The 50,144-nt window shown below is 59.0% G+C and carries 44 protein-coding genes, 2 tRNA genes and 1 pseudogene; 29 read left to right on the top strand and 18 right to left on the bottom strand.

Features of this window, described 5'->3' with window-relative positions; translation table 11 throughout:
* Positions 1 to 58 precede the first annotated feature (58 nt).
* Positions 59 to 658, top strand: coding sequence for a hypothetical protein (locus JYJ39_RS12715; protein ID WP_205204824.1), 600 nt, complete (start codon positions 59 to 61; stop codon positions 656 to 658).
* 89 nt (positions 659 to 747) lie between these two features.
* Positions 748 to 823: transfer RNA gene (locus JYJ39_RS12710), tRNA-Thr, on the top strand.
* 336 nt (positions 824 to 1,159) lie between these two features.
* Here the strand turns inward: JYJ39_RS12710 and JYJ39_RS12705 are convergent.
* The 3 genes from JYJ39_RS12705 to parE all read right to left on the bottom strand — a co-directional run bounded on the left by JYJ39_RS12705 (position 1,160) and on the right by parE (position 4,035).
* Positions 1,160 to 1,244, bottom strand: a tRNA-Leu gene (locus tag JYJ39_RS12705).
* 59 nt (positions 1,245 to 1,303) lie between these two features.
* A complete protein-coding gene (locus JYJ39_RS12700) occupies positions 1,304 to 2,011 on the bottom strand; it encodes a class I SAM-dependent methyltransferase (protein ID WP_205204815.1) in 708 nt (235 codons plus the stop codon).
* A gap of 74 nt (positions 2,012 to 2,085) precedes the next feature.
* Positions 2,086 to 4,035: a DNA topoisomerase IV subunit B gene (gene parE, locus JYJ39_RS12695; protein ID WP_205204813.1), complete on the bottom strand. Its 1,950-nt coding sequence runs from the start codon at positions 4,033 to 4,035 to the stop codon at positions 2,086 to 2,088.
* A gap of 233 nt (positions 4,036 to 4,268) precedes the next feature.
* On the opposite strand from parE, the gene JYJ39_RS12690 reads away from it, so the two are divergent.
* Together JYJ39_RS12690 and nfsB are read left to right on the top strand one after the other, a co-directional pair.
* On the top strand, positions 4,269 to 5,822 hold the full coding sequence (locus JYJ39_RS12690; RefSeq protein ID WP_205204811.1) for a DUF342 domain-containing protein: 1,554 nt from the start codon (positions 4,269 to 4,271) through the stop codon (positions 5,820 to 5,822).
* Positions 5,823 to 5,855: 33 nt separating this feature from the next.
* Positions 5,856 to 6,530: an oxygen-insensitive NAD(P)H nitroreductase gene (gene nfsB / locus JYJ39_RS12685; RefSeq protein ID WP_240189657.1), complete on the top strand. Its 675-nt coding sequence runs from the start codon at positions 5,856 to 5,858 to the stop codon at positions 6,528 to 6,530.
* Here nfsB and JYJ39_RS12680 read toward each other — a convergent pair.
* The 9 genes and pseudogenes from JYJ39_RS12680 to mutL all read right to left on the bottom strand — a co-directional run bounded on the left by JYJ39_RS12680 (position 6,483) and on the right by mutL (position 18,071).
* Positions 6,483 to 7,112 carry a GNAT family N-acetyltransferase gene (locus tag JYJ39_RS12680; RefSeq protein WP_205204810.1) on the bottom strand — a complete coding sequence of 210 codons (630 nt, stop codon included), beginning with the start codon at positions 7,110 to 7,112 and terminating at the stop codon, positions 6,483 to 6,485. The two genes, nfsB and JYJ39_RS12680, sit on opposite strands and share 48 nt — an antisense overlap.
* Positions 7,112 to 8,216 (bottom strand): peptide chain release factor 2 gene (gene prfB / locus JYJ39_RS12675; RefSeq protein ID WP_205204809.1). Its coding sequence is split into 2 segments (ribosomal slippage): positions 7,112 to 8,134 and positions 8,136 to 8,216, totalling 1,104 coding nucleotides; the frame shifts between segments, so codons are not numbered across the junction. Before prfB ends, JYJ39_RS12680 begins: the two co-directional genes overlap by 1 nt.
* Positions 8,217 to 8,270: 54 nt before the next feature.
* Positions 8,271 to 10,271: a methyl-accepting chemotaxis protein gene (locus tag JYJ39_RS12670; protein WP_205204808.1), complete on the bottom strand. Its 2,001-nt coding sequence runs from the start codon at positions 10,269 to 10,271 to the stop codon at positions 8,271 to 8,273.
* 333 nt (positions 10,272 to 10,604) lie between these two features.
* Positions 10,605 to 12,065: pseudogene (locus tag JYJ39_RS12665) on the bottom strand (efflux transporter outer membrane subunit); the annotation flags it as partial.
* A gap of 118 nt (positions 12,066 to 12,183) precedes the next feature.
* The gene (locus JYJ39_RS12660) at positions 12,184 to 12,894 is read right to left on the bottom strand and encodes an ABC transporter ATP-binding protein (protein WP_205204807.1); all 711 of its coding nucleotides are present in this window, start codon (positions 12,892 to 12,894) and stop codon (positions 12,184 to 12,186) included.
* A gap of 1 nt (position 12,895) precedes the next feature.
* Positions 12,896 to 14,101, bottom strand: coding sequence for an ABC transporter permease (locus tag JYJ39_RS12655; RefSeq protein ID WP_205204806.1), 1,206 nt, complete (start codon positions 14,099 to 14,101; stop codon positions 12,896 to 12,898).
* The gene (locus tag JYJ39_RS12650) at positions 14,098 to 15,249 is read right to left on the bottom strand and encodes an efflux RND transporter periplasmic adaptor subunit (RefSeq protein WP_205204805.1); all 1,152 of its coding nucleotides are present in this window, start codon (positions 15,247 to 15,249) and stop codon (positions 14,098 to 14,100) included. Before JYJ39_RS12650 ends, JYJ39_RS12655 begins: the two co-directional genes overlap by 4 nt.
* On the bottom strand, positions 15,246 to 15,854 hold the full coding sequence (locus JYJ39_RS12645; RefSeq protein WP_205204804.1) for a TetR/AcrR family transcriptional regulator: 609 nt from the start codon (positions 15,852 to 15,854) through the stop codon (positions 15,246 to 15,248). The genes JYJ39_RS12650 and JYJ39_RS12645 overlap by 4 nt, the downstream gene beginning before the upstream one ends.
* A gap of 372 nt (positions 15,855 to 16,226) precedes the next feature.
* The gene (gene mutL, locus JYJ39_RS12640) at positions 16,227 to 18,071 is read right to left on the bottom strand and encodes a DNA mismatch repair endonuclease MutL (RefSeq protein WP_240189655.1); all 1,845 of its coding nucleotides are present in this window, start codon (positions 18,069 to 18,071) and stop codon (positions 16,227 to 16,229) included.
* Positions 18,072 to 18,115: 44 nt separating this feature from the next.
* Between mutL and JYJ39_RS12635 the strand changes: the two genes are divergently transcribed.
* From JYJ39_RS12635 to JYJ39_RS12595, 9 genes are all read left to right on the top strand, one after another.
* A complete protein-coding gene (locus JYJ39_RS12635) occupies positions 18,116 to 18,760 on the top strand; it encodes a DedA family protein (RefSeq protein WP_205204802.1) in 645 nt (214 codons plus the stop codon).
* The gene (locus tag JYJ39_RS12630) at positions 18,757 to 19,467 is read left to right on the top strand and encodes a hypothetical protein (protein WP_205204800.1); all 711 of its coding nucleotides are present in this window, start codon (positions 18,757 to 18,759) and stop codon (positions 19,465 to 19,467) included. The genes JYJ39_RS12635 and JYJ39_RS12630 overlap by 4 nt, the downstream gene beginning before the upstream one ends.
* Positions 19,468 to 19,471: 4 nt before the next feature.
* Positions 19,472 to 20,113, top strand: coding sequence for a phosphoribosylglycinamide formyltransferase (gene purN, locus JYJ39_RS12625; RefSeq protein WP_205204799.1), 642 nt, complete (start codon positions 19,472 to 19,474; stop codon positions 20,111 to 20,113).
* Positions 20,114 to 20,153: 40 nt separating this feature from the next.
* Positions 20,154 to 21,137, top strand: a complete 984-nt coding sequence (locus tag JYJ39_RS12620; protein WP_205204798.1) for a DUF3108 domain-containing protein — start codon at positions 20,154 to 20,156, stop codon at positions 21,135 to 21,137.
* 70 nt (positions 21,138 to 21,207) lie between these two features.
* A complete protein-coding gene (locus JYJ39_RS12615) occupies positions 21,208 to 22,470 on the top strand; it encodes an RsmB/NOP family class I SAM-dependent RNA methyltransferase (RefSeq protein WP_205204797.1) in 1,263 nt (420 codons plus the stop codon).
* Entirely contained in the window at positions 22,467 to 23,738 is a 1,272-nt protein-coding gene (locus JYJ39_RS12610) for a mechanosensitive ion channel family protein (protein WP_205204796.1), read from the top strand. Before JYJ39_RS12615 ends, JYJ39_RS12610 begins: the two co-directional genes overlap by 4 nt.
* Positions 23,739 to 23,868: 130 nt before the next feature.
* Positions 23,869 to 24,258 (top strand): DUF3597 domain-containing protein, encoded by a 390-nt coding sequence (locus JYJ39_RS12605; RefSeq protein ID WP_205204795.1) that lies wholly within the window; start codon positions 23,869 to 23,871, stop codon positions 24,256 to 24,258.
* 137 nt (positions 24,259 to 24,395) lie between these two features.
* Complete coding sequence (gene zapE, locus JYJ39_RS12600) at positions 24,396 to 25,514, top strand: cell division protein ZapE (RefSeq protein WP_205204794.1); 1,119 nt, start codon at positions 24,396 to 24,398, stop codon at positions 25,512 to 25,514.
* A 13-nt stretch (positions 25,515 to 25,527) separates the two neighbouring features.
* Positions 25,528 to 26,340, top strand: a complete 813-nt coding sequence (locus JYJ39_RS12595; RefSeq protein ID WP_205204793.1) for a secretin N-terminal domain-containing protein — start codon at positions 25,528 to 25,530, stop codon at positions 26,338 to 26,340.
* A gap of 125 nt (positions 26,341 to 26,465) precedes the next feature.
* Here the strand turns inward: JYJ39_RS12595 and ettA are convergent, their stop codons facing one another.
* Positions 26,466 to 28,130 (bottom strand): energy-dependent translational throttle protein EttA, encoded by a 1,665-nt coding sequence (ettA, locus tag JYJ39_RS12590; protein ID WP_205204791.1) that lies wholly within the window; start codon positions 28,128 to 28,130, stop codon positions 26,466 to 26,468.
* Between the two features lie 132 nt (positions 28,131 to 28,262).
* Between ettA and JYJ39_RS12585 the strand changes: the two genes are divergently transcribed.
* The 3 genes from JYJ39_RS12585 to JYJ39_RS12575 are packed head-to-tail and all read left to right on the top strand — an operon-like array spanning position 28,263 to position 31,682.
* The gene (locus tag JYJ39_RS12585) at positions 28,263 to 29,672 is read left to right on the top strand and encodes a HAMP domain-containing sensor histidine kinase (RefSeq protein ID WP_205204789.1); all 1,410 of its coding nucleotides are present in this window, start codon (positions 28,263 to 28,265) and stop codon (positions 29,670 to 29,672) included.
* Positions 29,662 to 30,285 carry a hypothetical protein gene (locus tag JYJ39_RS12580; protein ID WP_205204788.1) on the top strand — a complete coding sequence of 208 codons (624 nt, stop codon included), beginning with the start codon at positions 29,662 to 29,664 and terminating at the stop codon, positions 30,283 to 30,285. The genes JYJ39_RS12585 and JYJ39_RS12580 overlap by 11 nt, the downstream gene beginning before the upstream one ends.
* Positions 30,282 to 31,682 carry a sigma 54-interacting transcriptional regulator gene (locus JYJ39_RS12575; protein WP_205204787.1) on the top strand — a complete coding sequence of 467 codons (1,401 nt, stop codon included), beginning with the start codon at positions 30,282 to 30,284 and terminating at the stop codon, positions 31,680 to 31,682. The genes JYJ39_RS12580 and JYJ39_RS12575 overlap by 4 nt, the downstream gene beginning before the upstream one ends.
* 375 nt (positions 31,683 to 32,057) lie before the next feature.
* Here JYJ39_RS12575 and JYJ39_RS12570 read toward each other — a convergent pair whose 3' ends face one another.
* Positions 32,058 to 32,261: a hypothetical protein gene (locus tag JYJ39_RS12570; RefSeq protein WP_205204785.1), complete on the bottom strand. Its 204-nt coding sequence runs from the start codon at positions 32,259 to 32,261 to the stop codon at positions 32,058 to 32,060.
* A gap of 222 nt (positions 32,262 to 32,483) precedes the next feature.
* Here JYJ39_RS12570 and JYJ39_RS12565 point away from each other — a divergent pair, with 222 nt between their 5' ends.
* The 7 genes from JYJ39_RS12565 (at position 32,484) to JYJ39_RS12535 (ending at position 42,173) form a co-directional block, all read left to right on the top strand.
* The gene (locus tag JYJ39_RS12565; protein WP_142080949.1) at positions 32,484 to 32,705 is read left to right on the top strand and encodes a helix-turn-helix domain-containing protein; all 222 of its coding nucleotides are present in this window, start codon (positions 32,484 to 32,486) and stop codon (positions 32,703 to 32,705) included.
* Entirely contained in the window at positions 32,702 to 34,879 is a 2,178-nt protein-coding gene (locus tag JYJ39_RS12560) for an N-6 DNA methylase (protein ID WP_205204784.1), read from the top strand. The genes JYJ39_RS12565 and JYJ39_RS12560 overlap by 4 nt, the downstream gene beginning before the upstream one ends.
* Complete coding sequence (locus JYJ39_RS12555) at positions 34,876 to 36,105, top strand: restriction endonuclease subunit S (RefSeq protein ID WP_205204783.1); 1,230 nt, start codon at positions 34,876 to 34,878, stop codon at positions 36,103 to 36,105. The genes JYJ39_RS12560 and JYJ39_RS12555 overlap by 4 nt, the downstream gene beginning before the upstream one ends.
* Before the next feature lie 5 nt (positions 36,106 to 36,110).
* Complete coding sequence (locus JYJ39_RS12550) at positions 36,111 to 37,253, top strand: ImmA/IrrE family metallo-endopeptidase (protein ID WP_205204782.1); 1,143 nt, start codon at positions 36,111 to 36,113, stop codon at positions 37,251 to 37,253.
* The gene (locus tag JYJ39_RS12545; RefSeq protein ID WP_205204777.1) at positions 37,250 to 37,747 is read left to right on the top strand and encodes a DUF4411 family protein; all 498 of its coding nucleotides are present in this window, start codon (positions 37,250 to 37,252) and stop codon (positions 37,745 to 37,747) included. Before JYJ39_RS12550 ends, JYJ39_RS12545 begins: the two co-directional genes overlap by 4 nt.
* 202 nt (positions 37,748 to 37,949) lie before the next feature.
* Positions 37,950 to 38,861, top strand: coding sequence for an Abi family protein (locus JYJ39_RS12540; RefSeq protein ID WP_205204776.1), 912 nt, complete (start codon positions 37,950 to 37,952; stop codon positions 38,859 to 38,861).
* Between the two features lie 18 nt (positions 38,862 to 38,879).
* Entirely contained in the window at positions 38,880 to 42,173 is a 3,294-nt protein-coding gene (locus JYJ39_RS12535) for a type I restriction endonuclease subunit R (RefSeq protein ID WP_205204775.1), read from the top strand.
* 22 nt (positions 42,174 to 42,195) lie between these two features.
* On the opposite strand, the gene JYJ39_RS12530 is transcribed toward JYJ39_RS12535, so the two are convergent.
* A complete protein-coding gene (locus JYJ39_RS12530; RefSeq protein WP_430622479.1) occupies positions 42,196 to 42,633 on the bottom strand; it encodes a DUF7011 domain-containing protein in 438 nt (145 codons plus the stop codon).
* Positions 42,634 to 42,955: 322 nt separating this feature from the next.
* Complete coding sequence (locus JYJ39_RS12525; RefSeq protein ID WP_205204774.1) at positions 42,956 to 43,303, bottom strand: DUF2958 domain-containing protein; 348 nt, start codon at positions 43,301 to 43,303, stop codon at positions 42,956 to 42,958.
* A gap of 241 nt (positions 43,304 to 43,544) precedes the next feature.
* On the opposite strand from JYJ39_RS12525, the gene JYJ39_RS12520 reads away from it, so the two are divergent.
* From JYJ39_RS12520 to JYJ39_RS12505, 4 genes are read left to right on the top strand one after another with little or no spacing between them, the layout of a single operon-like run.
* Positions 43,545 to 43,862, top strand: coding sequence for a helix-turn-helix domain-containing protein (locus JYJ39_RS12520; protein WP_430622478.1), 318 nt, complete (start codon positions 43,545 to 43,547; stop codon positions 43,860 to 43,862).
* The gene (locus JYJ39_RS12515) at positions 43,834 to 44,769 is read left to right on the top strand and encodes a DNA adenine methylase (protein ID WP_205204773.1); all 936 of its coding nucleotides are present in this window, start codon (positions 43,834 to 43,836) and stop codon (positions 44,767 to 44,769) included. Before JYJ39_RS12520 ends, JYJ39_RS12515 begins: the two co-directional genes overlap by 29 nt.
* Positions 44,760 to 45,386: a hypothetical protein gene (locus tag JYJ39_RS12510; protein ID WP_205204772.1), complete on the top strand. Its 627-nt coding sequence runs from the start codon at positions 44,760 to 44,762 to the stop codon at positions 45,384 to 45,386. Before JYJ39_RS12515 ends, JYJ39_RS12510 begins: the two co-directional genes overlap by 10 nt.
* Positions 45,379 to 46,578, top strand: coding sequence for a DGQHR domain-containing protein (locus JYJ39_RS12505; protein ID WP_205204771.1), 1,200 nt, complete (start codon positions 45,379 to 45,381; stop codon positions 46,576 to 46,578). The genes JYJ39_RS12510 and JYJ39_RS12505 overlap by 8 nt, the downstream gene beginning before the upstream one ends.
* 52 nt (positions 46,579 to 46,630) lie before the next feature.
* Here the strand turns inward: JYJ39_RS12505 and radC are convergent, their stop codons facing one another.
* On the bottom strand, positions 46,631 to 47,140 hold the full coding sequence (gene radC / locus JYJ39_RS12500) for a RadC family protein (RefSeq protein ID WP_205204769.1): 510 nt from the start codon (positions 47,138 to 47,140) through the stop codon (positions 46,631 to 46,633).
* Between the two features lie 171 nt (positions 47,141 to 47,311).
* Here radC and JYJ39_RS12495 point away from each other — a divergent pair, with 171 nt between their 5' ends.
* Entirely contained in the window at positions 47,312 to 49,009 is a 1,698-nt protein-coding gene (locus tag JYJ39_RS12495; RefSeq protein ID WP_205204767.1) for an IS1634 family transposase, read from the top strand.
* 194 nt (positions 49,010 to 49,203) lie between these two features.
* Here the strand turns inward: JYJ39_RS12495 and JYJ39_RS12490 are convergent, their stop codons facing one another.
* Positions 49,204 to 49,449: a helix-turn-helix domain-containing protein gene (locus JYJ39_RS12490; RefSeq protein ID WP_205204766.1), complete on the bottom strand. Its 246-nt coding sequence runs from the start codon at positions 49,447 to 49,449 to the stop codon at positions 49,204 to 49,206.
* Positions 49,450 to 49,618: 169 nt separating this feature from the next.
* Here JYJ39_RS12490 and JYJ39_RS12485 point away from each other — a divergent pair, with 169 nt between their 5' ends.
* Complete coding sequence (locus JYJ39_RS12485; protein WP_205204765.1) at positions 49,619 to 49,990, top strand: hypothetical protein; 372 nt, start codon at positions 49,619 to 49,621, stop codon at positions 49,988 to 49,990.
* The last annotated feature ends 154 nt before the right edge of the window (positions 49,991 to 50,144 follow it).

The following is a 50,144-nucleotide window of genomic DNA, read 5'->3' as shown; positions in this document are numbered from 1 at the left end:
CGCTGCTGCCTGACTCCGATTAACTCGGAAAGACGGTAGTGGTCGGACGGTTACGGTGATGATTGATTTGGCGATGCAGCAGGTCAAGAAGATCAAGACGCCCTTGGGCGAGCTGGAAGAGCGCTACAGGAAATTGGTCGTCCGAGCGAATCCAGGGAACCTGTTTGCTGCCATGAATACCTTCGGTTTTGCTGACCTTGAAATGCTGGCCGAGAAGTCAAAGAAGAAAGCCGCGTTGAGGCATGAAGCCTATTCCCGTTTCGGTGACCGGGTGTTCGAACCGACTGCCGCGGAGCAATACTGCATCGATACCCTGAATGGTGTTGGGCTTGACCGATATGGATTCATTGACGACGAGGCTGCCGCAGAGCGTTTCCGTGCTGATCCTGACATGCTGCCGAATACCTTGGCCGACTGCCTTCACGAGATGCGTTACTGGGATGAACTGAGTAGCCTGCGCTATGCATTTGGTACCACTGACGGCGACCCCCCTCAAGAGGTAAGCACCCGGGGATCGTTCCTCTTCTCCTGCATGGCGACGATCAGGCCGCGCTCGAAGGATGAATCCCTGCAGGTGTTGCGCTGGATGATCGAGGACAAGCAGAACCGGTTCGATCGAACCCATACCGATGCCATCCTGTTGAATCTGATCGGGTGAAACAGGGTGTTTCAAAGGGTGCCATTTCAAATGCGAATCTTCCGGCCGGTCACAGGCAGTGTTTTCAATTTGTGGCAGAATTGACCGATGCCGGGTTAGCTCAGTTGGTAGAGCAGCGCCCTTGTAACGCGCAGGTCATCCGTTCGATTCGGATACCCGGCACCACCTGAAGTGTCGTACCGGGAAGCTAGGCGACATGACCGTGAAGCGGTCACAGTCTTGCGAGCCGACGAGACGGTGAGAATCCGTCCGCCAACTCAATCCCTACTGCATTGCAGAGGGGCCACGGCGCAGGATTCGGCAACTGCCGAGCAGAGGCCAGCCAGTAATGGTTGGCCTTTGTTGTTTCTGGGTCAGCCGGAGGCGAGTGGGGCTTGGTTTTGAATCCGGCCTGCACATTGATCGCCAAGGGAGCAACAGGGGAGCAATGAACCTGATTGCAGCCAAGAGAGCAAAAAGGCCAACTCCGGGGAATTGGCCTAACTACTTGATTCTTGAGCATGGTGCCCGGAGCGGGAATCGAACCCGCACGCCTTTCGGCTCCGGATTTTAAGTCCGGTATGTCTACCAATTTCATCATCCGGGCAGCGGTGATGGAGGCGCGATTCTAGCGGAGTGGGCGCAGCTTGGGTACACCGGGGCGAGCTACGCTGCCCGCACCAGCAGATCCACCCGTTGCGGATTGAGAAAGGTGGCGCCGTCCGGGGTCAAGTAGCCTTCGAATTTGTCGCGCACGGCGGCGTAGAGTTCGGGCGAGAGCTGGTGGTCGGTGTGGGTGACCTGCAGCATGCGGGCATCGAATGCTGCGAAGCTGTCGAAATGGCTGCGGGTATTGAAGAACAGTTGCTGTCGGAGTTGCAGCGGGCCGCGCTCGACGGCGCGGCACAGTGCTGCGAAGGCCGCTTCGCGCACGTTCTTTTCGTCGTTGAACAGTTTGAAGACTTCATTCAATTCGCCGGCATAGACCGGTTCGGAAATCCAGGCCAGACCGCCTGGTTTGAGTACCCGGGCGATTTCAGCGAAGGCCTGATCCATCAACTCGACCGGCACATGGTGCAGGGATTTGAACATGAGCACGATGTCGACACTGGCGTCGGCGGCCGGAATGGCTTCGGCGCCGCCGGCGGCGAAGGTTACGCCGGGCAGGGGTTGCGCCAGGTTTCTGGCATGCTGGATCTGATCGACCTCGAGCGCCAGGATGTGCGCCGGGCGACCACTGGCAGCCAGGGTGCGGGTTTTTTCCGCACGGCCACAGCCGAGTTCGAGCACCGTCGCTCCGACGAGCGGCAGAGTGGCGAGCATCAGCTCGGTTTCATTGACCAAGTCGTGTGCAGCGGGGTTGGCGATTTGCATTGGCGTGATTCGGCAGGAAAAAGTGGAATATTAACAGATGTTGATATTCAAGCCGACCTCAACCCAGCCGGAATTCAGATGTCCGCTTCCACCAGGCCGCCGTCCTTTTCCATCCAGGCGCGGCGGCCGGCGGCTTCGCCCTTGCCCATGAGCAGGGTGAAACCGGCGTGCATGGCGGCGATTTCCTCGCGGCTGGCCTGAAATGGCACTAGGCGCCGGGTATCCGGGCAAAGCGTGGTTTCCCACAGCTGATCCGGATTCATTTCACCCAACCCCTTGAAGCGCGAGACGGTAATGCGGTTGGGGTTTACACCTTCTTCCGCCAGTTTGTGCAGGATTTGCTCCTTTTCAGCTTCATCCAGGCAGTAATGCTTGCGCGTGTGGCCTTTGGCTTCGTGATCGACCCGGAAGAGGGGCGGCTGGGCAACGTAAATATGGCCACGCTCGATCAAGGCCGGGAAGTGGCGCAGGAAGAGGGTGAATAGCAGGACCTGGATGTGCGAACCATCGACGTCGGCGTCCGACATGATGATGATGCGCCCGTAGCGCAGGCCACTCAGATCAACGCTGTCGATCTGTTCCAGTGCATGCGGGTCGACGCCGATGGCCACTGAAATATCGTGCACTTCGTTGTTCCGGAACAGCTGGTCGCGCTCCACCTCCCAGGTATTCAGAACCTTGCCACGCAAAGGCAGGACGGCTTGCGTTTCCTTGTCGCGCCCCTGTTTAGCCGAGCCGCCGGCGGAATCTCCCTCGACTAGGAATACTTCATTGCGACCGATGTCGTCGGATTCGCAATCGGTCAGTTTGCCGGGCAGGGTGGCGATGCCGGAGGATTTCTTTTTCTCCACCTTCTGGGTCGATTTCAGGCGGTTTTGCGCGGCCTTGACGGCGAGTTCGGCAATCTTGCGCCCGTGTTCAGCATGGCTGTTCAGCCACAGTTCGAACGGATCGCGCACCATCTGCGACACCAGCTTGTAGGCATCGCGGCTGGTCAGCTTTTCCTTGGTCTGGCCCTGGAATTGCGGGTCGAGCACTTTCGCCGAGAGCAGAAAGGTCATCTTGCTGCAAACGTCTTCCTGCGCCAGCTTGACCTTGGCGGGCAGAATCGCGTGGTGCTCGGCAAAAGCCTTCACTGCCTCGAATACACCGGATTTCAGACCGGCCTCGTGGGTGCCACCATCGAGAGTGGGGATCAGGTTGACGTAGCTTTCCGGCTTGCCGCCGCCTTCCTCGAACCAGGCCAGCGCCCAGGTGGCGCCCTCGCCGATGGCGAAACCGTTGTCGGTCGTGACGAATTTCTCGCCGACAAAAATCGGTGCCACCGGCTGTCCGGGCATCATTTCGGCCAGATAGTCCGCCATGCCGTTCTGGTAGCACCAGGACTTCTTTTCTTCGCCGTCGATTTCCAGTTCGACCAGCAACCCTGGCATCAGCACGGCCTTGGAGCGCAGCAGGTGGGTCAATTGCGCCAGATTGACCCGGGGCGAATCGAAGTAGCGGGCATCCGGCAGGATGCGTACGGCGGTACCGGTCGTGCGCGGGCCGATGTCGCCGATGCGCTGCAAAGGTTCAACCGGCGTGCCGCCGGCAAAGGCGATGCGGTGGACGCCGCCGCCCCGCTTGATTTCGACTTCCAGACGGGTGGACAAGGCATTGGTAACGGACACGCCCACACCATGCAGGCCTCCGGAAAAACGATAGGCGTTGCCGCTTTCCGTCTTGTTGAACTTGCCGCCCGCGTGCAGCTTGCAGAACACCAGTTCGACCGCCGGACGACCTTCTTCCGGATGAATTTCGACCGGAATGCCACGGCCGTTATCGGTCACTTCGATCCAGCCATCGGCGGCAAGCCGGACGCTGATTTTCCGGGCAAAACCGGCCAGCGCTTCGTCGGCTGCGTTGTCGATGACCTCCTGCACGATGTGGGTCGGGCAGGTGGTACGGGTGTACATCCCGGGGCGTTCCTTGACCGGTTCGAGGTCCTTGAGAACACGGATGGAGGCTGCGGAGTAATTGCTCATGCGGAGGCCGGAGTGGAAAAACCGGCGGATTTTAGCCTTTGCCCGCCACATTTGTCCGTTTACTGCGCGCGGAGAGCAATTCGGGCTTTTCTTTCCCGCAGGTAATGGCGTATTGTCCGTAGGGGGACAAGGCCATACAGATAAGTAAAGAGGCTAAAAAAATGCAGGCGGCAACGGCAGACGAAAAAAAGACAGCACTGCATCTACATTTCGATGCGGTGAGCAGGAAACTCATGGCAACAGTCGTGCCCGATCCAGCGGCGGCGGCACTCGACGTGGCAACCTTGCGCGCGATGATCGAGGCGGGGGGCTGGGGGCAGTTGCATTACCTGGAAGAGATGAGCATCGGCCTGATTGCCAGCCATAACGCCGGCACCGCCTGCTCACTACCGATCGCCGAAGCCATTGATGCCAGCATCCACCTGGAAATTTCCCCAGATGCCATGGAAGCCTGGCTGACGCTGACGCCCGCGGCTGGCGGCAAGGTGGTAAGCGTGCAAAACGTGCTTGATCTCCTGGCAGAAAATAATGTCGCCGAAGGCATCGATTTGCTGGCTATCGAATCCGCGCTGCGGGCGGGACAGGTGGAGCGGGCCGTCGTGGCGCGCGGCAGGCCGCCTGTGCATGGCGAAGATGGGCGTCTGGAATCGCTGATTCCGGAAGTGCGTGACCGGCGACCGCGCATCAATTTTGACGGCTCGACCGACTACCGCGATCTGGGCGACATTTTCGTGGTGCATGCCGGCGACTGGCTGATGCTGCGGCACCCCCCCGGCGAAGGCACGCCCGGACGCGATCTTCTGGGGACGGCAATTGCCGCGGAACCTGGCAAGGCCGTCATGTTTGCCAGCAAGCTTGCCGGTACGCAGTTCGATACCGACAACCCGGATCTGCTGGTCGCCGCCATGACCGGGCAGCCGGTGGTGGTGAGCGGCGGCATGATCGTCGAGCCGGTATACAAGGTGGCCCAGGTGTCGATGGCCAGCGGCAACATCGATTTTGACGGCAGCGTGGTGGTGGCCGGTGATGTGTGCACCGGCATGAAGGTTCGGGCGACCGGGGATATCGAAGTCGGCGGCGTGGTCGATATGGGGACGCTGGACGCTGGCGGCAATATCGTGGTCAAGGGCGGCGTGCTTGGCGCCCTCGGGCGTAAGACGGGCGAAGACTGCGAAGTGCGTTGCGGCGGCAATTTTCATGCCGTCTATGCCCAGCAGGCCAAGGTGGCGGCAGGCGACACGATTTTCATCGACGATACCGCCATTCAGTGCGAACTGAGCGCAGTCAATCACGTCAAGGTCGGCGGCAAAAAACGCGGCAATATCGTCGGCGGGAGTGTGCAGGCGACCTATTCGATTGCAGCGAAGGTGATCGGCTCTCCCAACCGGGCCCTGACGCGCTGTACCATCGGGGTCAACCCGAAGCTGCTGCAGGAAGCGCAGGAGTTGGCAAAAGCACGTGACGCACTGGAAACCCAGTTGCTGGAAATTTCCAAACTGCTTGATTTTGCCAGCAAGAACGCCGGCCGCGTGCAGCCGAACATGGTGGAAAAAGCCCGCGTCACTGCCGCGCAACTGTCGCAGCAGATCGTTGAAAAACGTGCGCAGCAGGGGGCCTTGCAGCAGCAACTGGAACTGGCCCAGGGCGCACGCGTGGTGGCGGAGCAGATCCTGTACGAAGGGGTCGAGATTCATTTCGGCGCCACGCGTTACAAGGTCAGCGGCGAGCACGCTGCCTGCGCCTTGGCCAACGGGGTTGACGGGCCGGAGTTGCAGGCTTTGAAATAAGCCGCCCGGCATTTGAATTTTTCTGGAGGCGACATGCAGCATTTAGCACAACCTATCGATATCACACAGATTGCCACCCACCGCCACACCTGCAAGGCGTTCGACCCGACCCGCCGCATCCCCCCGGAGACGCTTACGGCGGTGAAAACCTTGTTGCGCCACACGCCATCTTCCGTCAATTCGCAGCCCTGGCATTTCGTCATCGCCGGTACGTCGACCAGCAAGGACAAGATTGCGGCCACGCTGGCAGGACGTTTTTCCTACAACGGAGAAAAGGTGCGCGATGCGTCGCACGTGGTGGTGCTGTGCGCCCGCCGCGAAATGAACGGCGCCCATCTCGATGCACTGATCGAGCAGGAAGCTGCGGATGGGCGTTTTGCCACGACGGAGGCCCGCGTCAATCAGTACAACGCACGTGGCTTCTACGCCGATCTGCACCGTGAAGAGTTGCGCGATGCCGATCAATGGATGGAAAAGCAGGTCTATATCGCGCTTGGCAACCTGCTGCTGGGGGCCGCGGCGCTGGGTCTGGATGCCTGCGCGATGGAGGGCATCGATCATGCCGCCATCGACACCGCGCTGGGTCTGCAAGCACGTGATCTGCGCTGCGTCCTGCTGGTCGCCCTGGGCTATCGCAGCAGTGCCGACTTCAATGCGGCACTACCGAAATCGCGCTTGCCGGAAGCGGCAGTCATTAGCGAAATCTGACCGGGTAGCGCCTTGCTGCATGGGCAGTGCGCGCGTCATGTAGCGTGCTGCGCCCGGATAAGTTGCCAGAGCGGCGCGGGATTCACCCGTCGCCGGCTCGGTCACGGTAAACCCTTGTTTGTGCCAGAAAGGGGCCGCGTCCTGAACACAGACCAGGGCCGCATGCGGCCACTGCCGTGCCTGCGCCATCCGCAGTGCCTCGGCAACCAGGGCGCCGCCCAGGCCGTGACCGTTGGCGACGGGGCTGACCGCGAGATCGTGCAGATAAAGACAGTTGGCGGCGGTGGCAGGTAAAAAATCGCCGTTCAGGGCGGTGATACTACCCAGGCACGCGGGATAGCCGGCAAGGTAAGCCAGGGGCGCCGCTGTGGCTTGAGCCTCGGCGACCCAGCAAAGTGCCGCCGGGTGCTGCAGGCGTTGCTGCCAGATGGATAGGGGTTCGTTCAGCTGCGGCGCATAACATTGCGCCTGCACGGCAAGAATGGCCGGCAGATCGGCGGGCCGGGCCCGGCGTAGCGAAAACATGGAGGGGGTAGTGCGGGCAGGACAACCGTCCTGCCCGCTGCCATCAATACCCGGCATCAGACGCCTTGTTTCAGGCTGGCCTCAATGAAGTCGTCGAGGTCGCCATCGAGCACGGCCTGAGTGTTACCGGTTTCGTGATTGGTGCGCAAATCCTTGATCCGGCTCTGGTCGAGCACATAGGAGCGGATCTGGTGGCCCCAGCCGATGTCGGACTTGGCGTCCTCCAGTTTCTGCTGTTCGGCCATCTGCTTGCGCAGTTCCAGTTCGTAAATGCGCGCCCGCAGCATCTGCCAGGCCTCGTCACGGTTGCGGTGCTGCGAACGATCGTTCTGACACTGCACGACGATGCCGGTCGGGATATGGGTCAGTCGCACCGCCGAATCAGTCTTGTTGATGTGCTGACCGCCGGCGCCGGAAGCGCGGTAGGTGTCGGTGCGCACATCGGCTGGGTTGATGTCGATTTCAATCGAATCATCGACTTCCGGATACACGAAGACCGAAGTGAAACTGGTATGGCGCCGGGCATTCGAGTCGAACGGTGATTTGCGCACCAGGCGGTGGATGCCGGTTTCGGTGCGCAGCGTGCCGTAGGCGTAATCGCCGCTGAACTTGACGGTGGCGCCCTTGATGCCAGCCACGTCGCCTTCCGACTCTTCCATGACTTCGACGGTGAACCCCTTCTTTTCACCGAATTTCAGGTACATGCGCAACAGCATGGAAGCCCAGTCCTGCGCCTCGGTACCGCCCGCGCCGGCCTGAATTTCCAGGAAGCAGGGCATGGGATCGGAGGGGTTGTTGAACATGCGGCGAAATTCGAGGGCATTGACCTTCTTCTCGATTTCGGCGTTGTCGGCTTCGACCGAGAGCAGGGTGTCCTCGTCATCCTCTTCGGCACCCATGGCGAACAATTCGCGGCCATCCTTGATGCCCGCAGCCACGCTCTCCAGCACCAGCACGACATCTTCCAGGCTTTTCTTCTCGCGCCCCAGTTCCTGCGCGCGCTTCGGATCGTCCCAGATTTTCGGGTCTTCCAGCTCCAGATTGAGAAGCGTCAGACGTTCGCGTTTGTGGTCGTAGTCAAAGATACCTCCGTAGCTCGTCGGCGCGCTGCGCCAGGTCATCGAGCGTGTTGGAGATACTGTTTTGCCGTTCTGCGTCCATGATCGTTTTAGCCGTGCGGAAAAAGGGCGGATTATACCGGTTGGACGCGCCGCGCTAAACCTTGAACTGCTGCACGCTTTCCTGCAAGGAACGCGCTTCGGCGTGGAGTTTTTCGGCAGCGCTTGCCGTGTGCTGGGCTTCAAGGTTATTCGCTTCCGTCATCTGGGCGATTGTTTCCAGCCCCTGGGCAACGTTACTGCTGGCCAGACTTTGTTCGCGGATGGTGTCGGAAATACCGCCCACTGCGCTGGAGACCTGCGCTGCGCCTTGCTGGATGCGGTCAATGGCGGTGCTGGCCTGAGTGGCAAGCTCGACGCCTTCACTGACTTCATCGACACCACGTTCCATGTTGGTGACGGCATCCTGTGTACGCTCCTGGATGCGAGCAATCATGTGACTGATTTCATGGGTCGATTGGGCCGTACGTTCGGCAAGCTTACGCACCTCGTCAGCCACCACAGCGAAACCACGGCCTTGCTCGCCAGCGCGCGCAGCCTCGATGGCGGCATTCAAGGCGAGCAAGTTGGTCTGATCCGCAATTTCCTTGATGGTGCCGGCAATGCTGGAGATATGCTCGACCTCTTCCCCTAGTGTTTCCACCATCTGCGCCGAACAGCGGACAGTTTCGGCAATGCGGCTCATGGCACCGACGGCAGCGGCGATGGTACGAGAGCTTTGTTGCGCAACCTCACGGGATTCGTCGGAGGCTGCACGGACTTCGTTGGTGTGCTGGGCAATCAGATTGATGCCGGTGCTCATTTCTTCGACTGAAACCAGCATGCGATGAGTGGCTTCGGTTTGTGTCTGCGTATCAGCGGCAACATGTGCTGCGGCAGCATTGAGTTGATCGGCATCGGCGCTGACGCTGTGCGCGGTGTCGCGTACCTGGCGAATGGTCGTGGCGAGCTGTGCCTGCATGGTGGCGAGTGAAGTCATCAGGCGGGCAATCTCGTCTTGACCGGAAACGGCAATCCGTTGCGTGAAGTCGCGCTCGGCAACGCGTTCGGCAACGCCGACTGCTGCCTCCAGCGGCCGGGCGATCCAGCGGCGCATGCTCCACCACACCAACGCCACAACCACAGGAATCAGCAACAAGGCCACAAGCAGCATGCCCCGCCCGGTGTGCTGACCTTCGGCATTGAATTCTTCAAGATAACTACCGGAAGCCACCAGCCAGTCCCACGGGGCGTAATAATCGTAGGCAGTAACTTTTGCGCGTGGTTTTTCTTCACCCGGGTTTTGCCACAGATAAGTGATGATGCCGACTTTCTTTTCCAGCATTTCATCGACAAACTTTTTCCCTTGCGCATCGGCCAATCCAAGCAAGGACTTGCCTTCACTGCTCGGATGCATGGTGATCTGCCCTTTGTTCTTGCCATGATCAATGGCGAAAGGGTAGCCAGTCTGTCCAATTTTCAGACCGAGAATCTTCTTTTTTAACGCCACCAGTCCCTCGGTGAAATCCAGGCCGACGAAAAATGCGCCGATCACCTCACCTTGGGGGTTCTTGATCGGCAGGTAATGCGTCATGAAATCGCGCCCGAGCATGCGCGCTTTGCCAGTAAAGGGCTCGCCCTTGAGCAGCAGAGGAATGGCCGGGTGGTCCGGGCCGAGAGGGACGCCTGACGCCCGTTCGCCTTGTTCGGTTTTGACTGAAGTCGAGGTGCGCTCGAAATCGTCGCCACGTCGGGTCAGCACGGTGGCATTGACCTGACTGTTTTTGGTGAAACGGTCAGGAATCGTGGTTTCGCTTTGGGTGATGGCCTCATTGCCATAGTAGAGCGTGTCGCCACGCATGCTGAAACTTTGTGCGTCGTAGTTGGCCGCAAACAGCGGCCCCAGACGTTGCACCGATTGTTCCAGTGAGCGGTTGTAGGTGTCGATCATGCCGGTCACCATGCGGTTGGTGTCCTGCAAACCTTGCAGCGCCTTTTCTTCCAGCTTGGCGGTGAGAAAACCGGATAGCGCAAAAGCTGCTGCAGCCAGGATGAGGGTGATCGATGAAGCAAGAACCAGAATCAGCTTTCTTGCCACGGAAGTATGCGCTTGTGCCATGGTGCTTCCCTTGTCTCCGGACTGTTTTTGTGGTCGCCCCTGACTGACGCAAATAGGGCGACTGGTTTTATTGCGCAAGCATTGTAATATTTGAAACTTCGGGTGTATGTAAAATAATTTATTGATATTTATCAAAAATAAAATAATTATTCCGAATTCATCTCAGCGGATTGCGCCCGACTTGGGGTCGCCTCAGAAAACGGAAAACAAGCACGCCATACCGAGTCAGCGGCCTCAACTTGGTGACGGCTGCTGTCGTGTTGTGGAACACAGGCTACTCGGAACACGCAGCGCATGCGCTGCGTGGCAACCGACACCACCTCCCATGGCCTGATACAAAGCAACACTATCGACTAGGCGTTGTGCTTGGGCCGCAACCATATTGATCCGGATAGACTGTGCCTGTTGCTGCGCGATGAGCAATTGCAGGTAGCTGGCTGCGCCCAGCCGGTATTGCCGCTCGACCGACAGCAATGAAGCCTGTGCAGCCCTATCAGCGGCAGCGAGGGCAGTCAAAGTTTGTGCATCGCTTTCCACCGCGCGCAGGGTGTCGGCGACATTACGCAAAGACTCCAATACGACGCTCTGGTAATTGGCTACGGCGGCATCAAAAGCGGCGAGCGCCGCTCTTTTTTCAGCGGGTAGCCCCGGATTAAAAAGAGGCTGGGTAAGCTGCGCAACCAGGCCCCAGACTGCTGATCCACCACCGAACAAGGCACCGGTGGTCAGCGCTTGAGAGCCAAGGTTGGCACTCAGGTTGATCTGTGGATAGAGCTTGGCGACAGCCACACCATAGTCTGCATTGGCCGCATGCAACAGCGCCTCTGATGCCTGGATATCCGGTCGGCGGCGCACCAGCTCTGAGGGCACGACGAGCGGCATCTCGACGGGCAGAGTGAAATCGGCCAGAGTGAAGGCTGGAATGGCACCCGTGCCTGGGGCACGACCGGCTAGCACCGCCAGTAGATGTTCGGTTTGTTGCAGCTGTTTAAGCAGCGCAGGCAGTTCTGCCCGCGTTTGCTCCGCCTGAGCTTGTAGGCTCAGCGCTTCATCAGGTGAGGCCTGACCGATCCGCACGCGTTCATGGGCTAGATGCAGTTGCTCATCCTGCACGCGCAAAATGGCAGCAGTGGCTTCTAGTTGCGCGGCGAGGCGTGCCCGGGTAATGGCAGTGGTGGCCATGTTGCTGGCCAGGGCCAGGCGCGCAGCATCCAGTTCGAAGCGACGGTAGTCGGCGCGAGCAGCCAAGGCTTCGAGTGCGCGCCGGTTGCCGCCAGCCAGATCGAGGTTGTAATACACACCAACGCTGGCGTTGTAAAGGCTGAATTGACGCGTGTTTCCGCTCAACCCTTGGCTACTGGGGCTCATTTGCTGGCGCTGAGCTCCCAGTGCGACATCTATCTGTGGATATTGCGTCGAGCCCGCCTGTGCGACAAGAAGCTCCTGCGCCTGTCGCAAATTAGCGCTGATGCTCGCCAGTGTCGGGCTGGCATGAAAAGCTTCGTCGATCAGTCCGTCGAGAGCGGATGACCCCAAGCTTTGCCACCATTGCGCAGCGATCAGAAGCTCTTCGACTAGACGTTGTGTTTCGCCGAACTGCGTGGGAGCGGACGCGGTTCTATCAGCCACTGGTGTTGCAGTGTAGCGAGCCACATCGGGTGCGGAGGGACGCTGAAAATCAGGACCAGCGGAGCAGCCGGCCAGACCTGCGGTGATCAGACCTGCTACCAGGCAAGTTGTCGCGAGCCGTCTTTTAAGGCTGAAGGGGCGCTGACATGTTTTAGCGTGCTTCATAAAAGTGCTCCACGAAAGATTCACGGAAAGCTTGGTGGCAGCCCAAGCAGCTTTCTGGCACGTGGCTGTGCAGTGCTTGCGGTGGGTCATGAAACTCTTCTGTCATTCAATCGTTCTCTCATTCGAACTCTCGCCCTTCACCAGCTTCCTCATGGGTCACGCCGTCGCGGATGTGGTAGATGCGCCTGAAGGTCGGGATTATTTTTTCGTCATGGGTGACGACGATGATGGCGGTCTCGAACTTCCGGGCCATGTCGTTGAGGATGCGGATTACAGCCATGGCGCGCTCGGAATCCAGCGGCGCAGTGGGTTCATCGGCCAGGATCACCGGCGGACGATTGACCAATCCGCGTGCGATGGCAACCCGTTGCTGCTCACCACCGGAGAGTTGCGAGGGCATGGCGCGAGCCCGGTGTTGCACATCAAGCGCCGTGAGTAATTCCAGTGCCTTCGCGCGCGACTCTCCATTCGCGACACCTGCGAGCATCGGCAGTAGCGCCACGTTGTCGGTGACATCGAGAAATGGAATCAGATACGGCGCCTGGAATACGAAGCCAATTTTGTCCCGGCGCAAGGCGCGCAAGTCGCGGACTTTCCACCCATCGTCGTAGATCACTTCATCGCCCAGCGTCATGCGACCGGCGGTCGGATCAATCACCGCACCCAGACATTTGAGCAGCGTGCTCTTGCCGGATCCGGAAGGGCCGATCAGGCCCACCACCTCACCCGGCGCCACCTGCATGTCCACTCCCTTCAAGGCATCGACAGCGGTATCGCCCTTGCCATAACGTTTTCTCAAACCTTCGATGCGAATGCCTTTGCCACTCATCTCAACCTCCAATGGCTTCGGCCGGATCGACCTTGAGTGCCATGCGAATGGCGACGATGCTGGCTAGAACGCAGATCACGAGCACGGCGAAAAAACCGGCGATTGAGTCGAACGGCACCAGCAGTACGTACTTGGGAAACAGGGGCGCCGAGAATGTGGCGCTGATCTTGCCGACCACGAAACCAATCACGCCCAGGGCGAGCGCCTGCTGCATGATCATCGCAGCGATGGTTCGGTTGCGTGTACCGATCAGCTTCAACACCGCAATCTCGCGGATTTTGTCCATCGTCAGCGAATAGATGATGAAGGCAACGATGGCCGCGCTAACGATGGCCAGAATCACTAAGAACATGCCGATCTGCTTGGCCGAGGTGGCGATCAACTTGCCAACGAGGATGTCTTCCATCTGTGCCCGGGTGTAGACCGTCAAACGCTTCCAGCGCCGGATGGATTCGGCAACCTCGTCCGGCGCATGACCAGGTTTCAGTGTGACCAGTACGGCATTGACGAACGCGTTGGTGCTCTGTGAAGCAATCACGGCATCCAGCAAACCTGGAACACCGGGTCGATTGAAGGCCGGGTTGGCTTCGGTGCGACGCCGGCTTTGCCAAATGGCGTCGTTGTCCTTGAGGAACTGAGCCTCTTGGGCATCCTTGAGCGGAATGAATACCATCGGGTCGCCGCTGGACGACACCATGCGCCGTGTCAGCCCCACGACGGTGTAATGATTTCGGCGAATGGCAAGACGATCTCCCAGTTTGAAGCCGGTGGCGATGTCGGCCACTGCCTCGTAGTGACCGCGCGTGATCTGGCGTCCAGCGACGAGATAAGGAGGCCATCCGGGTGTAGCCCCCAACGCGCCGGGCGCGATGCCGACCACCATGGTGCGTACATCACTCTCGCCCTTGCGTACCTGCATGGTCAGGTAGGTCACGTTCGCTGCCTGGGCGACTCCCGGCATGGCGAGGATGGCGCGATACACGTCATCGTTGAGGCTTGACGACTCCGCATAAGGACCCAGAGTGTCCTTTTGCACCACCCAAAGGTCGGCGCCACTATTGTCGAGCAGCGCCTTGCCGTCGTCCACCATGCCCCGGTACACCCCGGCCATGACTAGGGTGACGCCGATCAGCAGGCCCAGACCGATGCCGGTGAAGACGAATTTCCCCCAGGCATGGAGAATGTCGCGGCCGGCTAGGCTGATCACTCTGGGACTCCCGGGATGCGGTCGACTACATGAATGCGGCTACGGACCGTCAATGCCTTTTCGCTATAGGTCACGACCAGGTCTCCATTCTTGAGCCCTTCGCGCACTTGCACGTAACCATTGAGGTCAGAAGTGCCGAGCTTGACCGGGGAGAAACGCAGATCACCATCAACGATTTGCCAGACACCAATTTTATTGCCGTCACGCTGGACGGCTGCGTTGGGGATCAGAGGAGCGGCCGGAAGGGCCGGCAAGTCAACCGTGACTTCGGCCAGTTCACCCACCGGTGGCAAAGGTTCTGGTTTGTTATCGAATGTCACCTTGGCGAGCGTTTCCTCGGTTACCGCGTCGGCCTTGGGTTCCACCCGCAGCACGCGACCTTTCAAGGTCTGGCCAGCACGCGAACGCAGGACAATATGCGCCGGCAGCCCCCCAGCCAGCCCGGATGCGCTGATCTGGTCGAAGCGCACGTTGATCCACAAACTGTTGGGGTCGATCACTTCCACCACGGCCTGGCCCGCGACGATGGTCGTGCCGGGATCGGCATCGCGTACAGCGACCACACCGTCGACCGGCGCGATCAGGCGCAGATTGCTCCGCTGCGCGACGAGTCCTTGGCGCTCGGAGCGTGCCCGGGCAATATCTTCCCGAGCGGCGGATAGGGCGGCATCGGCGATCTGCAGTTCCTGCCGCTTGGTGGTGACGATTTCCTCGCTGGTCGAGCGCACCGCAAACAATTGCTCATAGCGGCGCGCCTGGGTTTGCGCGTAGGCTTGCCGGGCTTCAGCCTCGCGCAAAGCCGCTTCCGCACGCTTGAATGCCGATTCCTGTGAGCGCACCCGATCATCGAGGTCGACCGGGTCCATTTCACCTAGTACCTGCCCGGCCTTGACTTGGTCTCCCACATGTACATCCAGACGTTTGACGCGCCCGGCAAACGTCGGGCCGATCTTGTAGGTGTAACGCGCCTCCACCGTGCCGATGCCGAACAGCGCCGGCGTGATAGCCCGTGACTCGACGCTTGTTACCGTCACAGCGACAGGAGCGAGCGGCCCTGATCGCAGACCGACATAAACAAAGAGCACCAGCAAAGGAATGATGACGGCAAGCAACGCCAGGGTGCGGCCTTGCAAGGGCAACTTTTTCATTGCGTACTCCTTATGCCACGCCGATAAATTGCAAAGACGCGCGGCGCATCGCGATGCATACGTTCTACATCACCTGCCAACAGCGATTGCATGACCAAGCCCTGGATCGTGCCAATGAACAGCATTGCCGCCGCCTCGTTGTCGAGCGAGGGAGACAACTCGCCGCTGGCCTTGCCCTTTTCGATGAGACGATGCAAACGTTCGCCGTAACGCTGAATCAAGGTTTGCACCATGCGCTTGGCCGGTGTTGATTCGGCACGCTGAAGCTCACCAAACATCATTCTTGGCACGCCTGGGTGTTCAGCAACAAATTCGACATGACTCATGAACATCGCCTCCATGGCTGCCAAAGGCGACGCGATTCCTTGTGCAGAGCGATCGATTCTGGCTAATAGGCGTTCTGCCACCCACTCCATGACCGCCTGCCAAATGGCTTCCTTGTTCGGGAAATGCCGAAATAGCGCTCCCTGGGTCAAGTTCATGTGTTTAGCGATAGCCGCAGTGGTTATCTCGCTTGGGTTTTGTGATCCGGCAAGTGCCACGACGGACTCGACAGTTACGGCACGACGTTCATCGGCCGGCAGATGCTTCGGATGGATATCCACAATATCGCCTCGATAGATAGTAATTGATTACTATCTTACCACGGAAGACAACTCAAACAAAAACAAGTCAAACCCTAACGCGAGCTCGCCAATATCTGGTGTCTGCAATAGGCTTAACGTGCTTTATCTTCCGTTTTCCGAGACGACTTCGACAGTTGTGGAGATTGAACTGTTACGCTCGCCGTGCTTATCTCTGCGCAAAGCTGCCGAGTTGCGCGTATGAACGCACACTCAAGTCAAAAATTGACAGGGCAGGGCGGTGGTAATAGGAGTGCAGAAAGACGGGGTGCGCCCCATGATGGAGCGGTCGAATCCGTGCGTCGGTGGCAACAGCGCGGATGGAAGGTTGGCTGAAAGGGCTGACCGTATCGTTCAACGGCCACGCAGGAACAGCTTGTCCAGGGCTTCTAGGCTGAGTTCGCTCCAGGTCGGGCGGCCGTGGTTGCACTGCCCCGCGCGTTCGGTGGCCTCCATCTGGCGCAGCAGGGCGTTCATTTCCGGCAGGCTGAGTTGCCGGCGGGCACGCACTGCGCCATGGCAGGCAAAGGTGGCGAGCAGTTCGTTGCGCTGTGCCGTCAGCAATTCGCTGCTGCCATGCTCGTTTAGTTCGCCAAGCAGGGCGCGGGCCAGCGCGACCGGATCCCCGCCTTGCAGCAAGGCCGGTACGGCACGGATGGCCAGTTGCTCCGGACCGGCGGCGGTGATCTGAAAACCGAGTTGAGCCAGCACGGCGGCGTGCTCTTCCACCGCGGCCATCTGATGTGCGTCGGCGCTGAACACGGCGGGAATGAGCAGGGCCTGGGTAGGGATGTCCTGCGCGTCGTAGGCCTGCTTGAGTTTTTCGTAGAGGATGCGCTCATGCGCCGCATGCATGTCCACCACGATCAGGCCCCGGGCGTTCTGGGCGAGGATGTAGATGCCGTGCAATTGTGCCAGCGCATAGCCCAGCGGGGGGCCGGCTGTTGCCGGCGCCGTTTCGGGAGGCATATCAGCGGGTGCAACTGCTGCCGGTGTGAACGGCGTGAACTGCGGCCGCTCGCCGGTATGAACGGGTGCCGGGCGAGCCGCCTGGGCAAAGGCGAAATACGCCTGCGTGTCACGCTCGCTGATGCGTAATGGCGCCTGATAGGGCGACCGCTCGGCAACAACTGCAGGACGCTCAGCCGAAGCCGCTGGCGACGCAGGGTTGTCGCCTGCGGTCAGCGGTTGCGCCAGGCTGCGCTGGATGGCGTGATACACGAATTGGTGCACGGCCCGCGAATCGCGAAAACGGATTTCGGTTTTGGCGGGGTGCACGTTGACATCGATCAGCGCGGGATCAATGGTGAGGAAGAGGCAGACGCTGGGCGCGCGGCTGCCATGCAGCACATCGCGATAGGCTTCGCGCAGGGCGTGGCCGATGACTTTATCGCGCACGAAGCGGCCATTGACGAACACATACTGCGCATCTTTCACCTCTCCGGCACAGGTGGGGTCGATGATGTGCCCCGCCAGGCGCAGGGGACCGGCGGCCACATCAAGCGGCCGGGTGGCGCCAAGGAAGTCCTCACCCAGCACATCCGCAACGCGCCGGGCGCGTTCTGCCGGGGCCAGTTGAAACAAGGTGCGAGCGTTGTGGCTCAGGCTGATCGCCACGTCCGGTCGGGTCAGCGCCAGACGGCGCACGGCATCGGCGCAGTGGGCGAATTCGGTGGCTTCCGCCTTGAGGAATTTACGCCGCGCCGGCGTGTTGTAGTACAGATCGCGCATCTCGACCACGGTGCCCGCCATGAGCGCGGCCGGTTCCGGTTCGGCACCGCTTTCACCACGCAATTTCCAGGCCTGGGCCGCACCGCGCGCCCGGCTGGTCAGGCTGAGGCGGGCCACCGAGGCCACCGAGGCCAGCGCCTCACCGCGAAAACCAAGGCTGCTGACCTGTTCCAGATCATCAAGCGAAGTGATTTTTGAGGTGGCGTGCCGGGTCAGCGCCAGAACCAGCTGATCTTTTTCGATGCCACAGCCGTCGTCGATGATGCGGATCAGCTTGACACCGCCTTCCTCCAGGTGCACCTGGATGGCACTGCTGCCAGCGTCCAGGCTGTTTTCCAGGAGCTCCTTGAGGACGGAAGCCGGTCTTTCGACGACTTCACCGGCAGCAATCTGGCTGATCAGCAGATCGGGTAGACGGGCAATCCGGGGCAAAGATGTTGGCAAAGGTGAGGGGGAATTTGTCGGCATGCCGGGATTATAATGCGCGCCTTCCCGCATTTCTTTTCCCCGCCATGGAACTCTTCAGTCAATTCATCGATATCGTGCTGCACCTGGACAAATACCTGAGCCTGCTGGTCGCTGAATACGGACTGTGGATTTATGCCATCCTCTTCATCATCATTTTTGCTGAAACGGGGCTTGTGGTTTTTCCGTTCCTGCCCGGTGATTCGCTGTTGTTCGTGGCCGGTGCGCTGGCCGCACTGGGCGAGGGGGGCATGGATATTTTCGTGCTGTGCGGTGTCCTGCTGACGGCAGCCATTCTCGGTAATACGGTGAATTACCAGATCGGCCGCTTTTTTGGCCCACGGGTGTTCCACTGGGAAAACTCGCGCTTCTTCAACAAGGCGGCACTGGAAAAAACGCATGCCTTTTATGAAAAACATGGCGGCAAGACCTTGATCATTTCGCGCTTCCTGCCGCTTTTCCGTACCTTCGCGCCGTTCGTGGCCGGAATTGGCGCCATGGGCTGGGCCAAGTTCAGCATGTATAACCTGATCGGCGCTGCGGCCTGGGTGTTGTCTCTTTGTTTTGCCGGTTACTGGCTCGGCAACATGCCCTGGGTCAAACAGAACCTGTCACTGCTGATTGTCGGCATCATTGCGGTATCGCTGCTGCCGGCTGGCATCGGCTACCTGCAGCATCGGCGCGCGGCATGATACTGCGCCTCCTGTTTGCGGTGGTTCTGCTCAGCGCCTGTTCGACCCAGATCGGCAAGGATGGGCGCAGCACGACGACGGTGGACGGGCGCTACCTGCTGAAAACTGAAATCGATCGGGTGGCCGATACGACGCGGCGCGACGTGGTCGATGGTCTGCTGCGCATCGCCGACAAGCTGTACCGGCGCAATCCGCGCGAATGGAAACAGGCTGGGCAACCCAGCCGCGAGGCAGCAGTGCAGCGCCTGCGCCAGCGCATGGCGGTGGAGTGGCCTGAGCTGGCGGGCAAGCGCGAACGTCTGGCTGCCGCCCAGGCGTTCAACGAAGAATTTACCGGCGACCGAGTTGCGGCCCTGATGCTGGGCCTCCTGACCATGGTCGACACGGCCTTCGAAGGCAAGGACGACTTCTATCTGCTCGACAGCCTGGACGAAATCAAGCTCTACAACGCCGCCCGCAACATGGAAATTGCCATCTGGAAACTGAGCCAGGACCGCTGGAAAAGTGGCGAGCAGGCGGGCAGGTTATTTCTGATTTCGAATGAGCTCGATGCTGCCAATGCCAATCTGTCGTTCGAGCGCGAATTCGGACGCTGCATCGGCCTGCTTGATCTGATGGCGCAAATTGTTGCCGACCGTAGCGGACGTACTTTGTCACGCGTCACCCAGTCGGTAGCGACCATGGTCTTCCTTCCCGTAGGATTTTAATTGCATGAAAAACATCGTCATTCTCATTTCCGGTCGTGGCAGCAACATGGAAGCGCTGATTGCGGCGCGCGACAAAGGCGAACTGCCGGTCAACATCGCTGCCGTCATCAGCAACAAGGCCGACGCCAAGGGACTAGAAACAGCGGCCAAGGCAGGCATCGCCACCCGGGTGCTGGAACACAAGGCGTTTGCCAGCCGCGAAGCGTTCGATACGGCGTTGCTGGCATTGATCGATGAATTCGCACCGGATCTGGTGGTGCTGGCGGGTTTCATGCGTATTCTGACGCCGGATTTCGTACGCCATTACGAAGGTCGCATGTTCAACATTCATCCTTCGCTGCTGCCGGCCTTCCCTGGTTTGCACACGCACCAGCGGGCACTGGCGGAGGGGGTGCGTATTCATGGCTGCACAGTGCATTTCGTGACCGCCGAACTCGACCACGGGCCGGTGGTGATCCAGGCCGCCGTGCCGGTACTGGCGGACGATGATGAAGACCGTCTGGCGGCACGTGTGCTGCAGGAAGAGCACCGGATTTATCCGCAGGCCGTGCGCTGGTTCGCCGAAGATCGCCTGCATCTGGTTGACGGCCGGGTTCAGGTCAGCGGGGCGGCGGCAGATTTCACACGCCTGATTTCCCCCACCTGATTTTTCCCGTCTTACTACACCGAAAATTTAGCTGCTTGCTGTGCGCCGGGCGTTAATCATCGCTGCACTGGGGTCAGTCCTGCTGCATGGCCTGGCGCTGTTCAGCTTTGATTTCGGCATGTTTGGCGAACCGCTGGAACCACTGCCACTGGTGGCGGAAATTCGCCTGCTGCCGCCCGCACCAACGCCGGAAACGCAATCCGTGCCGGAAAAGAGTGAACCGCCTCCGCGCAAGCAGCCACCAGCACCACGTCCCCCCCAGCCGGCACGGGAAGTCCCCGCGCCGGCGGTGGCTGCCGAACCTCTGTCCGACGCAGTGGTCACTGAAACGGCCGCCGAACCCGAAACCCTGCCGCCGGAACCCACCCCGGCACCTGCCCGCGAACCGCTCTTGCCGGCCAGCGGTTACCTGAAATTCGTGGTCATCAAGGAGTCGCTCGGCATGCAGATCGGCATGGCCGAGCATCGCTGGAAATTTTCCGCAGACGGCAGTTACCGCTTGCAGTCGCGGATCGAAACCAGTGGTCTGGCGGCTTTATTCAAACCGCTACGTCAGGAACATGAAAGCCGCGGCCAGATGGGGCCGACCGGTTTGCAACCGATACATTTCAGCGTGCTGCGTAACGGTCAGCCGCGTGGTGAAGATGCCGATTTCGACTGGCAGGCCGGGGAAGTCCTGCTGGAACGCGATGGTAGCCGTCACCCGCTGCACCCGGGGAGTCAGGATGTGCTGTCGCTCAATTACCAGCTGGCTTATCTGTCGCGACTGGAAGAGGGCATCCGCATCGGCGTCGTTACCGGCAAGAAATACGAACACTATGCGCTGGACGCCATGGGTGAGGAGGATATCGACACGCCAGCCGGCCGTTTTCGCACCTTGCATCTGCGCGCAGCCGGGGAAACCCTGACAGAAATCTGGCTGGCGCTCGATCATCAGCGACTCCCGGTTAAAATCCGCTTCACCGATAAAAAAGGGGACAGCTACAGCCAGGTGCTGAGCGAATTTGGCCTGCTCCCACAGTAGGGCCAGGTGCGGCGTCATGACTGCTCCCGCTTGTTTTGTTTTCAACCGAGTTTTTCTGGATGAGTCGTTCATGAAATTTCGCATCACTCCCGCCCTGTTCAAGGAAGCCGAAACCGTACTCGCCCAGGTCCTGCGCTTTGACCGGCCGGCCGATGCCGTGCTGTCGCACTATTTCCGCCTACATCGGCAACTGGGCCATGCCGACCGTGGTTTCGTGGCCGAAACGGTATTTGCCTTCCTGCGCCGCCGCCGCAGTCTGGAAGCGGTATGCAGCGCCCAGCCCGATCACCGGCAGCGCTTGCTGGCCACCCTGGTCCTGGAGCGCGGCTATGGCGAGGCTGATTTGCACGCTGTGCTGAAAGCCGGCGAAGGGGAGTGGTTGGCAACGCTGTCCGGGCAGAGTCGCGCCGAGTTGCCGCCTGCCGTCCGCTGTGATTTGCCGGACTGGCTGTACGAACGCCTGCGGGCACAGCGTGGAGAAGACGCCGTGGACGCCCTGGCGGCGGCGCTGAACCGGCCGGCACCCCTCGATTTGCGGGTCAACAGCTTGCGCAGCACACGGGACGAAGTCTTGCAACAACTTGCCGCCAGTTCGCTGGCCGCCACTGCTGGCCGGCTGTCACCGCTGGCGGTCCGTCTGCGCGGCAAACCGGCGTTGGCCCGTCATCCCCTGTTTCTGTCCGGCGACATTGAGGTGCAGGACGAAGGTAGTCAGTTGTTGGGTCTGCTATTGGAAGCACGGCGCGAGGAAATGGTGGCCGACTTCTGTGCCGGTGCCGGTGGCAAAACCCTGTTGCTGGGGGCACAGATGCGCAACACTGGCCGTCTCTATGCCTTCGACGTTTCGGAAAAGCGGCTAGCCAAGCTGAAACCGCGCCTGGCCCGCTCCGGTCTGTCGAACGTGCATCCGGTACGGATCGAACACGAACGCGATACCAAGATCAAACGGCTGGCCGGCAAGATGGACCGGGTACTGGTGGATGCCCCCTGTTCCGGGCTGGGGACACTGCGGCGCAATCCCGATCTGAAATGGCGACAGAACGCGGAAGCAATCGACGAGCTCACTGTCAAACAGGCCTCCATTCTGGCGGCGGCGGCCACCCTGGTCCGCCCCGGTGGGCGCCTGGTGTATGCCACCTGCAGTCTGCTGGCGGATGAAAACGAGCAGATCGTGCAGGATTTTCTCGCCCGCCAGCCCGATTTCACGCTGCTTCCTGCTGGCGACATTCTCGCCCGGCAGGGCATCGACCTGTCCGGCGAGTTGCTGCATTTGCAACCGGATGTACACGACACCGATGGTTTCTTTGCCGCCGTATTGGAGCGGCGGCAATGAGCAATCCCGACCTGCAGGTGCTGCTGCAGCTGAACCAGCTGCGCCGGGATATCGCCGGGCACGATTTCGTCTGGCAGGTGCTGGCACTGCTGCTCTGTCTCGGCCTGGCGTATTTTCTCGCCCACCGTTGGTTGCGCTGGCGGCGCGAGCAAGCCGAACCGGCCCGCCGTCTGGGCCAGATCGGCGCCCGTCTGGCGTTCCCGTTACTGGCCTCGGGACTGGTAGGGCTGGTGTGCATCCTGCTCAAGCCGTTCATGGCGGTCAGCCTGCTCGGTCTTGCCTGGCCCCTGCTGGCTGCGCTGGCGCTGGTGCGAGCCGTCATTTCCACCCTGCGCCATTCTTTTTCCGACGCCCGCTGGCTGAGCCAGGGTGAGCGGCTCATCAGCAGTCTGGTCTGGCTGTGGCTGGTGCTCTATCTCACCGATCTGGCGCCGCACGTGATCGAGATGTTCGAGCGCGTCGAATTCCGCGTCGGCAAGCGCGAATTCAACCTGTGGATGATCCTCAGTGCCCTGACCACCATTTTCTTCACCGTGGTGACCGCGTTATGGCTGTCCAGCATGGTCGAGAACCGTTTGATGGGCGCCGAGAAACTCGACGGCAACCTGCGTCTGATCGGAGTCCGTGTGGTCAAGGCGGTGCTGACGGTGATTGCCCTGTTGCTCTCGCTGTCGCTGTTCGGCGTCGACATCACCGCGCTCTCGGTCTTTACCGGCGCGCTGGGGGTCGGTTTGGGCATTGGCCTGCAGAAAATCGCCGCCAACTATGTCGCCGGCTTCATCCTGCTGCTGGAACGCGCGATCCGTATCGGCAATCTGGTGCAGGTGGGTGCCGATGCCGGCACCATTAGTGAAATCACCACCCGCTACACGGTGATCCGCAGCGGTAATGGCGTTGAGGCCATCGTGCCGAATGAAACCATGATCAGTTCGACCGTGCTGAACCAGACCCTGACCGACCGCCGCCAGCGCCTGGTCACCAGTGTCGGGGTCGGCTACGGCAGCGACGTCGAGGCTGCACTGCAAACACTGATCGACTGCGCCCTGGCCCAGCCGCGCGTGCTGGCCAGCCCGGCACCAGCCGCCTTCCTCACCCAATTCGCCGACAGCAGCATCAACCTTGAACTGGGGTTCTGGATTGCCGACCCGGAAAACGGCAAGGCCAACATCCTGTCGGCCGTGAATCTCGAAATCTGGCGCCGTTTCAAGGCCCAGGGCATTGAAATCCCCTTCCCACAACGGGAGATCAGGGTGCTATCGGGAGGATGAGAAATCCGCACCAGACGATAAGACTTCTTTACATAGAAATCCGGCCACTCGCTTATCATCTTCAGGCGTTTCATTCCCGGACCGCAGCAGGCAACCGTCTGTATGAACCATTTCAAATGAGGAGCACACCATGGGTATTTTCAGCAGCATTTTGTCCAAACTGGGTTTTGGCAAGGCCGAGGCTGCAGAGCAACCTGCGGCCGCAGTTCAAGCACCGGTGCCCCCAGCACCGGCTGCAGCGGCAGCGCCGGTCGCCATCAGCGTAGTGGATGTAGTCGGTCAGTTGGAAACCTTGGCAGCAAAGCATGCGGAAAAACTGAACTGGAAAGTTTCCATTGTCGATCTGCTGAAACTTCTGGGGCTGGATAGCAGCCTCGGGGCACGCAAGGAACTGGCCACCGAACTCGGCTGCCCAGCCGAGAAGATGGGCGATTCGGCGCAAATGAACATGTGGCTGCACAAGACCGTGCTGCAAAAGCTGGCCGACAACGGCGGCAACGTGCCGAAAGAACTGCTGTAAGCCGCCCACGCTCACCGCTGTCTCAACTACGACGGCCCGCCTCGGCGGGCCGTTTGCGTCAACGACACCCCACATGGAGCGCAAATCCCGCGCTGTGCCGTGCGAAAATGCGCGCTTCCTGAATTTCCTGTTCTCTCATGGCTTACCGAAAACTCAACGTGCCGCAGCGCGGCATGCTCGATGCTTACGAAAACCTGCTCGCCAGTCGCGGCTTCGTCGCCGATGAGGCACAGATGCGCGCGGCCCGGGCCCTGCAGGCGCTCTATGAAAACCTGCTGCAGTTCAAGGTGCAGCGCGGCAGCACACTAAAACGCCTGCTGTCGCCGCCGAAACCGCCGCAAGGGGTGTATTTCTGGGGCGGGGTCGGACGCGGCAAAAGTTTCCTGATGGATTGCTTTTACGAATCCGTACCTTACCGGCGCAAGAAACGTCTGCACTTCCATTCCTTCATGCAGCAGATTCACCGCGACCTGGAAAAATTCAAAGGCGAACCCGATCCCATGCTGAAAGTGGCGGCGGCCATCGCCAAGGAGGTGCGGCTGCTCTGTTTCGATGAATTCCACGTCTCCGACATTGCCGATGCCATGATTCTGGGGCGACTGCTGGAAGGTTTGTTCGCTCAGGGCGTGGTACTGGTGATGACCTCCAACTACCCCCCCGAGCAGCTCTATCCGAACGGTCTGCACCGGGAGAGCTTTCTGCCGGCGATTGCCTTGCTGAAAAAACATCTCGACGTATACGAGGTGGAGGCCGGGATTGATTACCGCCTGCGGGCGCTGGAACAGGTAGAGATCTACCACTATCCGGCAGATGCAGCTGCGGAAGCCAAGATGCGTGATTATTTCCGCGTTGTGGCGGGCGAGGAGGGGCAGGAAGGCGGGCAGATCAGCGTGCTGGACCGCGACATTCCCGCCTTGCGCCGGGCGAACGGCGTCATCTGGTTCGATTTCCGCACCCTGTGCGGTGGGCCTCGCTCGCAGAATGATTACCTGGAAATCTCGCGGGCCTACCATACCGTACTGCTCTCCGGCATCCCGCGTCTGACACAGCATCAGGCTTCGGAAGCGCGTCGCCTGACCTGGCTGGTGGACGTGTTCTACGATAACAAGGTCAAATTGATTGCCACCGCCGAGTGTGCCGCCGAAGATCTGTACACCGAAGGAACGCAGGCAACCGAATTCAAACGCACGGTCAGTCGCCTGACCGAGATGAATTCGCGCGCCTATCTCGCCGAAGCGCACATCGTTGCGCCCTGAAAGGAAACTACCGATGCGCCGCTATCCAAGAATTTTCCTGCTGCTGTGCTGCATGTTGTGGACGGGGCTGGCCGCGGCACAACTGGAAGTCATTCCGCTGAAGAGTCGCACGGTGGACGAGGTTCTTCCCGTACTGCTGCCGCTGGTGGAACCCGGCGGCACCCTGACGGGAATGAACAACCAGCTTTTCCTGCGCAGCTCACCGGCCAATCAGGCGGAAATCAAGCGGGCACTGGCGGCCATCGATCGCCCGGCGCGCCGTCTGGTCATTCATGTAGCACTGGACCGGCAGCAGGTGCAGGCAGACCGCGGTGCGACAGTTTCCGGACAGGTGACGCTGGGGAATCGCAGCGGTGTGAACGGACGCGGCGAAGTCTGGGATACGCGCAGCACGCGGGGCGAGAACAGCGCGCAACGGGTACAGGTGGTGGATGGCGGACAGGCGTTCATTCAGGTCGGGCGCAGTCTGCCACTGCCTTTGCGACAAGCGGTGATCGGCCCTGGCGGGGCGATGGTGCAGGAAAGCATCGTTTACCACGATGTCGGCAGCGGTTTTTACGCACGGCCACGGGTCAACGGGGAACGGGTCACCCTCGACATCAGCCAGCACAACGACCGCCAGACCGGACGCCGACATGGCGCGCCTGGCGCAATTGCCACGCAGGAGTTATCGACTACCGTCAGCGGTCGCCTGGGCGAATGGATCGAACTGGGCGGCGTCGGCCAGCAGCAAGTGCAACGTCAGGGCGGCGGATTCAGCATCGGTACCGCGCAGGTCAGCGAAGCACGTTCGATCTGGCTGAAAGTCGAAGCAGTAGCGCAATAAACGCGCTTTCCCGGCACGAAAAAATCGGGCCGGAGCAATACGCCGGCCCGACAGGCAACTCACAGTGATCCCCGAAACCGCTGTTCAGCCCCGATCAAACAGGCTGAAGCAACGGAAAACGCACCTCAACGGCTGATCGGCTTGTAGCGGATGCGCTTCGGTTTGGCGCCTTCTTCACCCATCCGGCGTTTCTTGTCTTCTTCGTATTCCTGGTAGTTGCCCGGGAAGAAGGTCCACTGCGACTCGCCTTCGGCCGCCAGGATGTGCGTGCAGATGCGGTCGAGGAACCAGCGGTCGTGCGAGATGACCAGCGCGCAACCGGGGAATTCGAGCAGCGCGTCTTCCAGCGCACGCAGGGTTTCCACATCGAGGTCATTCGACGGTTCGTCGAGCAGCAGCACATTGCCACCGGTCATCAGTGTCTTGGCCAGATGTAGGCGGCCACGTTCGCCACCGGAAAGTTTGCCGACCTGCTTGCCCTGATCACCGCCCTTGAAGTTGAAACGGCCGATGTAGGCACGGCTGGGCATCTCGAACTTGCCGATCTGCAGGATGTCGCTGCCTTGCGCCAGTTCTTCGAACACCGTCTTGTTGCCATCGAGGCAGTCACGCGACTGATCAACATAAGCGAGTTTGACGGTCTGGCCGATCTTCACTTCGCCGGCATCCGGCTGCTGCTGGCCGGTAATCATCTTGAACAGGGTCGACTTACCAGCACCGTTGGGACCGATGATGCCGACGATGGCGCCGGGCGGAATGGCGAAGCTGAGATTGTCGATCAGCAACTTGTCGCCAAAAGCCTTGGATACGCCGTTGAATTCGATCACCTGATCACCCAGGCGCTCGCCCACCGGGATGAAGATTTCCTGGGTTTCATTGCGCTTCTGGTACTCGTGCGAGGACATTTCCTCGAAGCGGGAAAGACGCGCCTTGGACTTGGCCTGACGCGCCTTCGGGTTGGAGCGCACCCACTCCAGTTCCTGCTTCATCGCCTTCATCCGCGCCGCTTCCTGTTTCTGCTCCTGCTCCAGGCGGGCTTCCTTCTGCTCCAGCCAACTGGAGTAGTTGCCCTTCCAGGGAATGCCCTCACCACGGTCGAGTTCAAGAATCCACTCGGCGGCGTTGTCGAGGAAGTAACGGTCGTGGGTCACAGCAACCACGGTACCCGGGAAACGGACGAGGAATTGCTCCAGCCATTCAACCGATTCGGCATCGAGGTGGTTGGTCGGTTCGTCGAGCAGCAGCATGTCGGGTTTCGACAGCAGTAGCTTGGCCAGCGCCACGCGGCGCTTCTCGCCACCGGAAAGAACGCCAATTTTCGCATCCCAGGGCGGCAGGCGCAGCGCGTCAGCGGCGATTTCCATCTGGTGTTCGACATCGGCGCCGGCGGTGGCGATGATGGCTTCCAGCCGTGCCTGTTCTTCCGCCAGCTTGTCGAAATCGGCGTTTTCGTCCGCATACGCAGCGTAAATTTCGTCGAGCTTGGCCTGCGCCTGCATGATTTCGCCCAGCGCCGACTCGACTTCCTCGCGCACCGTCTTGTCGGCGTCGAGCTGCGGTTCCTGCGGCAGATAGCCAATGGAAATATTGGGTTGCCACTGCACTTCGCCGTCGTATTCCTTTTCCACGCCGGCCATGATCTTGAGCACGGTCGACTTGCCGGCACCGTTCAGACCCAGCAGGCCGATCTTGGCGCCGGGAAAGAAAGACAGGGAAATATCCTTGATGATCTGCCGTTTTGGCGGAACGATCTTGCTGACGCGCAGCATCGACATTACGTATTGAGCCATGGGAGCCTGGAGCCTTGTGACAAAGATAAACGCCCGAGTGTACGGGGTGGCGCGCGAAATGACCAGAGGGCAGGGCGGGCGGCGCTACAATGTCGCTTTGCAAATTTCTGCCGTTAGCAGACCTTTCAGCATATGAAGCGGATTTCCTTTCTCCAGGGCATGCTGGTCGGCTTTGTCTTCATCGTCGCCCTGCTGGGCGGGGTGGCGATCAACAGCTGGCTGCTGCTGGAGAATCTGGTCGGTGAAAGCCGTGAAAACAGTGCCCTGGCGGTCGAACTGAGCGCCGCCATTCAGACCCTGAACGAACGCAGCGTCGATATGGAGCGCAGTGCCCGGCAATATCTGGTCCTCGGTGACGGCGATCTGCGCCGTCGCTTCCAGAGCTATCTTGAAGAGTCCTACGAGCAGCTCGGCCGCATCGAGGCGCTGGCCGCGCCGGGTCTGGGCGATGTGCCGGCACAATGGCGCAGCGTGGCAGGCAAGATCAGCCGCCGCCTGGCACGACAAAACGAGAAGACAGAGGAAGACATCCTGGTCCTGCTTGACCGCCTGGGCAGTCTCAACAATCAGGTGGCCCAGGCCGGGCAGCGCTGGATGGATAGCGAAAACACCCGCCTCATTCACGAACTGGAGAAGCATCGCATCCAGCTGGGCAGCAAGCTCGCTTTGGCGCTGATCGGCGCGGTTAGCGTGGCGCTGGTCATGGGCTGGTGGCTGCTGCGTCCGGTACGGCAGCTCGACCGGGCGATCCGGCGCCTGGGCGCGCGACGTTTCGAGGAAGAAATCAATGTCGGCGGCCCGATCGACTTGCGCCGCCTGGGACGCCGTCTTGACTGGCTTCGCCAGCATCTGGCGGAACTGGAAAGCGACCGGCAGAAAACACTGCGCCATGTCTCGCATGAGCTCAAGACACCGCTCACGGCGCTCAAGGAAGGCGCGGCCCTGCTGGCGGAAGAAGTCCCCGGGCCGCTCTCGCCGGGTCAGCGGGAAGTGGTCCAGATCATGGCGCACAACGTACTTGGCCTGCAGGGGCGGATCGAAAGCCTGCTCGGCCTCAATGCGGCAATTTTTGATGCCCGCCAGCTCAACATGGTGCGCTGCGAAGCAGGGCAGTTGCTGACCGAAGCCGTCAGCCGGCATGAATTGCGGGCGCAGACACGGCAAATCCATATCACGCAGCAGATCGATCCGGGCGAAGTCCGCCTTGACACCGGAAAAATGGCGCTGATTCTGGATAACCTCTTGGCCAACGCCATTGATTTCAGCCCACAGGGAGGGGAAATCGTTCTGGCGGCACGGCGCGCACCTGATGCCTGGCATTTCGACTGCATCGATGCCGGCTGTGGCGTGGCCCCCGATGACAGTGAACGAATTTTCCAGCCCTTCGTGCAAGGTCGCCTGCCGGCGCCTGTCGCCCGGCGCGGGAGCGGTGTTGGCCTGTCCATCGTCCGTGAACTGGCCAATGCCATGGGGGGCAAGGTTGATTTACTGGCGTCCGCCCAGGGCGCGCATTTTCGAGTCGAGATTCCTGATGCACACTGAAACACGCACCTTCCTGCCGCTATGCCGGCGTTTCTGTACCGTCGTAGTTTGCCTGGCGGCGACCGCCTGCAGCAGCACAGCGCCGCAGGCACCAGCAGCTTCACCTGCTGCGCTCCCGACAGCATCCGCTGCCCCCCCGGATGCCACCAGTCAGTCCGTCGTTCCGGCCGTGGTTCTACCCGCCGCCACCCGCCATGCCCTGATTGCTGCCCTGGCCTACCGGCAGGGGTTGCAGGGCATGTCGGCGAGTGAAATTGCGCGCGAGCGTAGCCAGCTGGCGGCCACTACCGGTAATCCGGAAAACCAGATGCGCCTCGCCTTGTTGTATGCCCAGACGCGCACCTCGACCGGTGATCCGGCCAAGGCCCTGTCCCTGGCCGAAACCTTGCTGAAATCAAATGATCCCGCCGCAGTGGCCTTACAGCCACTGGCGGCCCTGCTGGTCGAACAACTGACCGAGCGTGTGCGTCTGGAAGGTGTGCAGGAACGATTGCAAATGCAGGGCAAGGAAAACCAGCGCAAGATTCATGACCTGCAGGAAAAACTGGAGCGTCTGGCCAACATTGAACGCAGCCTGCCGGCGCGTTCGACACCTACTGGGAAACTGCCATGAGCGAGCCCGTAGCGACATCTGGTACGAAAAACGGGCAGGGCGCCCACATCCTGGTCATCGACGACGATGAGGATATTCTGCGCCTGCTCTCCATGCGCCTGAAAGCCAGCGGCTATCGTGTCAGCGCGGCGGGCTCGGTCGAGGAAGGACTGACCCTGATCGCCGTTGACCCGCCGCGTGTCGTGGTCAGTGACATCCGGCTACCAGGGCGCGACGGGCTATCCCTGTTCGAAGAATTGCGTACCACGCATCCCGGCCTGCCGGTCATCCTGCTGACCGCCCACGGCACCATACCGGATGCGGTGGATGCCACGTCACGCGGAGTCTTCGGCTATCTGACCAAACCTTTCGACAGCCAGGTGCTACTGGCCAAGATCGACCAGGCACTTGCCTTGTCAGCCGCCCCCGTGACCGACAACACAGCGGAGGGCGACAACAAATGGGCGGATGGCATGGTGTACCGCAGTGCCCGCATGGCCCAACTGATGAGCGAGGCACGCATGGTGGCGGCCTCCGATGCCAGCATCCTGATCCGGGGTGAAAGCGGCAGCGGCAAGGAAGTACTGGCGCGCGCCATCCATCAGGCCAGCCCGCGGGCCAGTAAACCCTTCATCGCCATCAATTGCGGCGCCATTCCTGAAGCATTGCTCGAATCCGAATTATTCGGTCACGCGCGCGGTGCCTTTACCGGCGCGGCAACAGCACGCCGGGGGCTGGTCCAGGCCGCCGACGGGGGCACCCTGTTTCTCGATGAAATCGGCGACATGCCCTTGCCGCTGCAGGTCAAACTACTGCGTGTGCTGCAGGAACGGGTGGTGCGGCCGGTCGGCGCGACGCAATCGGAAAAAGTGGACGTCCGTTTCATTTCCGCCACCCATCGCGACCTGGAAGCCGCCATGCAGCACGGCGAATTCCGCGAAGACCTGTACTACCGGCTCGACGTGGTCTCCCTGACCCTGCCACGGCTGGAGGAACGACGCGAGGATATTCCCCTGCTGGCGACACACTTTCTGCGCCAGCTGGCGACGAAATATGCTCGTCCCTTCACTGGCTTCGCGCCGGAAGCCCTGGAAGCGCTGGCGACGGCCAAATGGCCGGGCAATGTACGCCAGCTGTTCAATGTGGTCGAACAAAGCTGCGCGCTCAGTTCGACCCCCCTGATCCCGGTCAGCCTGGTCCAGCGCGCCCTGCGCGCACCGCGCATGGAAGCGCTGAGCTACGCCGAGGCCAAACAGCGTTTCGAGCGCGATTACCTGGTCAGCCTGCTGAAACTGACCGACGGCAACGTTGCCGATGCGGCCCGGATTGCCGATCGCAACCGTACGGAACTCTATCGTTTGCTGCAGAAATACGATCTCACGCCGGCTATGTTCCGCCAAGGAGAAGGGGAGGTTTAGCCTGCAGACGGTTGAACCTTGCCCAGAAACGATAAGCCCGCTGATTCATCGAATCAGCGGGCTTGAATTTGGTGGGTGCTAACGGGGTCGAACCGCTGACATTCGCCTTGTAAGGGAGAATTGTTATCAATGTATACAATAAGTTACGTTGCTTTCCAACCGTGGTTTCCCGATCTGTAGAGAACAAGTAATCTGTCCTGAGTTGTAGCAAATGATCTGTCCGGTTCTATGTTGTACCAAGGAGGCACTACAGGAGGTTAGGGAAATGTGGTTCGAGGAAGCGTATGGAGGATGGGATTCTGGTTGTCTGACGAGGGCAGAGTCGGTTGTTTGCCGATGGCTGCACAGTCTGCGTCGGTCAGCAGATGGCCACCGTCACTTGGCGTGGCTGTCGAAGATCGCCAACAAATCATCCAGAGTCTGATCCACCCACTCGAGGTCACCGACGTGGCCCCAGTGGATGGCCTCCGGGTCGTGGCCGAAGTGGTCGTCGGCCAGTTGCTGTAGTCGGGCCAACTTGATGTGGATGGCGGCGGCGCGGGCGAGATAGGCGTCGATGGCAGTGGGCTGGGTGTTCATGGTGAGCTCCGGGTTGATTGATGACGCCACCATTCACGCGCTGAACGATCAAGAAGCCAAGCGATAGGGGTAATAACCATCAAAAATGGGGTAACGGTGCCAGCCATTACCCCAATCGCCACACCGTCAATCACAGCCATTTCAAGGTGGCCGCCACCGCAGCCGTCTGGTAGACTGATGACGACTTAAAACGACTTTGATGCCTCTGTGAGCGCCAATGCCATGAACGCCGAACCCTGGGTCACTGCCATCGATGTCGCCCGGCATTTGGGCGTGGTGAAGGACACCGTCTATCGCTGGCGCGAGCGCAAGGGCTTGCCCGCGCACAAGATCGGGCGGCTGTGGAAATTCCAGCTCTCCGAGGTGGACGAATGGGTGCGCGCCGGGGGCGCGGATGAAGACAGCAGCGCATCCGCTGAACAGAACAATGAGAACAACGCATGAACGTGCAGCAACTCGAAAACGAACTGTGGGAAGCCGCTGACCAGCTGCGCGCCAACTCCAAACTCACCGCCGCCGAATACTCGATGCCGGTGCTGGGCCTGATCTTCCTGCGCCACGCCGACAACCGTTTCAAAGCCTACCTGCCTGACATCGAAGCCGACATCCCGCCGCAGGTGCCTGCCACCCAGCGCGAAGCACTGATCAAACTCGGTTTTCAGGGCAAGGCGGCCATTTACTTGCCCGAGGCGGCGCGTTTTGACCGCATCGTCAGCCTGCCGCAAGGGGCCAAGGTGGGCGAAATCATCGACGCCGCCATGGACGCGGTCGAGGCCGAATACCCGGTGTTGTCCGGTGCCTTGCCGCGTGGCTATGCCGCCTTCGAGCCTGATCTGCTGGCCGAACTGGTCAAGATTTTCGACCGCCCCGCCATCAAGGCCGCCACCGGCGATGTGTTCGGGCGCATTTACGAATACTTCCTCAACAAGTTCGCCATGAGCGGCGCGCAGGAAGGCGGCGAATTCTTCACACCACCGTCGCTGGTGCGCATGATCGTCAACGTCATCGAGCCGGATCACGGCCTCGTGCTCGATCCGGCCTGCGGCTCGGCCGGCATGTTCGTGCAGACCGGCCATTTCATCGAAGATGTGCGCCACGCCGTGGTCAACGATTCCGTCACCTTCCACGGTCAGGAAAAAAGCGACACCAATACCAAACTGGCGCGCATGAACCTGGTGGTGCACGGCCTGGATGCCTCCAACATTCGCCAGGGCAACACCTTCTACGACCAGGCTGAACACCTGATCGGCCAGTGCGATTTCGTCATGGCCAACCCGCCATTCAATGTGGACGGCGTGGATACCAAAAAGGTGGAAGCCCAGGTGGATGAGGCAGGGCGCTTGCCCTTTGGCCTGCCCGGCACCAATGCCAAAACAGGTGCCATCAGCAACGCCAACAGCCTGTGGATTCAGTACTTCTACGCCTACCTGAACGACACGGGCCGCGCCGGTTTCGTCATGGCCTCCAGCGCCTCCGATGCGGGCAACAAAGACCGCGACATCCGCGAGCAGCTGGTCAAAACCGGCCACGTCGATGTGATGATGGCCATTGGCAACAAGTTCTTCTACACCCGCAGCCTGCCGTGCACCCTGTGGTTCTTCGACAAAGGCAAGCCGCAGGACCTGCAAGACCAGGTGCTAATGATCGACGCGCGCAACGTGTATCACGTGGTGTCGGCCCGTTCGCACGTGTTCACCGATGAGCAACTCGCCAACCTCAACGCCATCGTCTGGCTGTACCGGGGCGAGCGCGAGAAATTCATCGCCTTGGTGGCACGCCACCAGCGGCAAGTGGATGACTGGCTGGCCGCCATTCCCGCACGCATCGAGGCTGACACCGCCGCCGTGCAGGCCTTGGCTGCGCCGCTGCAAGCCTTTGCCTGTCAAGCCACGCTCGCGGAATTGAACGCCGACCAAGCCGAGGATGCGCAGATCACACCGGCCCAGCTCGACACCTTCAAGGCAGAGCTGGCCGCAGCCCAGGCCGAAACGCACGTGGCGGACAGCATTGCCGCGCTGCTCAGCGCCTGCACCCAGGCCCGATCCGCCATCGCTCAAGCCGACCTGACCGACCACGCCGCGCAGGTGACGCTGCAAACCACGCTCGATGCCCTGGCCCCGCAACTCAAAGCCACCGGCAAGCTGCTCGAAGCCCGCCACAAGCAATGGCTAAAACTGCTGGATACGGCCGAAAAGCAGCTACGTGCCCGCCAGAGCAAAGCCTTCGACGGCAAAGCCGCCCGCGACGCCAAGCGTGCCTTGCTGGCTGCCGATAGCAAAAAGAACGAAGCCCCCACCGTGCGCGATGCGGTGCTCGACGCCCTCAAGCAGGCCGCCTATTTCATCCACCAGGTGCACTGGCTGCACAGCCGCTTTCCGCAGGCCTTGTTTGAGGATGTGGCCGGCTTGTGCAAGGCCGTCAGCGTGGAGGACATCGCCGCCAACGACTATTCGCTCACCCCGGGCCGTTATGTGGGCGTGGCCGCCGCGCTGGATGACGATGAAGACGACTTTGCGGAAATCCTGCGCGGCATCCATGCCGAACTGGCCGAGCTGAACGACAAAGCGGTGGAACTGGCGGGGCGAATTGCGAGCAACTTTGAGGAGTTGTTGGGATGAGTTGGCCCAAACTACCGTTGGATCAGCTTGGGTATGTGTCCCGAGGCCGATCGCGACACCGTCCGCGAAACGACCCGACTCTGTATGGAGGTCCGTACCCTTTCATTCAGACGGGAGATGTGAAGCACGCGAATTTTCGGATTACCGAACACACTGCGACATACAGCGAGGCAGGTTTGGCTCAGAGCCGCTTATGGCCCAAAGACACGCTTTGCATCACGATTGCAGCCAACATTGCAGACACAGCCCTTCTGGGGTACGAAGCGTGTTTTCCTGACAGTGTGATCGGTTTTGTCGCAGATAAGGAAAAAGCTGATCCGCGCTTTGTGAAATATTACTTCGACATCATTCAGCGCGAGCTACAGATGGTGTCTCAAGGCGCAACCCAAGATAACTTAAGCCAAGAAAAGTTGCTGTCGTTCGGAATTGCTTGCCCACCAATTGATGTGCAGCGCCAAGTTGCTGAAGTGCTTTCCGCCTACGACGACCTGATCGCCACCAACCAGCGACGCATCGCCTTGCTCGAAGATGCCGCCCGCCGCCTCTACCGCGAGTGGTTCGTGCACCTGCGCTTTCCCGGCCATGAATCGGTGCCGGTGAAGGATGGGGTACCGGAGGGATGGTTACAGGGCTCCGCGCACGACTTCATTTCAATCCTGAGCGGCGGTACGCCAAAAACTGGCGTTGAACATTACTGGGGCGGTGACATTCCGTTCTTTACGCCAAAAGATAGTCCGGATGCGTTTTACGTTCTTGGGACAGAAAAAACGCTGACGGAGAGCGGACTAGCCAGTTGCAATAGCCGGCTTTTTGCAAAAAACACCACGTTTATCACCGCGCGAGGTACGGTTGGGAAAGTCGCATTAGCGCAGAAACCAATGGCGATGAACCAGTCTTGCTACGCTCTGGCACCAAAACAGGACTACGACAATTTGTTCCTGTTTGCTGCTATCAAAGATGCGGTCGAGCACTTCAAACAAGTTGCCGTCGGCGGCGTCTTCGATGCAATCGTCGTCGACGCCTTCAAGGTGATCCCTTTTGTGTTGCCGGATGCTGTGGTAACTCGGGCTTTCGGGAACGCTGTTCGACCGCTATTTCAACAGGTCGAAACATTGTTGTTGCAAAACTCGCAACTTGCCCAAGCCCGCGACCTCCTGCTCCCCAAGCTGATGTCCGGCCAACTCGATGTTTCTGGCATCGCCTTGCCCGATGAGGTGGCGGCGTGACCACGGTGGCAGCCTCCATCCCGGTACTGCGCTGGGCCGCACAGCGCGCACGGCTGCACGACGAAGATTTGTCGGCGCGCTTTCGCAAGTGGCCCCTGTGGTTGACCGGTGAGGCCCAGCCCACGCTCAAGCAACTGGAAGACTTCGCGCGCCTGACCCACACCGCCATCGGCTATTTTTTTCTGCCCGCGCCGCCCGCGCTGGCTTTGCCGGTGCCTGATTTTCGAACCCTGCGCGATGAGGAACTGCGCGAGCCGAGCAGTGCGCTGCTGGACACGTTGTATCTGTGCCAGCAGCGGCAAGACTGGTACCGCGACTATGCCCGTGTGCACGGCCTTTCCCGTCTGGAGTTTGTTGGTAGTGCGCAGGTGAACGAAGCGCCGCAGGCCGTGGCCGAGCGTATGCGCGCGGCGCTGATGCTTTCCACTGAAGAGCGCCGCCAGTTGCCCACCTGGACGGACGCGCTGCGGCAGTTGATCGCCAAAGCCGAAGAGGCCGGGGTAATGGTGATGGCCAGTGGCATCGTGGGCAGCAACAGCCACCGCAAGCTGGATGTGGGGGAGTTTCGCGGCTTCGCGCTGGCCGATGATCTGGCCCCGCTGGTGTTCTTGAACGGCGCGGACAGCAAGGCCGCGCAAATGTTCACCCTGGCGCATGAGCTGGCCCATCTGTGGCTGGGCGCGACTGGCGTATCGGATTCTGAAGTGGGCCAGGTTCCTGAGCAGGGCATTGAGCGCTGGTGCAACCAGGTGGCGGCGGAATTGCTGATGCCGCTGGAGGCGCTGCGTGTGGCCTACCAACCCGGCACGCCTGTGCCGGATGAAATCCAGCGGCTGGCACGGGAATTCAAGGTCAGCACCTTGGTGGCCCTGCGGCGCTTGTTCGATGCCGGATTTCTGGATCAGGCCCGGCTGTGGCAGCACTACCGCGATGAACATGCCCGCCTGCGTGCTCTGGAGCGGCACGGTACCGGCGGTGGCGACTTCTACCGCACCTTGAGCGCACGCACCAGCAAGCGTTTTGCCCGCGCGATTGTGACCAGCACACTGGAGGGGCAGACCCTGTTCCAGGATGCTTTCCGCATGCTGGGCGTGCGCAAAACCGCCACCTTCTATGAAGCGGCGCGCGAGCTGGGGGTGATGGCATGAGCTATTTGCTGGACGCCAACGTCTTCATCCAGGCAAAGAACCTGCACTACGGTCTGGATTTCTGCCCGGCGTTCTGGCAGTGGTTGATCGACGGCCACGCCGACGGGCGCGTGTTCAGCATCGACAAGGTGGCCGATGAGATCGCCGCCGGTGCGGACGAGCTGACCCAATGGGTACACGACCACGGCAATGGCCTGTTCCGCAAAACGGATGCCGCCGTGGCCGCCCAGTTTGGCAAGGTGAGCACCTGGGTGACTGGGCAGCAGTACGAGCCTGCGGCCATCAACACCTTTTTGCAGGTGGCTGATTTCTACCTGGTGGCGCATGCGCTGGCAGGCGGGCATATCGTGGTCACCCACGAGGTGGCCGCGAATTCGGTCAAGCGCATCAAGATTCCCAATGTATGCATCGGGCTGGGGCTGCGCTTCATGACGCCTTACGAGATGCTGCGCGTGGAAAAAGCCAAGTTCGTTCTGGGAGGCGGACAGCCGTGATCGAAGCCCTACATACCGCCCCCTTTGCCCCCGACCCTGTACCCGCTGCCAGCCGGTCGGGTTGCCAAAACGCGCGCATTGCGCGTATACTTCGGCCTAACAAAACCCGCCAAGGCTATGCGCGCGAGCGTATCCTCAAACCGGCGGGTTACTTTTTTGTGCGCCCGAAATCAGCAGCGCACTGCGGGTTGGGATGCGCACGATGAAGCGCCCCTTCGCCAAGCCTGCCACCACCCACGCCCAACAAGTGGCGCTGCTTCAGCAGCGTGGTATGGTCATCGACGATCCGGTCGCCGCCGAGTTCTACCTGCAGCACCTCAACTACTACCGGCTTGGGGCCTACTGGCTACCCTTCGAAGCCGACCACACCACACACACGTTCAAGCCCGGCACCCACTTTGCGCAGGTGTTGAACCTCTACGTGTTCGACCGGGAGCTGCGCCTGTTGGTGCTGGACGCCATCGAGCGCGTGGAAGTGTCGGTACGCAGCCAGTGGGCTTATCAATTGGCACACCAGCATGGCCCACATGCCCACCTGGATGTCACACTGGCCTTCAAGCCGCATCTGTGGCAGACCAATCTCGACAAGCTGAGCGACGAGGTGGGCCGCTCTGACGATGCCTTCATCAAGCACTTGCAGAACACCTACTCGGAAAGTCTGCCGCCGGTGTGGGCCGTGTGTGAGGTGATGTCGCTGGGCTTGCTCTCACGCTGGTACAACAATCTCAAACCCATGCCCACGCGCCGCGCCATCGCAGGGGCCTATGGCGTGGACGAGAAGGTGCTCGAATCCTGGCTGCGGCACCTCTCACTGGTGCGCAATACCTGTGCGCATCACAGCCGTTTGTGGAACCGCGAGTTCACCATCACACCGCTGCTGCCGCGCAACAAGCCAGCCGGTTTGGCGGCACAGTTCCATGGTGGTTCGCGCAAGCTGTATAACGCGCTGGTCATCCTGCTGCATTGCATGGATGTGATCGCGCCACAGCATCATTGGCGCACTCGTCTGAAAGACCTGATCACCCGGCACAGTGTGCCGGTGGTGGCCATGGATTTTCCCGCCAACTGGCAAAACCTGCCCATCTGGCAGGACCCAAAGACAGGCACGCCATAACAAGAATCAGGGGGACCGATGGCCAAGAAGGATTATTCCGAAGACCTGTTGATTCAGGCACCCACGGCAGAACTGCTGGCACAGCAGCTCGGCTGGGAGAGCGTGTTTGCGCAGGATGAAGGTGCCCAAGGTGGATGGGGGCCAGACAGTCTGCTGGGCCGTGAATCAGATGCGGAAGTTGTACTCACCCGGGATGTGCTGGCAGCACTCAAGCGCTTGAACCCGGGCTTGCCCGATGCGGCCTATCAGGACGCTTTGGCGCTGGTGGTTCAGGATGACATCACCAAATCGTTGATCGCGCAAAACGAGGAAAAGTACAAGCTGTTGCGCGATGGGGTGCCGGTGAAATACCGCGATGCTGCGGGTCGGCTGGTCGACAAACGCTTGCGCTTGATCGATTTTGATGAGCCCAAGAACAATCGCTACCTGGCGGTGCGCGAGTTGTGGGTACGCGGCAAATTGTGGCTGCGCCGCCCGGATGTGATCGGCTTCGTCAACGGCTTGCCCCTTGTGTTCATCGAGCTCAAGCGGTTCGAGGTGCACATCGACAGCGCATACAAGAAGAACTACGCCGATTACCTGGACACCATCCCGCATTTGTTTCACTGGAACGCGCTGGTCATCATTTCCAACGGACACGACGCCCAGTACGGCTCGTTGACCTCCAGCAAGGAGCATTTCTATCGCTGGAAGCGACTCGACGAGGACGATCCGGAACCCGGCAAGGACCAGCCCCTGCTGCCGATTCTTTTGCAGGGCATGCTGCATCGGCAGCGTCTGCTGGATATCGTCGAGAACTTCATCCTGTTTGATGCCTCTGAGGGCAGCACGCACAAGATCGTGGCACGCAACCACCAGTACCTCGGGGTGAATCGCGTGCTCGATCGGCTGACTTCCTCCGACCCCAAGGTGCAAGCAGAGGTGGCTGCCGGCCAGTTGGGCGTGTTCTGGCATACCCAGGGTTCGGGCAAGTCGTATTCGATGGTGTTTTTGACCGAAAAAATCCATCGCAAACTGTCGGCATCTTGGTCGTTCGTGGTCATCACCGACCGAACCGAGCTGGATGATCAGATTGCATCGACCTATACCAACTGTGGGCGCGCCAATAGCAAGACCGATCAGGCCAAGAACGGCGCTGCGCTGCGCTCAATGTTGCGTGACCAGAACCGCCGCTATGTGTTCGGTCTGATCCAAAAATATCGGGAGCGCGTCACGGAGGCTTATTCCGACCGTGATGACATCATCGTCATCAGCGACGAGGCACACCGGACGCAGTATGGACGGCTGGCGCTGAATATGCGCAAAGGACTGCCAAACGCCAAGTTCCTGGGCTTCACGGGCACCCCGTTGATCGACGCCGGCGAGAAGCAACTGACCCGGGAGGTATTCGGTGACTATGTCTCGATCTACGATTTCCAGCGTGCGGTGGCCGATGGTGCGACGCTGCCCTTGTTCTATGAGAACGCTGGCGAAAAGCTGAAGATCATCGATCCCAAGGTGAGTGAACGCATCGCGCAGCACATCGAAGCGGCAAAGCAGGCGGCCACGCTGGATGATCCGTGGACTGACGAAAAAGAGGAAAAGCTCTACCGGGAATTGGCACGTGATTACCCCATCCTGACCTCACCCACGCGACTGGACAAGGTGGCGCAAGACTTTGTTGACCACTTTCACCAGCGCTGGCGCGTGGTCGAAAACGGGGGTGGCAAGGCCTTGATGGTGTGCCTGGACAAGATCACCTGCGTGAAGATGCACGATCTGATTGTGGCCAAGTGGCAGGAGAAAGCCGCCCAGTTAGAAACGGCGGTGGCGGCCGAAGAAGCTTTGTTCGCAGCAAAGGGCAAAGCACCTACCGGACTCCTCAAGCAGCGACGGGAGCACGTGGAGTGGATGAAAGCCACCGAATGCTGTGTGGTGGTGTCACAGGAGCAGGGCGAGGTCGCGGAGTTTGCCAAGTGGAAGAATTTCCGTGATGAGCCACTGGACATCACGCCGCACCGCGAAAAGATGGTCAAACGCGACCTGGAGAAGGAATTCAAGAAGGCGGACAACCCGTTCCGCATCGCGATTGTTTGTGCGATGTGGTTGACCGGCTTCGACGTGAAATGCCTGGCCACTCTGTATCTGGACAAGCCGATGCAGGGCCACACTCTGATGCAGGCCATTGCCCGCGTCAATCGGGTTGGCGGTGGCAAAAAGCATGGACTGATCATCGATTACAACGGCATGATCAAAAGCCTGCGACGGGCACTGGCCACTTTTGCGCAGGGTGATCGCGCTGGCACGGGCAAGGGAGAGGCCGAGCAGGATACGGTGCGGGACGATGCGGAGGCTCTGGCGGAATATGCCGATAGCCTCAAGGCTGCGACGGAGTTCCTGATGGATCTGGGTTTTGATGTTGACGAACTGGTCAATGCCAAAGGCTTCGACAAACAAAAGCAGATCTTGGTGGCGGTGAACCTTCTCTGCGAAAGCGACGAGCGCCGCAAGACTTATCAGGTGATCGTTGAGGATGTGCAAGCCCGCCATCGTGGCCTGTTTCCCCACCCGGGCCTTTTCGATTTCGATGCTGTGGAGAGTGCTGTCACAGCCATCTACAACAAGATGCAGGATGCACGTGTATCACCCGACGTCAGCAGTTTGCTGCAGGATTTGTACGACGTGGTGGATGTGGCGGTGGCGACCGACACTCCGTCAGTCCGCGAACCTACAGCACGGTATGATCTTTCCAATATCGACTTTTCTCGCCTGCGTGCCGAATTCGAGAAGTCGCCCTTCAAGAATGTCGTGGCGATGAACTTGATGGAGAAGATCGAGGAACGCCTGGCTGCAATGGTGGCGCGCAACCCCACACGCGTGGACCTTTATGAGCGCTATCAGGAAATCGTTCAGGAATACAACAAGGACAAGGATGCGGCTGAAATTCAGAAGGTAATGGACGACCTGTTCGCCTTCAATGACGATTGCAGCCAAGAGGAAAAGCGCTACCTGCGCGAAGGGCTTGATAGCGAAACCGAACTGGCCGTGTTTGATCTGCTTCAGAAAGATTCACTCACCAAGGGTGATCGTGAAGCGATCAAGAAAGTCGCCAAGGACTTACTGGGCAAGTTGGCCGATCAGCGTTTTGCGCTGGAACGCTTGCGCAGCATGGCGACTGTGCAGGCGCAAATGAAGGCAGAGATCATCAAGCACTTGTACGCCCACCTGCCAGCCAGCGCCTACGATCCGGATGAAATCAACATCAAGGCGGGTGCCGTGTTTGCACATATTTACAGCGCTGGCCTGGGTGGGGGTGCGCCGGTGTACCACTGACCAAGCAATGGTCACCGGAAAATCAAGCATTTTTCAAGTGGCAAGGACTGGCACAGTTATCCGGGCCTGGCGCGAGCACGAAACGCAAGCAGCAGCCGTGCCAGCGCGCCACCAGCACCAGGCGCTTGCCGTCATGGATAAGGTGTTTGTGGCCCGGCAGCTTCCAGAAATCAAAGCACAGCGCATCGGGCGGCGGATCGGCATCCGGGTAGAGCTGCACCACGGCATCGTGATCGGGGAACCAGGCCGGGTGCGCGTCCCGCGCATCCAGAGCGGGATCTTCCAGCAGGCGCAGCCCCCAATGCCCGGCAGCATCCGGTTGGCGACGACGGCGCAGCCAGTCGTGCCGATAGTCTGGATGACGGCGCAGGTACTCCCAGGCCAGCGCCGGGCTATCCAGATGCAGAACGTAGAGATAGGCCGCTGTGGCATACCACTGCTCGGCACTGCGATCGGCCATGAGGCAACCTCCCTGTGCTGGGGGTGCGTCGCCACGGCGAAACGGCGTGCTACGAGGCCATCGTCAAAACGTCATGGGTGAAGCGTAAACTGGAAGTGTCAAGACCGATGAACTCCGATGCATTGCTGAAATCGTCCGAGTGCGACGGCGGCAACGCACTCCAATGGCATGCCGCGTCGGTCAGCTTGCCGCAGCCCGCGCCAGGCATCATGACCGTTTCGATCTGGCACGCACCGCTTCGGTGCAACACTGCCGATTCAGACCGAACGGGTCACAGACCAGACCGAAATAGACACAGTGCGCCACCGCTTCACGGTGGCCCTCAATCGGTGATCGAACCGTTGTCTTCGGCCAGTCGCAGGTATTCAGACAGCCGCCGCACCGGCTGGAAGTAGCGATCCCGCATCACGGGCTGCTGGCGCGGCCCGACGATGGCGGCCAGGTCGGACAGCTTCACCGTTCCCAGTGCAGGCATGCCAATCCCCAAGTCGATCAGGCCGTGGGCAGTATCGCCATCGGCTGGATCGAGCGAAGCCAGCAGCCAAGTGGCATGCGCATCTGGCGTGAACAGGCGTACCACGGGCAGCGGGTCGGTGTCCTGCCCGGCAGCGCGGGCCTGGCCGTTGGCCATCAGGCGCGTGCGCTCGTCGGCGGTGATGAGCGGAGTCATGGCTGTACGTCCAAGGACTTGCGGAGCAGCAGAGACGCTTTCAAGCCTTCCAACGAAAGCACCAATGCGCAATCCCACGTATCCGCAGAGACGTAGAAGCACGAAGGCACATGCACGGAAGTCAGGAAAGACACGGATCAGGCTCTCCGCTTTTGAAGAAAGCCGCCGATGCGGCTTTCAGTAAAGGCACAAAAACAGGTGAGATTGGATGAATGAGTTAAATATAACGTGGTTTTAAATTTTGTACAAACTGAAACTTCTGCATATGCAGAAGCGATCCATCCAGCGTGGCCGACCGACGGGCGCGACAACCTTTGAAGCGGAGCCGGCACAAGCGTTTGGCGCCGCAGTACGTTCTATCAGGACTGCACAGGGTGTTGCGCAAGAAACTTTGGCAAATCGTGCAGGAATTGAGCGCTCACATATGGGGAAGATTGAACGAGGAGAGCATATGCCCACTCTGGCGATTATTTTGAGAATTGCTAGAGCATTGGGATGCAGCGCTTCTGAACTGATGAAGGAAACAGAAAATGGGCTTGAGGCAATCAAGGGAAAATAACCCATTCCAGTGCGCTGCCGCTGCAACGATCGAAGGGGTCTCGTTGGAGGACGGTTTTTGCGAAACAAAAAGCATCCCCGCCCCGCTGCGCGCGAATGGCCACTATCAAGAAACCTCGCCTTTTCTGAAATGGGCAGGAGGAAAAAGGTGGCTGGTCGAAAAGCACTCACACCTTCTAAATATAGAGCACGAAAGATATATTGAGCCTTTTGTGGGTAGTGGTGCAGTTTTTTTTAGCCTACTTCCAAGTTCCGCTATTCTCTGCGATAAAAACGAAAAACTCATAGAAGTTTATGAGGCAATAAAAAGCGACTGGAAGAAAGTTGCAGATTTACTTCGAGTGCATCACAAAAATCACTCTTCAGAATATTATTATCAAATTCGCCTAAAGCGGTTGCGCACGCCAGAAACACGAGCGGCGCAGTTTATTTACCTAAACAGAACCTGTTGGAATGGCTTATACAGGGTAAATAAAAAAGGTGAATTCAACGTCCCAATAGGAACGAAGCAGAATGTAGTTCTGTCGACTGATGATTTTGAGAAAATCGCTTTGTGCTTAAAAAATGTAGAGCTTTTTTCTGGTGACTTTGAAATTGCTCTTGAAAAGGCGGGACAGGGGGATTTCGTTTTTATAGATCCTCCTTATACAGTCAAACATAACTACAACGGTTTTCTAAAGTACAACGAGAGTATATTTTCCTGGGAAGACCAGGTTCGACTTCGTGATGCAGTCGAGCTTGCTGTATCGCGAGGGGCAAAAGTGCTTGTGACTAACGCTTGCCATGACAGCATAAAACGCCTATATGAAAACCTAGGCGAGATCTCCACGTTAAATAGAGCCAGCATCATCGCCGGGAAGTCCTCCGCTCGGGGCAGGTATGAGGAGGTTGTCATCAAATGCTACTAAAGACCATCGGCCACCTGCCTCTAATCCAATGCCTGGTGCATTTTCCTCTGAATGCTCATAAGACAGCATTAAAGAAATTCTCTACGCTTTGGATTTTGACAAGCCTTCCTGTCATCGTCGCTGTATTTCTGTCACCAATACCAGATGGAACCTCGGGTGTGGGAGTAAAGCTTCTGTTGAAGCTAAAAGAGTCCATCACAGTTTCAGAACTATTTGTGTACACCGCCACATTTCTTACGCCTATTTTCTATATGATTTTTGAGAAGTACCAAGAATCGTCAGAAACTCAATTTGGCGAAAAAATCGTACAAAGCGTTAGAAGGCTATTCAAGGGCTATGGGTTGGTGGCGTTGATTTCCATCGTCATCATGATATTGACCGCGATTGCCTTCGGGCAGATAAAGGCAGGGTCGAGTGACTTCCACAACTCATTCCTCGGCTATTACTTAAGTGGTTTATCATTGCCGATCTACATCTTCTCTTTGTACTGCTGGTATCTCACGCTCCTTGATGGAGCATGGAGAGGTGATTTTGTATCGGAGAATAGAAGCTCTGAAAAAAATATAGTGAGCGATTTTTCTGCAAGGTTGCGTGCTCGGGAGTCTGGTGATGAGTAAAGAGTTAAAGCTTACAGTCCTGAAAGTCCGCCAGCCAATTGGCGATTTTTATATCGCATCAATAAGGGCGCAAGACCTAGTAGACATATCCTTCTCGGATGTAAGGCGGCTGGCCAAAGACCAGCGTGATCTTGAGAAATATCTTGGTATCCAGCGCCCTGTCAGCCCCAAGAGAATTAAGGAAATAAAGCAATATATCGAAGGGGAGGATTCGACATTTCCAACATCGGTCATCCTTGCTGTGGATGAGAAGTGTGCCGAATATGACTCAGATGGGAATGGCATCGGCACATTGGTTCTTAAAGAGTATCAAGCCGATGCCTCTGATGAGGCAGATTCAATACCTTACGCTAGAATTGCAAAAGTTATAGATGGCCAACACCGCATTGCTGCCTTCATGGATGAGAACAATAACTGGTGCTTTGATTACGGTCAGCGAGATTTTGATATTAATGTTGCAATATTTATCGGGGCGGATGTCTCCGAGCAGGCCAATATATTTGCAACCGTAAATCTTGCGCAAACAAAAGTTAATAAGAGCCTTGTGTATGACCTGACGGAACTGGCAAAAACATCAAGTCCTCATAAGACATGCCACAACGTAGCGGTGGCATTGGACAAGGAGCCAAGCAGTCCGTTATATCAAAGAATTAAGCGGCTAGGAACAGCTACGCCAGGTCGAAAAAAAGAGCCCTTGACACAAGCATCCTTTGTTGAATCTTTGGTTAAATTCATTTCACCCAACCCTGTTCAAGATAGAAATGATCTCTTGGCAGGAAAGAGAATAAGACACGTCGTTGGATCTGATTTGCAAAAATTTCCATTTAGGAATTTATTTATTGATGGAAAAGAGATTGATATTACCGAAATAATTTACAACTACTTTAAAGCAGTTGAAAAAAAGTGGCCAGACTCATGGAATGCAACTGATCGCGTTGGTAACCTTCTTCCTCGATCAAACGCTTTTAAGGCATTTATGATTTATTTGCGAGAAGATGCGTATCCAGCACTTGTGCAAGGAAACTATGGACTGATTCCGTCCGTGAATGAATTTTATAAAAAGCTGGATCACATCGAGTTGAAAGACGACGACTTCACAACCCGAAATTTCGCACCAGGGAGTGGTGGGCAAGCCACGTTCTTAAAGATGTTGCGTGGGGAAATATCGCTCGAAGATATGCTGGACGTGTAAGTCATGAATGTCCTTCTCCGCATTAGAAAATGGGGGCAATAGCCCCCGTGTGTCATAACAAGCCATGCTCTGCAAACGACACCGTGTTTGCACCAGCCACGATGACATGATCCAGCACGCGCACCTCTACCAGCCCCAGCGCTTCCTTGAGTCGCTGCGTCAGCGCCTTGTCGGCCTGCGACGGCTCAGGATTCCCGCTCGGATGGTTGTGTGAGAGGATGACCGCCGCCGCATTGAGCCGCAGGGTTTCCTTGACCACTTCACGCGGATACACCGATGCACTGTCGATGGTGCCGTGGAACATCTCCCGGTACTCGATCAGCCGGTGGCGCGTATCCAGAAACAGCACCGCAAAGACCTCATGCTCGAAACCTGCCAGCTTGTTGCGCAGGAACTCTTTGGCCCGCGCCGGGGAAGTGAACTCAGCACCACGCTGCATCTTCAGCTCGATGGCCTGGCGTGCTGCTTCAAGAATTTGATCCACCGATGCCGGCATGTAGCGCCCTTGGGCGTCACGCACCAGCAAAGCGTCATCGAACGAGGAAAAGGACAGTTGCGACATGATCGTGCTCCCCCGAGTTCGACAGTTTGAGCCCAAAAACGGCCATTTTGGCGAAGTTGTCCACGCAGCCATGCGGGTTTCAAGGCGATTTTCCAAAAAGTCGTGTAGTGGCACGTATCTTGTTTTTGCTGCTATATTTGACAAGCCTTGCCTGGCTGGTAAAGTCTTGGCATGTTCCTCAAGATCACCCGCTCCGGTCCGCGCCAATATCTCCAGCTTGTCGAAGCTTTCCGCGACGACGCCGGCAAGGCCAAGCATCGCACCTTGGTTACGCTCGGGCGCCTGGATCAACTGACCGACAGCCTGGATTCCGTCATCTCCGGCCTGCTCAAGGTCACCGGTCGGCCGGATTTCCTGAATGCGCCATTGCCCGCAGTCGAGTTCGAGTCGGCCCGTGCGCTCGGTAACGTCTGGGCACTCAACGAACTGTTGGACTCGCTGGGCTTTGGCGAGCTGCGCCGCGTGTTCAAGAAGACCCGGCACAGCATCGATATCGAAGCGCTGATTCGGGTGATGGTGTTCAATCGCCTGTGCGATCCCGAGTCGAAACTCGGTGTCTTGCGCTGGCTGGACACGGTGGCGATGCCGGGCGTTGAGATGGAATCGATCACCCATCAGCATCTGCTGCGCAGCATGGATGCCCTGGTCGATCATCAAACCGAGGTCGATGCTGTGGTCGCCAACTTGCTGCGCCCCTTGATCGATCAGGAGTTGTCGGTGGTGTTCTACGACATGACTACCATTCGCACGGAAGGCACCTCTGACCAGGAAGGCGATGTCCGCCGGTTCGGCATGGCCAAGGAAGGCCTCATCGCCCGTCAGGTGATGCTGGGGGTGGTGCAAACGGGCGATGGTCTGCCGATTTATCACGAGGTGTTTGCTGGCAATACGGCGGAATCGCCCACCTTGTTGCCGACCTTGAAGACGGTGCTCGAACGCTTTCCTTCGATTCGCCGGGTGGTGCTGGTGGCAGATCGGGGCTTGCTGTCGCTGGATAACCTGGAGGCGCTCTCCGAGATCCGCCTGGAAAGCGGTGAGCCACTGGAATTTGTGCTGGCCGTTCCCGGCCGGCGTTATAGCGAATTTGCCGAACTGCTTGATACCTTTCAGGCGCAGTGCGTCGATGCCGAGCAGGAAATCGTCGCCGAATTGCCGTGGCGCGGATTGCGCCTGGTCGTTGCCCACGACCCAGACGTCGCCAAGGATGCCCAAGCTTTGCGCCGCGAACGGATTGAAGCACTGGAAGCCCAGGCGAGCGCGTGGGTCGGCAAACTCGATGCGCAGGATGCCGGGGTGAAGGCTCGTGGCAAAAAGCTCTCTGACAGCGGCGCCAAGGCGCAGCTGTATCACGCGGTCAAGGAGGCCCATCTGGCAAACATCATCCGCGTTGATTTGAAGAGTGAGCTCTTTGCCTACGAAATCGACCCCGATGCCCTGGCGCTGGCTGAACTGATGGATGGCAAGTTGCTGCTGGTGACCAATACGCCGGATTTGTCGCCGCAGGGCGTGGTTGACCGTTACAAGTCGCTCGCCGATATCGAACGCGGTTTCCGGGTGCTGAAATCGGAAATCGAGATTGGCCCGGTGTTTCATCGGCTACCGGGGCGGATCAAGGCGCACGCTGCCATCTGCTTCATTGCCTTGATTCTCTACCGCGTCATGCGACAGCGACTGAGAAGCGCCGATGCGCAACTGTCGCCGGAGCGGGCGCTGGCAGAATTGCAGAAGCTTCAGCATCATCAGATTCGCATCAATCAGGCCGAACGGCCAGTCACTGGCATTTCTCGCCTCTCCGAAACACAGGACCGCGTCTTTGCCGCTTTGAAATTGAAAAAACCGACGCAACCACAGCAATTTTCCCTTTTGTAGTACACGTTTTTGAACTGTGGCTCAAAAGAAACAATAACTTACGCGTTTAACTGTCGAACTCGGGGGGGACTAATGTCAAACCCCGAATTGGGATGTATCCCAACACTTACAGCCACGGAAGAGGCCGGTAGGTCATCCACTACGCATTGCTGTTCATTGTCGTTAAAACAGCAATTGCCGTTTTAACGACAACGCTACTTCGCGGATCGCTTCTCAAAACGCTCGACAAATGATGCAAGCGATACATTGAGCGCAGAGCACCATGCCGCAAGTTCCACAAGATCGAGTCGGCGTTCCCCGCGTTCACATTTGCTGACGAATGACTGGGTCGCATTCAGCTTATTTGCGAGGTCCTCTTGGGTCTGTCCACTGTGCAAGCGAGTTTCACGTAGCAAAGCTAGGAAACGCTCGTATTCGAAAGAATGAATGGATTTTTCCATCGGCACACCAGAGAGGAATGCCGGAAGGTTGCAGTCCAGATTCGAATAGTCCAAAATCGACTATTTCGTCTAGCCAGTCTTCAGTCATCGCTGTGTGCCAAGATCTTGCAAAACCAAACGTTGAGATTGTGTCTTCCGATGCATTACACGTGTCTCAGAGGAAGTGGCAATGACAGAGGATCTAAATATCTCCCTGCGACTGGCTGAGCTCGCTGCTTTGGCCGAGAAAGAGGATTGCCTATATCAGGCGGAACTACGACTGGCAGATGAGTTTTCTGCCGTTGCTACGGCCTTTTCAGCGGCGAACCCTGGCACCGAGATCATCTGCGAGAACTACATCGGTCCTGATTCTGTAGTCAGACGCAGTGCACGTAGTAGCCTCCTGAGAACCATCAAGACGATAGAGAAGTCGCTTGATAGGTTACAAGCGTTAAAACCGACATACAAAGTTTGGGACGAGGCTCAAGACTTTTTTGCCCCCTCTAACCCAGCACAAACGTTCTTTGCCACCGAAGTCGTACGCCGTAATCTGCATATCTAAGGTGTAGGGGAGTTCGTTACTTCAGCAGTTCGGCCACTGACGCCAGGTGCTGGCTCTCTTTGTGCCAGAAGGAACGTTTCCTTGCGTCTTGTTAAATAATTCGTAACCGTCCGACCACTACCGTCTTTCCGAGTTAATCGGAGTCAGGCAGCAG

Source organism: Azonexus hydrophilus, assembly GCF_905120355.1.
Classification (GTDB): Bacteria; Pseudomonadota; Gammaproteobacteria; order Burkholderiales; family Rhodocyclaceae; genus Azonexus.
This window is presented reverse-complemented; position numbering and strand designations above follow the sequence as displayed.

Coding starts and splice junctions, on each gene's coding strand:
- JYJ39_RS12715 (WP_205204824.1), top strand. CDS start 59: ATGATTGATTTGGCGATGCAGCAGGTCAAGAAGATCAAGACGCCCTTG.
- JYJ39_RS12700 (WP_205204815.1), bottom strand. CDS start 2,011: ATGCAAATCGCCAACCCCGCTGCACACGACTTGGTCAATGAAACCGAG.
- parE (WP_205204813.1), bottom strand. CDS start 4,035: ATGAGCAATTACTCCGCAGCCTCCATCCGTGTTCTCAAGGACCTCGAA.
- JYJ39_RS12690 (WP_205204811.1), top strand. CDS start 4,269: ATGGCAACAGTCGTGCCCGATCCAGCGGCGGCGGCACTCGACGTGGCA.
- nfsB (WP_240189657.1), top strand. CDS start 5,856: ATGCAGCATTTAGCACAACCTATCGATATCACACAGATTGCCACCCAC.
- JYJ39_RS12680 (WP_205204810.1), bottom strand. CDS start 7,112: ATGCCGGGTATTGATGGCAGCGGGCAGGACGGTTGTCCTGCCCGCACT.
- JYJ39_RS12670 (WP_205204808.1), bottom strand. CDS start 10,271: ATGGCACAAGCGCATACTTCCGTGGCAAGAAAGCTGATTCTGGTTCTT.
- JYJ39_RS12660 (WP_205204807.1), bottom strand. CDS start 12,894: ATGAGTGGCAAAGGCATTCGCATCGAAGGTTTGAGAAAACGTTATGGC.
- JYJ39_RS12650 (WP_205204805.1), bottom strand. CDS start 15,249: ATGAAAAAGTTGCCCTTGCAAGGCCGCACCCTGGCGTTGCTTGCCGTC.
- mutL (WP_240189655.1), bottom strand. CDS start 18,071: ATGCCGACAAATTCCCCCTCACCTTTGCCAACATCTTTGCCCCGGATT.
- JYJ39_RS12635 (WP_205204802.1), top strand. CDS start 18,116: ATGGAACTCTTCAGTCAATTCATCGATATCGTGCTGCACCTGGACAAA.
- JYJ39_RS12630 (WP_205204800.1), top strand. CDS start 18,757: ATGATACTGCGCCTCCTGTTTGCGGTGGTTCTGCTCAGCGCCTGTTCG.
- purN (WP_205204799.1), top strand. CDS start 19,472: ATGAAAAACATCGTCATTCTCATTTCCGGTCGTGGCAGCAACATGGAA.
- JYJ39_RS12615 (WP_205204797.1), top strand. CDS start 21,208: ATGAAATTTCGCATCACTCCCGCCCTGTTCAAGGAAGCCGAAACCGTA.
- JYJ39_RS12610 (WP_205204796.1), top strand. CDS start 22,467: ATGAGCAATCCCGACCTGCAGGTGCTGCTGCAGCTGAACCAGCTGCGC.
- JYJ39_RS12605 (WP_205204795.1), top strand. CDS start 23,869: ATGGGTATTTTCAGCAGCATTTTGTCCAAACTGGGTTTTGGCAAGGCC.
- zapE (WP_205204794.1), top strand. CDS start 24,396: ATGGCTTACCGAAAACTCAACGTGCCGCAGCGCGGCATGCTCGATGCT.
- JYJ39_RS12595 (WP_205204793.1), top strand. CDS start 25,528: ATGCGCCGCTATCCAAGAATTTTCCTGCTGCTGTGCTGCATGTTGTGG.
- ettA (WP_205204791.1), bottom strand. CDS start 28,130: ATGGCTCAATACGTAATGTCGATGCTGCGCGTCAGCAAGATCGTTCCG.
- JYJ39_RS12585 (WP_205204789.1), top strand. CDS start 28,263: ATGAAGCGGATTTCCTTTCTCCAGGGCATGCTGGTCGGCTTTGTCTTC.
- JYJ39_RS12580 (WP_205204788.1), top strand. CDS start 29,662: ATGCACACTGAAACACGCACCTTCCTGCCGCTATGCCGGCGTTTCTGT.
- JYJ39_RS12575 (WP_205204787.1), top strand. CDS start 30,282: ATGAGCGAGCCCGTAGCGACATCTGGTACGAAAAACGGGCAGGGCGCC.
- JYJ39_RS12570 (WP_205204785.1), bottom strand. CDS start 32,261: ATGAACACCCAGCCCACTGCCATCGACGCCTATCTCGCCCGCGCCGCC.
- JYJ39_RS12565 (WP_142080949.1), top strand. CDS start 32,484: ATGAACGCCGAACCCTGGGTCACTGCCATCGATGTCGCCCGGCATTTG.
- JYJ39_RS12560 (WP_205204784.1), top strand. CDS start 32,702: ATGAACGTGCAGCAACTCGAAAACGAACTGTGGGAAGCCGCTGACCAG.
- JYJ39_RS12555 (WP_205204783.1), top strand. CDS start 34,876: ATGAGTTGGCCCAAACTACCGTTGGATCAGCTTGGGTATGTGTCCCGA.
- JYJ39_RS12545 (WP_205204777.1), top strand. CDS start 37,250: ATGAGCTATTTGCTGGACGCCAACGTCTTCATCCAGGCAAAGAACCTG.
- JYJ39_RS12540 (WP_205204776.1), top strand. CDS start 37,950: ATGAAGCGCCCCTTCGCCAAGCCTGCCACCACCCACGCCCAACAAGTG.
- JYJ39_RS12535 (WP_205204775.1), top strand. CDS start 38,880: ATGGCCAAGAAGGATTATTCCGAAGACCTGTTGATTCAGGCACCCACG.
- JYJ39_RS12530 (WP_430622479.1), bottom strand. CDS start 42,633: ATGGCCGATCGCAGTGCCGAGCAGTGGTATGCCACAGCGGCCTATCTC.
- JYJ39_RS12525 (WP_205204774.1), bottom strand. CDS start 43,303: ATGACTCCGCTCATCACCGCCGACGAGCGCACGCGCCTGATGGCCAAC.
- JYJ39_RS12515 (WP_205204773.1), top strand. CDS start 43,834: ATGGGCTTGAGGCAATCAAGGGAAAATAACCCATTCCAGTGCGCTGCC.
- JYJ39_RS12510 (WP_205204772.1), top strand. CDS start 44,760: ATGCTACTAAAGACCATCGGCCACCTGCCTCTAATCCAATGCCTGGTG.
- JYJ39_RS12505 (WP_205204771.1), top strand. CDS start 45,379: ATGAGTAAAGAGTTAAAGCTTACAGTCCTGAAAGTCCGCCAGCCAATT.
- radC (WP_205204769.1), bottom strand. CDS start 47,140: ATGTCGCAACTGTCCTTTTCCTCGTTCGATGACGCTTTGCTGGTGCGT.
- JYJ39_RS12495 (WP_205204767.1), top strand. CDS start 47,312: ATGTTCCTCAAGATCACCCGCTCCGGTCCGCGCCAATATCTCCAGCTT.
- JYJ39_RS12490 (WP_205204766.1), bottom strand. CDS start 49,449: ATGGAAAAATCCATTCATTCTTTCGAATACGAGCGTTTCCTAGCTTTG.
- JYJ39_RS12485 (WP_205204765.1), top strand. CDS start 49,619: ATGACAGAGGATCTAAATATCTCCCTGCGACTGGCTGAGCTCGCTGCT.